54 protein-coding genes (2 of these 54 running past the window's edge) are annotated in these 54,062 nt (G+C 73.5%); 32 read left to right on the top strand and 22 right to left on the bottom strand.

Annotation, left to right across the window (positions count from 1 at the left end; genetic code table 11):
• The 3 genes from ACF1DX_RS32240 to ACF1DX_RS32230 all read left to right on the top strand — a co-directional run.
• Positions 1-803, top strand: the 3' portion of a protein-coding gene (locus ACF1DX_RS32240; RefSeq protein WP_391794687.1) for a saccharopine dehydrogenase family protein. Its footprint begins 418 nt before the window's first position; 803 of the gene's 1,221 nt are visible here — the last part of the coding sequence; its start codon lies off the left edge, out of view; the stop codon is at positions 801-803.
• 110 nt (positions 804-913) lie between these two features.
• Positions 914-1,171, top strand: coding sequence for a WhiB family transcriptional regulator (locus ACF1DX_RS32235; RefSeq protein ID WP_391794686.1), 258 nt, complete (start codon positions 914-916; stop codon positions 1,169-1,171).
• A 67-nt stretch (positions 1,172-1,238) separates the two neighbouring features.
• Positions 1,239-1,589: a DUF488 domain-containing protein gene (locus ACF1DX_RS32230; RefSeq protein WP_391794685.1), complete on the top strand. Its 351-nt coding sequence runs from the start codon at positions 1,239-1,241 to the stop codon at positions 1,587-1,589.
• Here ACF1DX_RS32230 and ACF1DX_RS32225 read toward each other — a convergent pair.
• Both ACF1DX_RS32225 and ACF1DX_RS32220 read right to left on the bottom strand, forming a co-directional pair.
• Positions 1,586-3,259: an FAD-binding dehydrogenase gene (locus tag ACF1DX_RS32225; RefSeq protein WP_391794684.1), complete on the bottom strand. Its 1,674-nt coding sequence runs from the start codon at positions 3,257-3,259 to the stop codon at positions 1,586-1,588. The genes ACF1DX_RS32230 and ACF1DX_RS32225 overlap by 4 nt on opposite strands.
• 27 nt (positions 3,260-3,286) lie before the next feature.
• On the bottom strand, positions 3,287-3,895 hold the full coding sequence (locus ACF1DX_RS32220) for a TetR/AcrR family transcriptional regulator (RefSeq protein WP_391794683.1): 609 nt from the start codon (positions 3,893-3,895) through the stop codon (positions 3,287-3,289).
• A gap of 204 nt (positions 3,896-4,099) precedes the next feature.
• Here ACF1DX_RS32220 and ACF1DX_RS32215 point away from each other — a divergent pair, with 204 nt between their 5' ends.
• Positions 4,100-4,852, top strand: coding sequence for an MBL fold metallo-hydrolase (locus tag ACF1DX_RS32215; protein WP_391794682.1), 753 nt, complete (start codon positions 4,100-4,102; stop codon positions 4,850-4,852).
• 41 nt (positions 4,853-4,893) lie between these two features.
• On the top strand, positions 4,894-6,126 hold the full coding sequence (locus ACF1DX_RS32210) for a DUF4032 domain-containing protein (protein ID WP_391794681.1): 1,233 nt from the start codon (positions 4,894-4,896) through the stop codon (positions 6,124-6,126).
• A 3-nt stretch (positions 6,127-6,129) separates the two neighbouring features.
• Here ACF1DX_RS32210 and ACF1DX_RS32205 read toward each other — a convergent pair whose 3' ends face one another.
• Positions 6,130-7,011, bottom strand: a complete 882-nt coding sequence (locus ACF1DX_RS32205) for a universal stress protein (RefSeq protein WP_391794680.1) — start codon at positions 7,009-7,011, stop codon at positions 6,130-6,132.
• A gap of 180 nt (positions 7,012-7,191) precedes the next feature.
• Between ACF1DX_RS32205 and ACF1DX_RS32200 the strand changes: the two genes are divergently transcribed.
• The 7 genes from ACF1DX_RS32200 (at position 7,192) to ACF1DX_RS32170 (ending at position 15,500) form a co-directional block, all read left to right on the top strand.
• A complete protein-coding gene (locus tag ACF1DX_RS32200) occupies positions 7,192-8,868 on the top strand; it encodes an FAD-dependent oxidoreductase (protein ID WP_391794679.1) in 1,677 nt (558 codons plus the stop codon).
• On the top strand, positions 8,865-10,334 hold the full coding sequence (locus ACF1DX_RS32195; protein ID WP_391794678.1) for an ATP-binding protein: 1,470 nt from the start codon (positions 8,865-8,867) through the stop codon (positions 10,332-10,334). Before ACF1DX_RS32200 ends, ACF1DX_RS32195 begins: the two co-directional genes overlap by 4 nt.
• A complete protein-coding gene (locus tag ACF1DX_RS32190) occupies positions 10,331-10,684 on the top strand; it encodes a UBP-type zinc finger domain-containing protein (RefSeq protein ID WP_391794677.1) in 354 nt (117 codons plus the stop codon). Before ACF1DX_RS32195 ends, ACF1DX_RS32190 begins: the two co-directional genes overlap by 4 nt.
• Before the next feature lie 87 nt (positions 10,685-10,771).
• Positions 10,772-12,073 carry a CAP domain-containing protein gene (locus tag ACF1DX_RS32185; protein ID WP_391794676.1) on the top strand — a complete coding sequence of 434 codons (1,302 nt, stop codon included), beginning with the start codon at positions 10,772-10,774 and terminating at the stop codon, positions 12,071-12,073.
• Positions 12,074-12,142: 69 nt separating this feature from the next.
• A complete protein-coding gene (locus ACF1DX_RS32180) occupies positions 12,143-12,820 on the top strand; it encodes an AIM24 family protein (protein ID WP_391794675.1) in 678 nt (225 codons plus the stop codon).
• Between the two features lie 79 nt (positions 12,821-12,899).
• The gene (locus ACF1DX_RS32175) at positions 12,900-13,859 is read left to right on the top strand and encodes a threonine/serine dehydratase (protein WP_391794673.1); all 960 of its coding nucleotides are present in this window, start codon (positions 12,900-12,902) and stop codon (positions 13,857-13,859) included.
• A gap of 78 nt (positions 13,860-13,937) precedes the next feature.
• The gene (locus ACF1DX_RS32170) at positions 13,938-15,500 is read left to right on the top strand and encodes a serine/threonine-protein kinase (protein ID WP_391794672.1); all 1,563 of its coding nucleotides are present in this window, start codon (positions 13,938-13,940) and stop codon (positions 15,498-15,500) included.
• Here ACF1DX_RS32170 and ACF1DX_RS32165 read toward each other — a convergent pair.
• A complete protein-coding gene (locus ACF1DX_RS32165; protein WP_391794671.1) occupies positions 15,471-16,943 on the bottom strand; it encodes a serine hydrolase domain-containing protein in 1,473 nt (490 codons plus the stop codon). The genes ACF1DX_RS32170 and ACF1DX_RS32165 overlap by 30 nt on opposite strands.
• A 72-nt stretch (positions 16,944-17,015) precedes the next feature.
• Between ACF1DX_RS32165 and ACF1DX_RS32160 the strand changes: the two genes are divergently transcribed.
• On the top strand, positions 17,016-17,987 hold the full coding sequence (locus ACF1DX_RS32160; protein ID WP_391794670.1) for an LLM class F420-dependent oxidoreductase: 972 nt from the start codon (positions 17,016-17,018) through the stop codon (positions 17,985-17,987).
• Between the two features lie 107 nt (positions 17,988-18,094).
• A complete protein-coding gene (locus ACF1DX_RS32155) occupies positions 18,095-18,520 on the top strand; it encodes an SsgA family sporulation/cell division regulator (protein WP_391794669.1) in 426 nt (141 codons plus the stop codon).
• On the opposite strand, the gene ACF1DX_RS32150 is transcribed toward ACF1DX_RS32155, so the two are convergent.
• Positions 18,507-19,013, bottom strand: coding sequence for a DUF6328 family protein (locus ACF1DX_RS32150; RefSeq protein WP_391794668.1), 507 nt, complete (start codon positions 19,011-19,013; stop codon positions 18,507-18,509). The two genes, ACF1DX_RS32155 and ACF1DX_RS32150, sit on opposite strands and share 14 nt — an antisense overlap.
• A 147-nt stretch (positions 19,014-19,160) precedes the next feature.
• On the opposite strand from ACF1DX_RS32150, the gene ACF1DX_RS32145 reads away from it, so the two are divergent.
• Entirely contained in the window at positions 19,161-19,502 is a 342-nt protein-coding gene (locus tag ACF1DX_RS32145) for a hypothetical protein (protein WP_391794667.1), read from the top strand.
• A gap of 12 nt (positions 19,503-19,514) precedes the next feature.
• Here the strand turns inward: ACF1DX_RS32145 and ACF1DX_RS32140 are convergent, their stop codons facing one another.
• The 3 genes from ACF1DX_RS32140 to ACF1DX_RS32130 all read right to left on the bottom strand — a co-directional run bounded on the left by ACF1DX_RS32140 (position 19,515) and on the right by ACF1DX_RS32130 (position 22,209).
• Positions 19,515-20,498, bottom strand: coding sequence for an aldo/keto reductase (locus tag ACF1DX_RS32140; protein ID WP_391794666.1), 984 nt, complete (start codon positions 20,496-20,498; stop codon positions 19,515-19,517).
• 64 nt (positions 20,499-20,562) lie between these two features.
• The gene (locus ACF1DX_RS32135; RefSeq protein ID WP_391794665.1) at positions 20,563-21,258 is read right to left on the bottom strand and encodes a ribonuclease H; all 696 of its coding nucleotides are present in this window, start codon (positions 21,256-21,258) and stop codon (positions 20,563-20,565) included.
• A gap of 480 nt (positions 21,259-21,738) precedes the next feature.
• On the bottom strand, positions 21,739-22,209 hold the full coding sequence (locus ACF1DX_RS32130; protein WP_391794664.1) for a VOC family protein: 471 nt from the start codon (positions 22,207-22,209) through the stop codon (positions 21,739-21,741).
• A gap of 221 nt (positions 22,210-22,430) precedes the next feature.
• Between ACF1DX_RS32130 and ACF1DX_RS32125 the strand changes: the two genes are divergently transcribed.
• On the top strand, positions 22,431-23,087 hold the full coding sequence (locus ACF1DX_RS32125) for an ATP-dependent Clp protease proteolytic subunit (protein ID WP_391794663.1): 657 nt from the start codon (positions 22,431-22,433) through the stop codon (positions 23,085-23,087).
• Positions 23,087-23,689 carry a ClpP family protease gene (locus ACF1DX_RS32120; protein WP_391794662.1) on the top strand — a complete coding sequence of 201 codons (603 nt, stop codon included), beginning with the start codon at positions 23,087-23,089 and terminating at the stop codon, positions 23,687-23,689. Before ACF1DX_RS32125 ends, ACF1DX_RS32120 begins: the two co-directional genes overlap by 1 nt.
• Positions 23,690-23,704: 15 nt before the next feature.
• Here the strand turns inward: ACF1DX_RS32120 and ACF1DX_RS32115 are convergent, their stop codons facing one another.
• Positions 23,705-24,097 carry a helix-turn-helix domain-containing protein gene (locus ACF1DX_RS32115; protein WP_391794720.1) on the bottom strand — a complete coding sequence of 131 codons (393 nt, stop codon included), beginning with the start codon at positions 24,095-24,097 and terminating at the stop codon, positions 23,705-23,707.
• A gap of 258 nt (positions 24,098-24,355) precedes the next feature.
• Between ACF1DX_RS32115 and ACF1DX_RS32110 the strand changes: the two genes are divergently transcribed.
• Entirely contained in the window at positions 24,356-25,243 is an 888-nt protein-coding gene (locus ACF1DX_RS32110) for a SigB/SigF/SigG family RNA polymerase sigma factor (protein WP_391794661.1), read from the top strand.
• Positions 25,244-25,267: 24 nt separating this feature from the next.
• Here ACF1DX_RS32110 and ACF1DX_RS32105 read toward each other — a convergent pair whose 3' ends face one another.
• Positions 25,268-25,723, bottom strand: coding sequence for an ATP-binding protein (locus ACF1DX_RS32105; RefSeq protein ID WP_391794660.1), 456 nt, complete (start codon positions 25,721-25,723; stop codon positions 25,268-25,270).
• Between the two features lie 147 nt (positions 25,724-25,870).
• Between ACF1DX_RS32105 and ACF1DX_RS32100 the strand changes: the two genes are divergently transcribed.
• From ACF1DX_RS32100 to ACF1DX_RS32090, 3 genes are read left to right on the top strand one after another with little or no spacing between them, the layout of a single operon-like run.
• The gene (locus ACF1DX_RS32100) at positions 25,871-26,455 is read left to right on the top strand and encodes a PRC-barrel domain-containing protein (protein WP_391794659.1); all 585 of its coding nucleotides are present in this window, start codon (positions 25,871-25,873) and stop codon (positions 26,453-26,455) included.
• The gene (locus ACF1DX_RS32095; protein WP_391794658.1) at positions 26,452-26,883 is read left to right on the top strand and encodes a PRC-barrel domain containing protein; all 432 of its coding nucleotides are present in this window, start codon (positions 26,452-26,454) and stop codon (positions 26,881-26,883) included. Before ACF1DX_RS32100 ends, ACF1DX_RS32095 begins: the two co-directional genes overlap by 4 nt.
• Before the next feature lie 46 nt (positions 26,884-26,929).
• Positions 26,930-28,198 carry a streptophobe family protein gene (locus ACF1DX_RS32090; protein WP_391794657.1) on the top strand — a complete coding sequence of 423 codons (1,269 nt, stop codon included), beginning with the start codon at positions 26,930-26,932 and terminating at the stop codon, positions 28,196-28,198.
• A 423-nt stretch (positions 28,199-28,621) separates the two neighbouring features.
• On the opposite strand, the gene ACF1DX_RS32085 is transcribed toward ACF1DX_RS32090, so the two are convergent.
• Complete coding sequence (locus tag ACF1DX_RS32085; protein WP_391794656.1) at positions 28,622-30,943, bottom strand: FHA domain-containing protein; 2,322 nt, start codon at positions 30,941-30,943, stop codon at positions 28,622-28,624.
• A gap of 66 nt (positions 30,944-31,009) precedes the next feature.
• On the bottom strand, positions 31,010-31,420 hold the full coding sequence (locus tag ACF1DX_RS32080; protein WP_391794655.1) for a hypothetical protein: 411 nt from the start codon (positions 31,418-31,420) through the stop codon (positions 31,010-31,012).
• 339 nt (positions 31,421-31,759) lie between these two features.
• Between ACF1DX_RS32080 and ACF1DX_RS32075 the strand changes: the two genes are divergently transcribed.
• A complete protein-coding gene (locus tag ACF1DX_RS32075; RefSeq protein WP_391794654.1) occupies positions 31,760-32,143 on the top strand; it encodes a nuclear transport factor 2 family protein in 384 nt (127 codons plus the stop codon).
• Between the two features lie 141 nt (positions 32,144-32,284).
• On the opposite strand, the gene mgrA is transcribed toward ACF1DX_RS32075, so the two are convergent.
• Positions 32,285-33,277: an L-glyceraldehyde 3-phosphate reductase gene (gene mgrA / locus ACF1DX_RS32070; protein WP_391794653.1), complete on the bottom strand. Its 993-nt coding sequence runs from the start codon at positions 33,275-33,277 to the stop codon at positions 32,285-32,287.
• Between the two features lie 128 nt (positions 33,278-33,405).
• Here mgrA and ACF1DX_RS32065 point away from each other — a divergent pair, with 128 nt between their 5' ends.
• Together ACF1DX_RS32065 and ACF1DX_RS32060 are read left to right on the top strand one after the other, a co-directional pair.
• A complete protein-coding gene (locus tag ACF1DX_RS32065) occupies positions 33,406-34,290 on the top strand; it encodes a LysR substrate-binding domain-containing protein (RefSeq protein ID WP_391794652.1) in 885 nt (294 codons plus the stop codon).
• Positions 34,291-34,317: 27 nt separating this feature from the next.
• The gene (locus ACF1DX_RS32060; protein WP_391794651.1) at positions 34,318-34,833 is read left to right on the top strand and encodes a DinB family protein; all 516 of its coding nucleotides are present in this window, start codon (positions 34,318-34,320) and stop codon (positions 34,831-34,833) included.
• On the opposite strand, the gene ACF1DX_RS32055 is transcribed toward ACF1DX_RS32060, so the two are convergent.
• From ACF1DX_RS32055 to ACF1DX_RS32040, 4 genes are all read right to left on the bottom strand, one after another.
• On the bottom strand, positions 34,815-35,885 hold the full coding sequence (locus ACF1DX_RS32055) for an adenosine deaminase (RefSeq protein ID WP_391794650.1): 1,071 nt from the start codon (positions 35,883-35,885) through the stop codon (positions 34,815-34,817). The genes ACF1DX_RS32060 and ACF1DX_RS32055 overlap by 19 nt on opposite strands.
• 45 nt (positions 35,886-35,930) lie before the next feature.
• The gene (locus ACF1DX_RS32050; protein WP_391794649.1) at positions 35,931-36,326 is read right to left on the bottom strand and encodes a VOC family protein; all 396 of its coding nucleotides are present in this window, start codon (positions 36,324-36,326) and stop codon (positions 35,931-35,933) included.
• Positions 36,327-36,431: 105 nt separating this feature from the next.
• Positions 36,432-37,796 (bottom strand): phospholipase, encoded by a 1,365-nt coding sequence (locus tag ACF1DX_RS32045; RefSeq protein WP_391794648.1) that lies wholly within the window; start codon positions 37,794-37,796, stop codon positions 36,432-36,434.
• A gap of 104 nt (positions 37,797-37,900) precedes the next feature.
• Entirely contained in the window at positions 37,901-38,791 is an 891-nt protein-coding gene (locus ACF1DX_RS32040; protein ID WP_391794647.1) for a glycoside hydrolase family 19 protein, read from the bottom strand.
• Between the two features lie 328 nt (positions 38,792-39,119).
• Here ACF1DX_RS32040 and ACF1DX_RS32035 point away from each other — a divergent pair, with 328 nt between their 5' ends.
• The gene (locus ACF1DX_RS32035; protein ID WP_391794646.1) at positions 39,120-39,560 is read left to right on the top strand and encodes an SPW repeat protein; all 441 of its coding nucleotides are present in this window, start codon (positions 39,120-39,122) and stop codon (positions 39,558-39,560) included.
• Positions 39,561-39,897: 337 nt separating this feature from the next.
• On the opposite strand, the gene ACF1DX_RS32030 is transcribed toward ACF1DX_RS32035, so the two are convergent.
• On the bottom strand, positions 39,898-40,677 hold the full coding sequence (locus ACF1DX_RS32030; RefSeq protein ID WP_391794645.1) for a GNAT family N-acetyltransferase: 780 nt from the start codon (positions 40,675-40,677) through the stop codon (positions 39,898-39,900).
• Between the two features lie 82 nt (positions 40,678-40,759).
• Between ACF1DX_RS32030 and ACF1DX_RS32025 the strand changes: the two genes are divergently transcribed.
• Positions 40,760-41,245 (top strand): nucleoside deaminase, encoded by a 486-nt coding sequence (locus ACF1DX_RS32025; protein WP_391794644.1) that lies wholly within the window; start codon positions 40,760-40,762, stop codon positions 41,243-41,245.
• Between the two features lie 31 nt (positions 41,246-41,276).
• On the opposite strand, the gene ACF1DX_RS32020 is transcribed toward ACF1DX_RS32025, so the two are convergent.
• Complete coding sequence (locus ACF1DX_RS32020) at positions 41,277-41,918, bottom strand: chaplin (RefSeq protein WP_391794643.1); 642 nt, start codon at positions 41,916-41,918, stop codon at positions 41,277-41,279.
• 273 nt (positions 41,919-42,191) lie between these two features.
• Here ACF1DX_RS32020 and ACF1DX_RS32015 point away from each other — a divergent pair, with 273 nt between their 5' ends.
• From ACF1DX_RS32015 to ACF1DX_RS32005, 3 genes are all read left to right on the top strand, one after another.
• Positions 42,192-43,793 (top strand): alpha/beta hydrolase, encoded by a 1,602-nt coding sequence (locus tag ACF1DX_RS32015; RefSeq protein ID WP_391794642.1) that lies wholly within the window; start codon positions 42,192-42,194, stop codon positions 43,791-43,793.
• 232 nt (positions 43,794-44,025) lie between these two features.
• Entirely contained in the window at positions 44,026-45,120 is a 1,095-nt protein-coding gene (locus ACF1DX_RS32010) for a chemotaxis protein (protein ID WP_391794641.1), read from the top strand.
• Positions 45,121-45,415: 295 nt separating this feature from the next.
• Positions 45,416-46,816: a PP2C family protein-serine/threonine phosphatase gene (locus ACF1DX_RS32005; RefSeq protein ID WP_391794640.1), complete on the top strand. Its 1,401-nt coding sequence runs from the start codon at positions 45,416-45,418 to the stop codon at positions 46,814-46,816.
• 24 nt (positions 46,817-46,840) lie between these two features.
• On the opposite strand, the gene ACF1DX_RS32000 is transcribed toward ACF1DX_RS32005, so the two are convergent.
• Positions 46,841-48,331 carry a hypothetical protein gene (locus tag ACF1DX_RS32000; protein WP_391794639.1) on the bottom strand — a complete coding sequence of 497 codons (1,491 nt, stop codon included), beginning with the start codon at positions 48,329-48,331 and terminating at the stop codon, positions 46,841-46,843.
• Between the two features lie 234 nt (positions 48,332-48,565).
• On the opposite strand from ACF1DX_RS32000, the gene ACF1DX_RS31995 reads away from it, so the two are divergent.
• A complete protein-coding gene (locus tag ACF1DX_RS31995; RefSeq protein ID WP_391794638.1) occupies positions 48,566-49,678 on the top strand; it encodes an aminoglycoside phosphotransferase family protein in 1,113 nt (370 codons plus the stop codon).
• Positions 49,679-49,933: 255 nt separating this feature from the next.
• Positions 49,934-51,844 carry an N-acetylmuramoyl-L-alanine amidase gene (locus ACF1DX_RS31990; RefSeq protein WP_391794637.1) on the top strand — a complete coding sequence of 637 codons (1,911 nt, stop codon included), beginning with the start codon at positions 49,934-49,936 and terminating at the stop codon, positions 51,842-51,844.
• Positions 51,845-51,899: 55 nt separating this feature from the next.
• Here the strand turns inward: ACF1DX_RS31990 and ACF1DX_RS31985 are convergent, their stop codons facing one another.
• Positions 51,900-52,397 carry a hypothetical protein gene (locus ACF1DX_RS31985; RefSeq protein ID WP_073937336.1) on the bottom strand — a complete coding sequence of 166 codons (498 nt, stop codon included), beginning with the start codon at positions 52,395-52,397 and terminating at the stop codon, positions 51,900-51,902.
• A 414-nt stretch (positions 52,398-52,811) separates the two neighbouring features.
• Positions 52,812-53,054, bottom strand: a complete 243-nt coding sequence (locus tag ACF1DX_RS31980) for a DUF397 domain-containing protein (RefSeq protein ID WP_030862688.1) — start codon at positions 53,052-53,054, stop codon at positions 52,812-52,814.
• A 229-nt stretch (positions 53,055-53,283) separates the two neighbouring features.
• Between ACF1DX_RS31980 and ACF1DX_RS31975 the strand changes: the two genes are divergently transcribed.
• A protein-coding gene (locus ACF1DX_RS31975; protein WP_391794636.1) for a sulfatase crosses the window boundary here: on the top strand, positions 53,284-54,062 show its 5' end (the start). The gene runs 1,006 nt beyond the window's last position; only the first 779 of its 1,785 coding nucleotides appear in the window; the start codon lies at positions 53,284-53,286; its stop codon lies beyond the right edge, outside the window.

Here is a 54,062-nt window from a genome sequence, read left to right as displayed (position 1 = left end):
TCGCCCTGGTCGGGATGGGCGTCGAACCGGGGCTTTCGGACGTCTTCGCCCGGTACGCCGCCGACGAACTCTTCGACGGGATCGAGGAGATCGGCGTCCGCGACGGCGCGAACCTCACGGTGGACGGCTACGACTTCGCGCCGTCCTTCAGCATCTGGACCACCATCGAGGAGTGCCTCAACCCGCCCGTGGTCTACGAGGAGGGCCGCGGCTGGTTCACCACCGAGCCGTTCAGCGAGCCGGAGGTGTTCGACTTCCCCGAGGGCATCGGCCCGGTGGAATGCGTGAACGTCGAGCACGAGGAGGTGCTGCTCGTCCCGCGCTGGGTGGACGCGCGACGGGTGACGTTCAAGTACGGCCTGGGCCGCGAGTTCATCGACACGCTCAGGACGCTGCGCCTGCTGGGCCTGGACCGCACCGAACCGGTGACCGTGCCCGGCCCGGACGGTCCGGTGCGGGTCTCCCCCAGGGACGTGGTGGTCGCCTGTCTGCCCGACCCGGCGACGCTCGGAGGGCGGATGCACGGCAAGACCTGCGCCGGCACCTGGGTGCGGGGCGTGAAGGACGGGGCGCCGCGCGAGGTGTACCTGTACCACGTGGTCGACAACCAGTGGTCCATGGCCGAGTACGGCTGCCAGGCCGTGGTGTGGCAGACCGCCGTCAATCCCGTCGTCGCCCTCGAACTGCTCGCCGGCGGCACCTGGTCGGGCACCGGTGTGCTCGGTCCGGAGGCGTTCCCGGCAAGGCCGTTCCTGGACCTGCTGACCGCGTACGGATCGCCCTGGGGGCTGCGCGAACAGTGACCGCTCGCACGGCGTCACGTTGTTTCACCGCCCGTCGACAGGTCACCCGAAAGGAGCAAGACACCCAAAAGGGTGGCTGTCCGCTTCCTACCGATCGCAGGTGACTCTCGATGGACAACTGGCGCAGCCGTGCGGCCTGCAGGACCGAGGACCCCGACCTCTTCTTCCCGATCGGCACCACCGGCCCCGCCCTGATGCAGACGGAACAGGCCAAGGCCGTGTGCCGGCGCTGCCCCGTGCGGGAGCCGTGCCTGGAATGGGCGCTGGACACGGGGCAGTCCATCGGGGTGTGGGGCGGTACGAGCGAGACGGAACGCCGCGCCCTGAAGCGCCGCATCTCCGCACGGCGGGCCGCCGGGGGTTCCTGAGGCGCCCGCCGTGCCCGTCCCCGCGAGCCGCAGTACGCTCGCGGGGACACCGCGGGAAGGGGCCGCCATGAGTGTGCGCGTGCGCCGTGTCCACGAACCGCCCGAGCCGGACGACGGGGTCCGGATCCTGGTCGACCGGCTGTGGCCGCGCGGTCTGGCGAAGGACGCGGCGCGGGTGGACGAGTGGCCCAAGGGCCTGACCCCGTCCACGGAGCTGCGCCGCTGGTACCACGCGGCCGACCGGCCGTACGAGGAGTTCCGTCGGCGCTACGAGGCGGAACTCGCCGCTCCGGAGGCCGCCGGACTCCTGGACCACGTCCGTGAGCTCGCCGGGAAGGGCCCGGTGACCCTGCTGACCGCGTCCAGGAGCCCGGAAACGGGTCACGCGGAGGTACTGGCCCGGCTGCTGCAGGACTAGGCGGTCTGCGCCGCCGCCGCGCGCCCCGCCGCCCGGCCCGAGAAGAGGCAGCCGCCGAGGAAGGTGCCCTCCAGGGCGTTGTAGCCGTGGACACCGCCGCCGCCGAAGCCCGCCACCTCGCCGGCCGCGTACAGGCCCTCGACCGGCCGGCCGTCGGCGCCCAGCGCGCGGGAGTCGAGGTCGGTCTGGATGCCGCCGAGGGTCTTGCGGGTGAGGATGCTCAGCTTGACGCCGATCAGCGGGCCGGCCGCGGGGTCGAGGATGCGGTGCGGGGCGGCGACGCGGCCGAGGCGGTCGCCGATGTAGCGGCGGGCGTTGCGGATGCCCTGCACCTGGGCGTCCTTGCTGTAGGCGTTGGCCATCTGCAGGTCGCGGGCCTCGATCTGGCGGCGCAGGAGGGCCGCGTCGAGCAGCGGTTCACCGGTGAGGGCGTTCATCCTCTCGACGAGCTGTTCGACGGTGGGGGCGGTCACGAAGTCGGCGCCCTTGCGCAGGAACGCGTCCACCGGGCCGGGGGCGCCCTTGCCCAGTACGCGGGTGCGCAGGAAGCCGGCCCGGTCCTTGGCGGTGATGTCGGGGTTCTGCTCGGAGCCCGACAGGGCGAACTCCTTCTCGATGATCCTCTGGGTGAGGACGAACCAGGAGTGGTCGTGCCGGGCGATGTCCTCGGTGGTGCGCAGGTGCCTCAGCGTGCCGAGGGTGTCGTAGCCGGGCAGACAGGGGTCGGGCAGCCGGCGGCCGAGGGCGTCGAACCACATCGAGGACGGTCCGGGCAGGATGCGGATGCCGTGTCCGGGCCAGATGGGGTCCCAGTTGCGCAGGCCCTCGGTGTAGTGCCACATGCGGTCCCGGTTGACCAGGCGCACGCCCGCGCGGGCGCTGATGTCGAGCATCCGGCCGTCGACGTAGGCCGGGACCCCGGTGACCATCTCCCGGGGCGGGGTGCCCAGCCGCTCGGGCCAGTACCGGCGGACGAGGTCGTGGTCGGCGCCGATGCCGCCGCTGGTGACGATCACGGCCTGGGCGGTGAGTTCGAACTCGCCGGCCGTCTCGCGGCTGGAGGCGACACCGCGCGGGGCGTTGTCCTCCGCGAGCAGGGTGCCGCGCACCCCGCGCACGGTGCCGCCCTCGACGACGAGTTCGTCGACCCGGTGGCGGTGGTGGAAGGTGAGCAGTCCGTCGCGCGAGGCCTCGCGGGCGTACCGCACGAAGGGCGCGACGACGCCGGTCCCGGTGCCCCAGGCGATGTGGAAGCGGGGCACGGTGTTGCCGTGGCCGTCCGCGCGGAGGTCGCCGCGCTCGGCCCAGCCGACGGTGGGCAGGAAGGTGATGCCGTGGCCGTCCAGCCAGGACCGCTTCTCCCCCGCCGCCCACTCGACGTAGGCCCTCGCCCAGCGCACCGCCCAGGAGTCCTCGTCGTCGAGCCGGTCGAAGCCCGCGCTGCCCCGCCAGTCGTTCCAGGCGAGGTCGAAGGAGTCCTTGACGCCCAGGCGCCGCTGCTCGGGCGATCCGACGAGGAACAGCCCGCCGAAGGACCAGAAGGCCTGCCCGCCGAGGTTGGCGGCGTTCTCCTGGTCGACCAGGGCGACCCTGCGGCCCCTGCCGGTCAGCTCGTGGGCCGCGACGAGGCCCGCGAGTCCCGCTCCGACGACGATGACGTCGGCATCCATGGCGACCGTCCCTTCCTGTGGCGACTGTTATCCGGTGAGCAGCGCGGTCAGCAGTTGTCTCAGCCAGGCCCGGGCGCCCTCGACGTCCCGGTCCAGCAGCAGTTGAGTGGTGACGCCGTCGTAGGCGGCGACCACGGCGTGCGCGGCGCCCTCGGCGTCACCGAGCACGGCGGGCGGTCCGGTGCGGCCGCGGGCCCGGGCGAGCCGGTCCGCGATCGCCCGCCGCAGCCGCGCCCGGTGCTCCAGCAGGGCGCGCGCCACCTCCGGGTCGCGGGCGGCGTGCACCAGGAAGTCGGTCTTCACCAGCAGCCAGTCGCGGTCGAGGAGCAGGACCTCGGTGACGCGGTCCACGGCGGCGGGCACGTCGAGGCCGGGTCCGTCCTGGGCGAGGGCCCCGGCCACCTGCTCGGCGATCAGTTCGGCGCGCTCCGTGTAGAGGGCGAAGAACAGTTCGTCCAGGCCGGTGAAGTTGGAGTAGAAGGCGCCCCTGGTGTAGCCGGCGGCCTCGCAGACCTCCTCGATCGAGACGCGCCCGAAGCCCTTGGCGGCGAAGACGGAGAACGCTGCTTCGAGCAGGTTCGCGCGCGTGCGCAGCCGGCGCCTGGTGACGCGCCTCCGCGTACCGCCCACCGTCATGGCCACCCCTTCGTCCGATACGGGAACGTATCCGATACACCGGTGTATCGAAAGACCCGGGAGCGGCGGGATCACACCGGAGTCCCGACGGCCGGCGCCATCATGGCCGCGCCCGCCCCCCGCGCCCGTACCGTGATCTGCTTTCCTTCTCCCGTCCGGCGGGAAGGACGGGAACAACCACAACGACTGGGACTCGGGACGAACATGCGAGCAACCGTGCGGCACGTCGCGGACGGCACCTTCCTGGTGCACGGCACGAACACCAACTGGGTGATCCTGACCGAGGGGGACGCTGTCACCCTGATCGACACCGGATACCCCGGCGACCGCGAGGGGCTGCTCGCCTCCCTCGGGGAGGTGGGGAGCTCACCGGAGGCGGTGACGGCCGTACTGATCACGCACGCCCACAGCGACCACCTGGGCTCCGCCGAGTACCTGAGCGCCGCGTACGGCACTCCCGTCTACACCCACAAGGCCGAAGTCCCCCACGCCCGGCGGGACTTCCTGCACCAGGTGACCGTCGGGCAGGTACTGCGCAACGGCTGGCGGCCGGGTGTGCTGCCGTGGGCGGCGCACGCCCTGCGCTCCGGCGGGACGGCGGACGTGGCGGTCACCGCGCCCGAGCCGTTCCCGGGGGCCGGTCCGGGCCCGCTCGACCTGCCCGGCCGGCCCGTGCCCGTGCACACGCCCGGCCACACCGCCGGGCACTGCGCGTTCCACTTCCCGCACACCGGGGTGGTGGTGTCGGGCGACGCCCTGGTGAGCGGCCACCCCACCTCACGGACCCGGGGACCGCAGATGCTGACGGACATGTTCCACCACGAGCGCGCCACCGCCGTGACCTCGCTGGACGTCCTGGCCGGGCTGGACGGCGACCTGCTGCTGCCCGGACACGGCCCGCTGCACGAGGGGCCCGTACGGGACGCCGCCCGGCTGGCCCGGGAGCGCGCGCAATAGGGTGAGACGACGATCGCCCACGAGACGAGGACACCCCCGCCATGGCACTGCAGATCAACGCCACCAACCCGGAGCACCCCGCGCTCCTGTTGGAACTGCCGTGGCACCTGCCGCTGGAGGAGTGGCCCGAGGAGTACCTGGTGCCGCTGCCGCGCGGCATCTCCCGGCACGTGGTGCGCTACGCGCGCGCCGGCGACGAGGTGATCGCGGTCAAGGAGCTCGCCCGGCGGCCGGCGCTGCGCGAGTACGAGCTGCTGCGCGACCTGGACCGGATCGGCATCCCGGCGGTGGACCCGCTGGCCGTGGTCACCGGCCGCACCGACACCGCCGGCGAGCCGCTGGAGAGCGTCCTGATCACCCGTCACCTCGGCGGCTCGATGCCGTACCGGTCGATGTTCGAGACGACGCTGCGCCCGGCGACCATGCACCGGCTGATGGACGCGCTCGCCGTGCTCCTGGTGCGGCTGCACCTCGCCGGGTTCGCGTGGGGCGACTGCTCGCTGTCCAACACGCTGTTCCGGCGCGACGCGGGCGCCTACGCCGCCTACCTCGTGGACGCCGAGACCGGGGACCTGCACCCGGAACTGAGCGTCGGGCAGCGGGAGTACGACCTCGATCTCGCGCGGGTCAACATCAGCGGCGAGCTGCTCGACCTGGAGGCCTCCGGGGCGCTGCACCCCTCCGTCGACCCGATCGAGTTCGGCACCGAGATCTGCGCCCGCTACCAGAGCCTGTGGCGGGAACTGACCCGTACCTCCGTCTACCCGGCGGGCAAGCACCACTACATCGAGCGCCGCATCCGCCGGCTGAACGACCTCGGTTTCGACGTGGCCGAGATGCAGATCGAGCACGCCTCCAACGGCGACACCGTCACCTTCGTGCCCAAGGTCGTCGACGCCGGGCACCACCAGCGGCAGTTGCTGCGCCTGACCGGTCTGGACGCCGAGGAGAACCAGGCCAGGCGGCTGCTGAACGACCTGGAGAGCTGGATGGCCACCCAGGACGACTACGCGCCGGGCGACCCCCTCGGCGCCCGCCCGGAGGTCCTCGCCCACCGCTGGGTGCGCGAGGTCTTCCGGCCCACCGTGCGGTCCGTGCCGCCGGAGCTGCGCGGCCCGGTGGACGCCGCGGAGATCTACCACGAACTCCTTGAGCACCGCTGGTACCTGTCCGAGCGGGCGCAGCACGACATCGGGCTCGACACGGCCGTCGAGGACTACATCAGGAACATCCTGCCGAAGGCGCGGGAGACGCTCCGGCCGACGGACGACTGATCCCTAATCCGCCCGGGCCGGCGGCACCACCGCCACCGGGCAGTCCGCGTGGTGCAGGACGCCGTGGGCCACCGAGCCGATCCTGGCGCCCACGGCCGTGCGGCGGGCGCGGCGGCCGACCACCATCAGCTGGGCGGTGCCCGCCACCGACAGCAGCACCTGCCCGGCGCTGCCCATCTCCACGTGCTCGATCACGTGCACGTCCGGGTAGCGCTCCCGCCACGGCGCGAGGGCCGCCGCCAGCGCCTTCCGCTCGTACGGCTCCAGGCCGCCGGCCTCGTCGAGGAGCCGGAGCGAGGCGGGGCTGTAGGCGTACACCGGCGGCAGGGTCCAGGCCCGTACGGCGCGCACCGTGGCCCCGCGCCGGGCGGCGGTCTCGAAGGCGAGGCCGAGCGCGGCGGCGCTGTCCTCCGGGTCGCCCTGCTGGCCGACGACGATCTCGTGCCCGGCGACCTCGTCCGACGCCTGGTCCCCGGCCCGCACGAAGACCACGGGACGCCCGGCGTCGACGATCACCTGCTGGCCGACCGAGCCGACCAGGAAGCCCATGATCCGCCCGTGCCCGCGCGAGCCGAGCACCAGCAGCTCCGCGTCCGCGGCGGCACCGGTCAGGGTCTCCACGGCATCGCCCTCCAGGACGTCCGTCGTCACGGCGAGACCGGGGTGGCGTTCGCCGACGGCGCGGACCGCCTCCTCCACCGACGTCCGGACCCACTGCTCCTGTGTCGCCCGGTCCCCCGTGTCCACCGCGTCGTGCGCCTCGAACCGCCAGGCGTGCACCACCCTCAGCGGCAGATCCCGGCGGACCGCCTCCCGTGCCGCCCAGGCCAGTGCGGCAAGGCTCTCCCCGGTTCCGTCGATCCCTGCCGTGATCGGGCGCGTCATGCGGTTCCTCCCGGTGTCGTGTCCGCTTCTCATGATCCAGTCTTCCCCACGCCCCGCGGCTCGCGCATACCCGAGCGCGGGAACGCCGTCGAACATACGATGGGCAGGGCCGGTGCGGTGGCCGCGGCCCGGCCGGGGCCCGTCGCGCCGGGGAGTCAGACCGCACGACGTGGGGGACGTATGGCACAGGCCGACGAAGCGGCGCGGACCGTGATCATGACCGTGGACGACGACCCGGGCGTCTCCCGCGCCGTGGCCCGGGACCTCAGACGGCGCTACGGGGCGTCGTACCGGATCGTGCGCGCGGAGTCCGGTGAGTCCGCGCTGGACGCGCTGCGCGAACTGAAGCTGCGCGGCGACCTCGTCGCCGTGATCCTCGCCGACTACCGGATGCCCCGGATGAACGGCATCGAGTTCCTGGAACAGGCCCTCGACATCCACCCCGGCGCGCGGCGGGTGCTGCTCACCGCGTACGCGGACACCGGCGCGGCGATCGACGCGATCAACGTCGTCGACCTCGACCACTACCTCCTCAAGCCGTGGGACCCGCCGGAGGAGAAGCTCTACCCGGTCCTGGACGACCTCCTGGAGGCCTGGCGGCGCAGCGACCACCGGCCGGTGCCCAGCACCAAGGTGGTCGGGCACCGCTGGTCGGCGCGCTCCTCGGACGTACGGGAGTTCCTGGCCCGCAACCAGGTGTCCTACCGCTGGTACTCCGCCGACGAGCCGGAGGGCAGGCGGCTGCTGGCCGCCGCGGGCGAGGACGGGACGCGGCTGCCGGTGGTGATCACCCCGGACGGGACGCCGCTGGTGGAGCCGGAGTCCGTGGACCTCGCCGCCCGGGTGGGCCTGGCGACGACCCCGGAGGCCGACTTCTACGACCTGGTGGTGATCGGCGGCGGCCCGGCGGGGCTCGGCGCGGCGGTCTACGGGGCCTCCGAGGGGCTGCGGACCGTGCTGGTGGAGCGGTCGGCGACCGGCGGGCAGGCGGGGCAGTCCTCGCGGATCGAGAACTACCTGGGCTTCCCCGACGGCGTGTCGGGGGCGCAGCTCACCGAGCGGGCGCGGCGGCAGGCCACGAAGTTCGGCGCCGAGATCCTCACCGCGCGGGAGGTGACGGGTCTCGAGGTCAACGGCGGCGCCCGGGTCGTACGCTTCTCCGACGGGTCGTCGGTCGCCGCGCACAGCGTGATCCTGGCGACCGGGGTGTCGTACCGGCGGCTGGCGGCGCCCGGCTGCGACGACCTGGGCGGCTGCGGGGTCTTCTACGGGTCGGCGCTGACGGAGGCCGCCGCCTGCCAGGGCCACGACGTGTACATCGTCGGCGGCGCCAACTCGGCCGGGCAGGCCGCGATGTACCTGTCCCGGTTCGCCAAGTCGGTGACGCTGCTGGTGCGCGGTCCGGATCTGGCGGCGTCGATGTCGTACTACCTGATCCAGCAGATCGACCGGGCGCCGAACATCTCGGTGCGGTGCGGCGCGGTCGTCGAGAGCGCGCACGGCGACGGCCGCCTGGAGCGGCTGACGCTGCGCGACACGGACAGCGGGCGGACCGAACTCGTCGACGCGCAGTGGCTGTTCGTGTTCATCGGCGCCGCCCCGCTGACCGACTGGCTGGACGGCACGGTGCTGCGGGACGACCGCGGGTTCATCCTCGCCGGGCCCGACCTCACCGCCGACGGGCGTCCGCCGGCCGGCTGGGAGCTGGACCGGCCGCCGTACCACCTGGAGACCAGCGTGCCCGGCGTGTTCGTGGCGGGCGACGCCCGCGCGGAGTCCGCCAAGCGGGTCGCGTCCGCCGTCGGAGAGGGAGCCATGGCCGTGATGCTCGTCCACCGGTACCTGGAGCAGTCGTGAGCGGGCGTCCGATGCCGTGCAGCCCGCGGGAGATCGGCTCCCTGTTCCTGTTCGAGAAGCTCACCGACGAGCAGCTCGGGCGGCTCTGCGCCGAGGGACGGGTGGAACGGTTCGAACCCGGCCCTGTCTACACCGAGGGCTCCCCCGCCACCTGCTTCTACGTGATGCTGGAGGGCACCGTCGTGCTGTCCCGCCGGGTCGGCGGGGACGACGTGGAGCTCAGCCGCACCTCCCAGCGCGGGGTGTACGCGGGGGCCATGCAGGCGTACCTCGGGGACCGGGTGCGGCAGGTCTACAACAACTCGATGCGCGTGACGGAGCCGACCCGGTTCTTCGTGGTGCCCGCGGACACGTTCGCGAGCGTCATGCGGGAGTGGTTCCCGATGGCGGTCCACCTCCTGGAGGGGCTGTTCTTCGGTTCGAAGAACACCCAGCGCGCCATCGGCCAGCGCGAACGGCTGCTGGCGCTGGGCTCGTTGTCGGCCGGGCTGACGCACGAACTGAACAACCCGGCCGCGGCGGCCGTACGGGCGACGGCGACGCTGCGCGAACGCGTCGGCAAGATGCGGCACAAGCTGCGCGTCATCTCCGCGGGCACCTACGACCGCGAGACGCTGGCCGGCCTCATCGAGATCCAGGAGCGGACGGCCGAGCGGGTCGCGAAGGCACCCGTGCTCAGCCCGCTGGAGGCGTCGGACCGGGAGGACGAGCTCGCCGACTGGCTGGACGACCACGGCATCCCCGACGGCTGGCGGATCGCCCCGACGTTCGTCCAGGCCGGACTGGACCTGGACTGGCTGGAGCAGGTCGCCGCCGCCGTCGACGAGGCGACGCTGCCGTCGGCGGTCGGCTGGCTCAGCTACACGGTCGAGACGGAACTCCTCATGGACGAGATCGCGGACTCCACGAACCGCATCTCGCACCTCGTCGACGCCGCCAAGCAGTACTCGCAGCTCGACCGCGCCCCCTTCCAGGTCGCCGACGTGCACGAACTCCTCGACAGCACCCTGCTGATGCTGTCGGGGAAGTTCGGACCGCGGATCAAGGTGGTCAAGGAGTACGATCGGACGCTGCCGCGGATCCCGGCCTACCCGGCGGAGCTCAACCAGGTGTGGACCAACCTGATCGACAACGCGGTCGCCGCCATGAACGGCGCGGGCGCGGACGACGGGCAGGGCACGCTGACCGTGCGCACCGCGCGGGAGAACGACCGGCTGCTGGTGGAGTTCGGCGACACCGGCACGGGCGTCCCGCCGGAGATCCGCGACCGGGTCTTCGACCCGTTCTTCACCACCAAACCGGTGGGTGAGGGCACCGGACTGGGCCTGGACATCTCCTGGCGGATCGTGGTCGACCGGCACCACGGGACCCTGCGGTTCGAGTCCGAGCCGGGCGACACCCGCTTCCAGGTGCTGCTGCCGCTCACCGCCCCGGCCCCCGACGACACCCCCGAGGAGTCCGCATGACCGGCGACCACGCCATCGACCCCGATGTTCCGCCGACCGGCCCGGGCTGCGCCGACTGCGACGCCGCGGGCGGCTGGTGGTTCCACCTGCGGCGCTGCGCGAGTTGCGGCCACATCGGCTGCTGCGACAGCTCGCCGGGACAGCACGCCACGGCGCACTTCGAGGCCACCGGGCACCCCGTGGTCCGCAGTTACGAACCGGGCGAGGACTGGTTCTGGGACTACGCCACGAACGAGCTGTACGAGTCCGGCCCCGACCTGGCCCCGCCCGTGAGCCACCCGGCCGACCAGCCGTCGCCGGGCCCGGCGGGACGGGTGCCGTCGGACTGGGCCCGGGCGCTGCGCCGCTGAGGGACCGCGGCCGGGAACCCGCGGCCGCCGCCCGTCGTTGTCCGGACACCCCCACCGGTCCGTGTACGACGACAGCAGGGCGGCGCGATGCAGGAGTTGGTCCCCGGCGGGAATCTGGCCCTCCCGGGCGGTGCCGTGACCGTCCGGGTGCCCGGCCCCTTCGACGTGTCCGCGCTGATCACGGACGACGGCGGAAAGGTGCGGGGCGACGGCGACTTCGTGTTCTACAACCAGCCGTCCGCGCCGGGCGCCCGGCTCGTCGGGGACACCCTGACCGTCGACCCGGCGGCGCTGCGTCCCGGCGCCGTGCGCGTCACGGTGGCCGTCAGCCCCGCCGACCCCGGCACCCCGCTGAGCGGGCTGCCCGCCCCCGTGCTCCGGGTCACCGGTGCCGGCGGCCGCCCGCTCGCCCGGTTCTCCCCGTCCCGGGTGCGGCAGGAGGCCGTGCTGCTCCTCGCGGAGATCTACCGGCGCGGCGGGGAGTGGAGACTGCGCGCCCTGGGGCAGGGGTACGCCGACGGACTGGCCGGCCTCGCACGGGACTTCGGGGTCGACGTGGCGGACGACGACGGGGCGGTCGCCGCACACACGGCGCCCGCCGCCCCGGCCCGCCCGGCCGCCCAGGACGGCTTCCTCGGCCTGGTGAACTCCGTCCGGGCCGCCGCCGGTTCACCGCCGGTCGCCCATGACGCGCGGCTGGCCGACGCGGCGCGGGAGCACGCCGGCATGATGGCGCGCGGCGGGCGCCTCGCCGTCGAGGGCGTGGACGGCGTCTCCGTCCACCAGCGGGTCGTCGCCGCCGGATACCCGTACCTCACCGTCGGCGAGCACCTGGTCTCCGGGCCGCTCACGGTCGACCGGTTCGTCGACCACTGCCTGCGCCACGACGCGGCCCGCCGCACCGTGTGCGACCCCTCCTTCACCCACGCCGCCGTGGGGTCCCGCGAGGGGTCCGGCGACCTCTACTGGACGGCGTTGTGGGCCAGTCCGCTCACCCCGGACGGGCTGAACCGTACGACCGGCGAGGTCATCGAGCTCACCAACCGGGAGCGCGTCCGTGCCGGACTGCCACCCCTGTCCCACGACCCCCTGCTGACCGCGGCCGCGCAGGCGCACAGCGCCGACATGGTGGCCCGCGACTTCTACTCCCACACCGCGCCCGGCGGCGGCGAACCCTGGGACCGGGCCGCCGCCGCGGGTTCGGCGCGGCGGACGATCGGCGAGAACATCGCGTGCGGCCAGCGCTCGGCCGCCGAGGTCGTCCGGGGCTGGATGAACAGCCCCGGTCACCGCGCCAACATCCTCAAGGCCGGCTTCACCCACATCGGCGTCGGATTCGCGGGCGGCGGCCGGGCGGGCACGTACTGGACCCAGCTCTTCGGCGGCTGACGGCGCCGGGCCCGGTGCCGTCCGTACATGATCCTGGCGGAGGGAGGGAGTCCGGGCGAGGATGCCTTCATGAAGGGTGACCTGTTTTCCAGTCAGCACATGGTGCGGCCTGCCACGGCCGCGGGCATGACCGTCGAGAACGCCAAATGCATCCGCTACACGGTCGACGGCGAGATGCACGCCCGGCAGGGCGCGATGGTCGCCTACCGCGGCGACCTCCAGTTCGAGCGCAAGGGCCAGGGCGTGGGCGGCATGCTCAAGCGGGCGGTGACCGGCGAGGGGCTGCCGCTGATGGCGGTGCGCGGCCGGGGCGAGGCCTGGTTCGCGCACGAGGCGCAGAACTGCTTCGTCGTCGAGGTGGACCCCGGCGACGAGTTCACCGTCAACGGCCGCAACGTCCTGTGCTTCGACTCCACGCTGTCGTACCGCATCGCGACCGTGAAGGGCGCCGGCGTCACCGGCGGCGGGCTGTTCAACAGCGTGTTCACCGGACACGGCCGGCTGGGGCTGGTGTGCGAGGGGAACCCGCTGGTGATCCCGGTGTCGTCGCAGTACCCGGTGTACGTGGACACGGACGCGGTCGTCGGCTGGACCGCGGGCCTGTCCACCTCGCTGCACCGTTCCCAGTCGCTGGGCTCGATGCTGCGCGGCGGGTCGGGCGAGGCCGTGCAGCTGATGCTGCGGGGCGAGGGGTACGTCGTCGTCCGGCCCAGTGAGGCGCCGCCGCAGAAGACCCAGCAGCACTGAACGATGTTGACCTTGGCCGTCGGGCGGGCCAGGGTGGAGGACGGCACGGATCACACCCCGCGCCGGAGAGGTGACAGTCGTGATCGGGATCGCCGACATCGAGACCGCGGCCGAGCGGATCGCCGGGCACGTGGTGCGGACCCCGACCGTGCCGAGCCCCGGCCTGTCGGCACTGCTCGGCGCCCCGGTCACCACGAAGCTGGAGCTGTTGCAGCGCACCGGTTCGTTCAAGGTGCGGGGCGCGGCGGCGAAGCTGCTGTCGCTGAGCGGGGCCGAGCGGGCCGCCGGGGTCGTGGCGGTGAGCGGCGGCAACCACGGGATCGCCCTCGCGGTGATGGCCGCCGCCCTCGATGTGAAGGCCACGGTGGTGATGCCGCGTTCGGCGCCCCTGCGGGCCGTGGAGATCGCGGAGTCCGCGGGCGCCTCGGTGCGGCTGACCGACGACATGGACGGCGCGTTCGCGCTCATGACCCGGCTCCAGCAGGAGGGGCTGACCCTGGTCCACCCCTTCGACGACCCGGTGGTGATCGCCGGTCAGGGCACGGTGGGGCTGGAGTTCGCCGCGGACGCCGGTGACCTCACGGACGTCCTGGTGAGCATCGGGGGCGGCGGGCTGATCGCCGGGGTCGCGGCGGCGCTGCGGGCGCTGCGGCCCGGGGTGCGGGTCTGGGGCGTGGAGACCGAGGGCGCGCAGGCGATGTCCGAGGCGCTGGCGGCGGGCGGTCCGGTGCCGGTGAGACTGACGTCGATCGTCTCCACGCTCAGCGCCCCGGCCGTGTCCCCGCTGACGTACGAGCATGTCTCGGAGCTGGTCACCGAGGTGCTGGTGGTACCGGACCGGGAGGCGGTGCGGGGCTCGCTGGAGCTCGCGGACCACGCCAAGGTGTGGGCGGAACCGGCCGCCGGCTGTCTGCTGCCGGCCGCGCGGCGGGTGCTGGAGCGGGTCGGCGAGGGAGCCCGGCTCGGTCTCGTGGTGTGCGGCGGCAACGCCACCACCGGCGACATGATCGCCTGGACGGAACACTTCGAGCTTCGCTGAGCCTCCCGTTGAACGGACCCCGCCCGCTCCCCGTACCCCTGGGGGAAGCGGGAGCCGGCGGTTCGACGAGGGATGGCCATGGGCAGGGCGCACGTCTCCACCGACCGGACGGTCGCCGGACGGTACCGGCTGGTCGAGATCGTCCATCGCGAGGCCAACCGCGTCCGCTGGTACGCCGACGATCTGCGGACCGGCCGCCCCTGTCTGCTCACCCGGGTCGGGCTCCCGCGGGACGCGGCCGGCACGCACCGCGCGCCCTCCCGGGTGCTGCGGGCGGCACAGAGCGCGGCGCGCCTGTGCCCCGGCCGGATCGCCGGCGTCGTCGACACCGTCGAGGAGTCCGGTTTCCTGTGGACCGTCACCGCGTGGATCGACGGGACACCGCTCGACGAGGTCCTCGCCGAAGAGGGCACGTTCCCCCCGGCGCGGGCCGCCCGCGTCGCGCTGGAGCTGCTCGACGTGCTGGAGGCCGCGCACGCCGGGGGCGTCACGCACGGTGAGCTCAGCCCCGGCCAGGTGTTCCTGCGCGAGGACGGGCCGGCCGTCGTCACCGGCTACGGCCTGGCCGGCGCGGCGTCGGCGCCCCGGCTCACGGCACCGTCGTACGCCTCCCCGGAGCAGGCCCGTGGCGAGCGGACCGGGCCCGCCGCGGACCTGTGGGCGCTGGGCGCGCTCCTCCACACGATGCTGGAGGGGCGTCCGCCGTTCCGGGACCGCGGGCGGCCCGAGGCCACGCTGAAGGGCGTGGACCGGCTGCCGCCGCGCGCACCGGTACGGGCGGGCCCGCTCACCCAGGTCGTCCAGGGGCTGCTGCGCAAGGACCCGCGGGAGCGGCTGACCCGCCAGGCGGTCCGCGGGGCGCTCACCCGGGTGCTGCGGGAGGACCCGGGGGCGGCGCCGGGCCCCCGGCCGCACGGCTCGCACACCGGCACCGTGCGGTACGCGGGCCGGGAGCGGGGCAGGCGGACGACGCTCCTCGGCACCGCGCTCGCCGTCGTCACGGTGACGGTCGCGGTGCTCGCCGCGGCCCGGGGGCTGCCGGGCGCCGGCACCGGCTCCGCCGCCGACGCGCCGCCGCCCCCGGTGTCCGCGCCGGCCGGCCCACCGGACGTGCCCGGAGACCCGTCCACGCCCGCTCCCTCCCCCTCCCCGCCGGACGGCGCCGGCGGCCTCCCGCCCGGCTACCGCGCCCACCACGCCCCGGAGGGCTTCTCCGTCGCGCTGCCGGAGGGCTGGGAGCGGCTGGACACCTCCCGCGGCGCCGACCGGGGCTACCGGGTCACCTTCGGCGCCGACGGGGACCCGCGCACGCTCGCCGTCACCTACAGCGAGCGGGTGGGGTCGGACGCGGTGGCCGTGTGGCGGGACGACGTGGAACCGCGCCTGGAGCGGTCCGCCGCCGGCTACGAGCGGATCGGCGGGATCCGGGCGACGACGTACCAGGGGCGCGAGGCCGCCGACCTGGAGTGGTACGCCGCGGCCGGCGGCGCCCGGGTGCGCACCTTCGGCCGCGGGTTCCTGCTGGGCGGCGGGCGCGGCTTCTCGCTGCGCTGGACGACCCCGGCCGCCGCCTGGGAGGAACCCGCGAGCCGGGAGGCCCTGCGGACCTTCCTACGGACGTTCCGGCCCGCCGCGGACTGAGCCGCGCGGGGCGCGCAGCTTGCGCAGGGGCCACTCGTGCAGCGGCCGGGTGAGCCAGCGGGCGGTGAAGGTCCGGCCGGTGAGGGAGCAGGTGACCCGGAGACGGTGCGGAGTCTCCAGGAACACCAGGTCCACGGTGAGGGTGCCGCCGTCGGTCCAGCCGCCGCTCGCGGCGGCCGGGACGGGCTCCTCGGCGGTCGTCCACCCCTGCCCGGCGAGGAACCGCGCGCCGAACCGTTCGCCGTCCTCGGTGAGGGTCAGCGTCCAGCCGCCGCCGGCGTCCGCCGTGACCTCGGCCGCGGTCAGCTTCGGCTGGTCGTCGCAGCCCCCGCCCTCCGGGGTGAACCCGGCGCCGGACCAGTCCCCGGCCCGCTCGGGCGGTACGGGGCCGCCGTCGGCCGGGGGCAGGGCGAGCCGTCCGAGGCGCTCGCGCAGGGCGGTGTCCGCGGCCTCGCGGCCGGTCAGCGGCGCCGGGCGGAAGGCGGGCAGGAGGTGCCGCCAGACCAGGTCGAGGTACTCCTGCGTCCGCTCGGTCGCCGTCGTCACGGCGACCACCGCGTCGTGCTCGGGCAGGACGAGGCAGAACTGCCCGTAGGCCCCGTCGCCCCGGAACCCGTGCCGGGACACCCAGAACTGGTAGCCGTAGCCGCGGATCGAGTCCTGCCGGTCCCCCACCAGCGTGGTTCCGGCGGTCGGTATGTGCGGGTGCGCGGCGCGGGCGACCCACCCCTCGGGCAGCAGCCGTTCGCCCCGCCACACCCCGTCGTCCAGGTACAGCTGGCCGAGCCGGGCCACGGCGTCGGTGGCGGCGTGCAGTCCGCTGAAGCCGATCTCGCGGCCGGTGCGGTCCCGCTGCCACAACGTCTCGCCGATCCCCAGCGGGTCGAACAGCCGGGGCCGCAGATACTCGGTGAGCGTCTGCCCGGTGACCCGCTGCACGATCGCGCCGAGGGTGTACGTGCAGGGCTGGTTGTAGGCGAAGACGGTGCCCGGGTCGCGCCGCGGCGGCTGGAGCAGGAAGCCGCGCACGGGTTCGGCGGGATCGGTGCCGTACGCCGCGTCGACGGTCTCGTCCTCGTGGCCGCTGGCCATGGACGCCACGTGCCGGACCAGCATCGCCCGGCTGCGCGGGTCGGTGATGTCGGCCTCGAACTCCGGGAAGTACGACAGCACCGGGGCGTCGAAGTCGAGCAGTCCCTCGGCCTCGGCGAGGGCGGCGGCGGTCGCCGTGAAGCTCTTGCTGAGCGAGTACAGCAGGTGCGGGCGCCGCGCGGTGTACGGCGCCCACCAGCCGGCGGCCACGAGCCGGCCGTGGCGCAGGACCATCAGGCTGTGCGGCTCGATGTCCGGGTCGGCTTCGAGGGCGTCGAGGAAGGCGTGGACGCCGGACGCGTCGACGCCCTGGGCGGCGGGCTCCGCGGCGGGGAGCGGGTGAGCGGTCATGGGAGGCATCCTGCCCGGGCCGCCGCGGGTGATCCATCGTTTTCCCCGTCCGGGGCCGGGGACCCGTGCGGCATGGTGCGAATCGGATACACGATGATGACCGAGCAGGCCGGGCCCCGTGAGCTGGTCGACCATGTGGTGCGGGCCGAGGGGGCCGGCTTCGACTTCTCGGTGACCTCGGACCACTACTTCCCCTGGCTGGCGTCGCAGGGTCACGCGCCGTACGCCTGGAGCGTGCTGGGCGCCGCCGCGCAGGCCACCTCGCGCATCCCGTTGATGACGTACGTGACGTGTCCGACGCTGCGCTACCACCCGGCGGTGGTGGCGCAGAAGGCGGCGACGGTGCAGTTGCTGTCCGAGGGCCGGTTCCGGCTGGGGCTCGGCTCCGGCGAGAACCTCAACGAGCACGTGGTGGGCGGTGGCTGGCCGTCCGTGGACGTGCGGCACGAGATGCTCGAGGAGGCGGTGGAGATCATCCGCGCGCTGTTCGAGGGCGGTCACGTGAACCACCGGGGCACCCACTTCGACGTCGAGTCGGCCAAGCTGTGGGACCTGCCGGACGAGCCGCCGCCGATCGGTGTCGCGGTGTCCGGGAAGCGGTCCTGCGCCCTCGCGGGCCGGCTCGCCGACCTGGTGATCGCCACCGAGCCGAGGGCGGAACTGCTCGACGACTTCGACCGGCACGGCGGGCGGGGCAAGCCGCGGGTGGGGCAGCTCCCGGTGTGCTACGACCCCGACCGGGACGCGGCCGTCGCACGCGCCCACGACCAGTTCCGCTGGTTCGGCAACGGCTGGAAGGTCAACTCGGAGCTGCCGCACCCGGACTCCTTCGCGTCGGCGACGCGGTTCGTCCGGCCCGACGACGTCGCCGGGTCGATCCCGTGCGGCAGCGACCCGGCGGACTTCGTCGAGGCCGTCCGCCCCTACGCCGAGGCGGGTTTCACCGAGATCGCCCTGGTGCAGATCGGCGGCGAGTCGCAGCCGGCGTACCTGGACTGGTCGGAGAAGACGCTGCTGCCGGCGCTGCGGGACGCCCTCGGCTGACGCCCCCGGCGGCCCTCGCGGCCGGTGATTCACCCGGAGAGCCGAGCATCTTGCGCAGATGCGGGGTACTAGAGGGCTCTACGTCGGTACTTCCCGGAGGCCCCCTCGTGAACTCGTTCGTGCACAAGACTGTGGTGGTGGAGCTCCAGGCCGGCGACACGGACCGCTTTCCCGTGCTCGCCCACCTGGGCTACGACCCGTCCGACCCGTTCGCCGTCACCATCGTCTTCAGCCACGACGGCCGGGTCCTCGCCCGCTGGCAGCTCGACCGGGAGATGGTCACCGAGGGGCTCACCCGCCCGGTCGGCATCGGGGACGTACGGCTGCGGCCGGAGTCCCGGGGTGTGGGGCGGGAGCTGCGGATGGAGTTCCTCGGCGAGGCCCACGCGGACGGCGGCCGGCACCACGCGGTGGTGTTCGCCTGGGCCGAGACCGTCGGCGCGTTCCTGCACGAGACCCGGCTGCTGGTGCCGCCGGGGCGCGAGGAGGTCCGCGTGGACGACTTCCTCGCGGACGTCCTCACCGGGAACTGAGCTCCTGGCCCCCGGTGTGGCGGTACCGGGCCCACATCGGCAGGCCGAACCAGCACAGCAGGTACCAGGCCACCACTCCGGCCACCAGGTACGGGACGAAGTCGTCGTGGGTGGCCACGCGCAGGATGAGCAGCAGGGAGCAGCTGGTGGTGGCCAGCAGCAGCAGGAGGCCGAGCAGGGTGAGCCGGGAGGCCCACCGCACGGCCTGCGCCTTGATGCGCCGTCCGGAGACGAGCCGGTGCAGGGAGACCGGGCCGATGAGGGCGCCGGTGGCGCAGGCGCCGAGCACCACCGTGATGAGGTAGATCGTCTGGTCCGTGTCGGACAGTCTGGCGTAGGTCGGGGTGAACACGACGGTCAGCAGGAACCCGAAGAGGATCTGCACCCCCATCTGGGCGACGCGGACCTCCTGGATGAGCTCCGTCCACATCCGGTCCGCTCTCTCGTCCTGCGTCTCGTTCCGTCCCCGGCGCCTGTTCTCGCCCTGATCCATGTCCGGCACGGTGCCTCCCCTTTCCGTGGGTCTCCCTCTCCCCATGCCCCGAAAGCCGCCGTTCTCCCGGGCCGGTCGCCGGTTTGGGGGTGCGGGGCACGGTTACACGGACGGCGATGACACCGAGGCCAGGAGGTCGTGGGACGCATGCCGGACACCCAGCTCACCGTGACGTTCAGCGGCGGGGACGCCGACGACGCCCGGACGGTCGTCCGGGTCCTGGAGGGCACGTTCGGGGACGCGGACCAGCGTCCCTCCGCGGGAGACGCGACGGTCCGCGTGGCGACGTTCACCGGCGAGGGGCCGGGAGCGGCGGCCGGGGCCGCGGACGCGGGGCCGCTGTCGGCGCCGGTGACCGTCACCGTGCAGGGCACTCCGGAGGCGGTGCGGCGGGCGAGCGACACCCTCACGCGGTCCTTCACCGCGCGCGACGAGGGCACCGCCTCCGGCGACCAGGAGCAGGAACGGCAGCTGCTCCTGGAGCCGTGACGTCCGTCGCCGCTACCAGCGGCCCTCCACCTGGTCCTTGATCCGCCGGTCGTAGAGGTCCCGGATCGCCGTGAGCGTCGCCTCGGGCAGCTCCGGGAGCCGGGCGGCGGCCGCGTTGGCGCGGGCCTGCTCGGGCGAACGGGCGCCGGGGATGACGGTGGTGACGCCGGGCTGCTGGATGATCCAGCGCAGGGCGAGCTGGGCCGGCGTGTACCCCTCGGGGGTGAGCGCGGCGAACTCGGCGGCGGCCTCGACGCCGGTGGCGTAGTCGACGCCGGAGAAGGTCTCGCCCTGGTCGAAGGCCTCGCCGTGCCGGTTGTAGGCGCGGTGGTCGTTCGCGGCGAAGACGGTGTCCTTGGTGTACTTGCCGGACAGCAGTCCGGAGGCGAGCGGGACGCGGGCGATGATGCCGACGCCCGCCTCGCGGGCGGCCGGAAGGACCTCGCGCAGCGGCTTCATGCGGAACGGGTTGAGGATGATCTGCACGCTCGCCACGTTCGGCCGGGCGATCGCGGTGAGCGCCTCCGCGCAGGTCTCCACACTGACGCCGTAGGCGGCGATCCGCTCCTCCGCCACCAGGGTGTCGAGGGCGTCGAAGACCTCGTCGGTGGAGTAGACGGGGGTGGGCGGGCAGTGCAGCTGTACCAGGTCGATCCGGTCGACGCCGAGGTTGCGCCGCGAGCGGTCGTTCCAGGCGCGGAAGTTGTCCAGGACGTAGTTCTCCGGGATCTGGTCGACCCGGCGTCCCATCTTGGTGGCGACCAGGACGTGCAGGTCGGGCCGTCCGCTGAGGAACGACGCGATGGTCTGCTCACTGCGTCCGTCGCCGTACACGTCGGCGGTGTCGAAGAAGGTGACGCCCGACTCGGCGGCGGTCTCCAGCACCGCGAGGGCTTCCTTGTCGTCGACGTCGCCCCAGTCCGCCCCGAGTTGCCATGTGCCGAGACCGATCACGGAGGCGTGCTGTCCCGACCTGTTGAATGTGCGCTCGTCCATGGACCTCAGTCTGTCATCCGTCCCGGCCGGGCGCCGGGGCGGCTCCGCTCCCGCGCGGGCCCGGTCAGACGCTCTGGGCCGTCCGGCACTCGGGGTGGCCCCAGCCCTTGTCGTTCTTGGCGATCGGCTCCCCGGCCGCGTAGGAGCGCCCGCACGGGCAGCGTCCGGGGAACTTGGCCTTGAGCGTGCGGGACGAGGAGCCGCCGCGCTGCCGGGGCGTCTTCGCCCCGCCGGACCCGCGCCTGGCCGTGCCGCCCGTCGGGCGGTCCGGGGCGGCCGGCGGTTCGGGCGAGCCCAGCTCGCTGCCGGCGTCCTGCTGGGCGGTGGCCGCCTGGCTGGCCGCGCGGTCGGCGAAGTCGTTGAGCCGGTCGCCGTCGACCTGGTGGGCGGGGACGTAGCGGAACTCGACCGAGCGGCCCTGGAGGAGTTCGTCGATGCGGACGACGAGTTCCTGGTTGGCGACCGGTTTGCCGGCCGCGGTGCGCCAGCCGTTGCGCTTCCAGCCGGGGAGCCAGGTGGTGACGGCCTTCATGGCGTACTGCGAGTCCATCCGGACCTCGAGCGGCACGGCGGGGTCGGTCGCCGCCAGCAGCCGCTCCAGCGCCGTGAGTTCGGCGATGTTGTTGGTGGCCCTGCCGAGCGCGCCCGCCTCCCAGCGGACCGGCTTCTCGGATTGGTCGGCGACCACCCAGGCCCAGCCGGCGGGCCCCGGGTTCCCCTTCGAAGCCCCGTCGCACGCGGCCACAACTCGTTCACGCATGCGCCCGATCATGCCATGTCCGGCCGGGCCGGCCGGGCCCGCCCGGGGCGGTGACGCCGGTCACCGCGAAGGCGGCGCCCCGCGTGCCGCCGGCCCGGCGCGGGGTGCCTCCGGGCGGTACGGCCGTGGCTCCGGTCCCTTCCGGACCGGGGCCGGGCCGTCTCCTCGTGCCGGGCGGAAGCCGCCGTATGCGCACGCCGTGGACCGTGCCCGTGGCGCCGGCCGCCGCGCCGCCCGGCGCGTGCACGGGCGCGCCGGGCGAACGCGCCGCACGAGGAACGGGCCGCCGCCTTCGGCGGGCCCGGCGCGTGCACGGGTCCGTCGTCCGGGTGCGCCGGGTGAAACCGCCGTCTTCGGCGGGCCCGGCGGGGCGCGGCACCCGCCGGGCGACGCCCGCCGGCGCGCCCGCCCGGACTGTCGCGCGGAGCCCGGCCGGGACGGCGGGGCCCTGTGGCGGTTCCGCCGGCGGTCCGGGCCGCCTCACTCGCCCGCGTACGCCTTCTCCAGGGCGGCGATGTCGAGCTTGCCCATCGTCATCATGGCCTTCAGGGCGCGGTCCGCCTTCCGCCGGTCCGGGTCGCTGATCATCTCGGTCAGCCGCACCGCGTTGACCTGCCAGGAGACGCCGAACCGGTCCTTGAGCCAGCCGCAGGGGCCGTGTTCGCCGCCGCCCTCGACGAGCTTCTCCCAGTAGTGGTCGATCTCCGCCTGGTCCGCGCAGTCGAGCTGGAAGGAGATCGCCTCGTTGAACGTGAACTCGGGCCCGCCGTTGAGCGCGACGAACTTCTGGCCGTTGGCCGTGAACTCGACGGTGAGCACGGAGTCCTCGTCGCCGGGGTTGCGGACGATGTCGCCGAGGCTCGAGTCCTTGAAGACCGAGACGTAGAAGTCCGCGGCCTCCTCGGCCTGGCCGTCGTACCAGAGGCAGGTGGTGAATCCGTCGGTGGTCATGAGTACCTCCCGGGCGTGGAACACGGTCGTGAGTGCTGACCCGGCCCCGCCCCGGAACTCATCGGTGCGGCCCCGGACCGGTCCGGACGGCGGTACGGACGATCACTCTGCCCACGGCGAATCTGCCACGGGCAGAGATGTCCCCGCCGGCCCGGCGGGCCGGCCGAGAGTGGAGGCACGCGGTCGTCCCGGCCGCGTTCCAGCGACCTTCAGGAGCGCCGATGTCTCCGTTCACCGCCGGCCCGTGGCCGGTCCCGCTGCCCCGGGCCGAGGAGGGCGACACCCCGCCGACCCGGTTCGACGACCATCTCGCCGCCCAGCTCCTCGCGCAGCGCATCGTGCTGCTCGGCACGCAGGTCGACGAGGTGTCCGCCAACCGCGTGTGCGCGCAGCTGCTGATCCTGTCCGCCGAGGACCCGCGCACCGACATCAGCCTGTACATCAACAGCCCCGGCGGCTCGGTCCACGCGGGCCTGGCCATCTACGACACGATGCGGCTGATCCCCAACGACGTCTCGACCCTGGCCATGGGTTTCGCGGCCAGCATGGGCCAGTTCCTGCTCTGCGTCGGCACGCCGGGCAAGCGCTACGCCCTGCCGAACGCGCGCGTCATGATGCACCAGCCGTCGGGCGGCATCGGGGGCACCACCGCCGACATCGAGATCCAGGCGGAGAGCCTGGAGTTCACCAAGCGGACCATCGAGCGGATCACCGCCGAGCACACCGGCCAGACCCCGGAGACCATCTCCCGGGACGGCGACCGGGACCGCTGGTTCACGGCCGGGCAGGCGAGGGAGTACGGGATGGTCGACCGGGTGGTGGAGTCGCTCGACGACGTCCGTCCGGCCGCCGCCCGGCCCAGGATGGGGCTGCGGTGATGGGGTCGTACACGATTCCGAACGTCGTCGAGCGCACCCCCCAGGGCGAGCGGTCCTACGACGTGTTCAGCCGGCTGCTGGCCGAGCGGATCATCTTCCTGGGGACGGAGATCGACGACGGGGTCGCCAACGTCGTCATCGCGCAGCTCCTCCATCTGGAGTCGTCGGCCCCGGAGAGCGAGATCGCGGTCTACATCAACTCCCCCGGCGGCTCGTTCACCTCGCTGATGGCGATCTACGACACGATGACGTTCGTCCAGGCGCCGATCTCGACGTTCTGCGTCGGGCAGGCGGCGTCCACGGCGGCCGTGCTGCTGGCCGGCGGGGACCCGGGGCGGCGGTTCGTGCTGGAGCACGCGCGGGTGCTGCTCGGGCAGCCGGCCTCGGGCGGGACGCGCGGCACGGCGTCCGACCTGGCGCTGCGGGCCAAGGAGATGGTGCGGATCCGCTCCCAGGTGGAGGAGGTGCTGTCCCGGCACACGCACCACGACGTGGCGACCCTGCGGGCCGACATGGACCGCGACAAGGTGTTCACCGCCGAGGAGGCCGTGGCGTACGGCCTGGCCGACGAGGTGCTGGCCCGGCGCCTCGTGAGGGTGTGAGGCGCCGGGCGCGGGTCAGGCGGCCAGGCAGAGTCCGTTGTGCGCGGAGCCGGACGTCGCCCGCGTCGTCGTGGTGGCGGCCCGCCGGCCGGTGACGCGGACCAGTTCCCCGTGGGCCCGGGTCAGCAGGTCGCCGAGGCCGAGGCCGAGTGCCTGGGCGGCGGCCGCGAGGACCTCCGAGGAGGCCTCCTTGCGGCCCCGCTCCACCTCCGAGAGATAGGGCATGGAGATCCGGGCCGCGTCGGCGACGTCCTTCAGCGTCCGTTCCTGGGCGAGCCGCTCGCTGCGGAGCACGTCCCCGACGAGGTCGCGCAGCAGCGGTTCCCTGGGCGCGGGGGCCGCCGGACCCGGCGGCGGGCCGGGGCGCAGGGGAATGACGCGGGCACGGTCCGGCGCTGGGCCGGTCATCTCTTGACTGGTCACCTCCTCAGCCTAGGAATTCCGGCCCCGAGGGGAAGGGAGCGGCGTTCCGCCCTGAGTGAAGGCGCTCGGGGGGCGGCCCGGGGCGCCGTACGGGCCGCGCCCCCGTACCATCGGACGTACGAGTGGCGACCGGTGCGCACCGCGGTTCCGATTCTCCCGGAACCCGGTGGGCATGGGTTCGCGCGGCCTGGGTACCCGCAGGTCTCAGGCACATGTCAGCCGTGACGTCCGTGGGGAGAGGTAATGAGGACCGCCGTGATCCGGTCGCAGGCGCGGGTAGCCGAGCAGCGCACCGAAGCCGTGACGGGTGACGGGGATCCGCGGGACGTGGTGGATCCGCGGGATGTCGCCCCCCGCGACGCCAGGGAGCTGTCCCGCCAGTTCTTCCGTCGCCTGGCGGAGCTGGAGGAGGGCACGCACGAGTACCAGTACGCGCGCAACACCCTCATCGAGATGAACATGTCCCTCGTCCGGTTCGCGGCCGGACGGTTCCGCGGTCGCGGCGACGACATGGACGACATCGTGCAGACCGGCATGATCGGTCTGATCAAGGCCATCGACCGGTTCGAGCTGTCCCGCGAGGTCGAGTTCACGTCCTTCGCGCTGCCGTACATCGTCGGTGAGATCAAGCGTTTCTTCCGTGACACCACGTGGGCCGTGCACGTGCCGCGCCGGCTCCAGGAGCTGCGGGTCGAGCTGGCGAAGGCCCGCGAGGAGCTCGCCAGCCGGCTGGACCGGGAGCCCACGGCCGGTGAGCTGGCCACGCTGATGAACATCACCGAGCAGCAGGTCGTCGAGGGGCAGATCGCCGCGAACGGGTACAACTCGTCGTCGCTGGACGCCGCCCTCACCGGTGACGGTCCCGAGCACGGCGAGGCCGTGCTGGCCGACTTCATCGGCGTCGAGGAGGAGGGGCTGCGCCTCGTCGAGGACTTCCACTCGCTCGCTCCGCTGATGGCCGAGCTCAGCGAACGCGACCGGGAGATCCTCCACATGCGGTTCGTGGAGGAGGCCACCCAGGCGGAGATCGGTGAGCGTCTCGGCTGCTCGCAGATGCACGTGTCCCGCCTGATCAAGCGGATCATCACCCGGCTGCGCGAGGGCATGCTGGGCGAGCTCGGCTGCGCCTGACCGGGCGGACGGCGGCGTCGCCGGTCAGGCGGCGCCGAGGTCCAGTACCGCGCGTACCCGTTTGCCGACCGGCACGCGTTCGACGGTGACGTCCCGCGCCAGCGCGCGGACGATCTCCAGACCGTGCCGGCCGACGCGCTCGGGGTTGCGCGGGAAGACCCGGGGCAGGCTGGCGCTGCTGTCGTAGACGGCCACCGTGAGCACGGTGTCGGTGCCCTCCAGCTCCAGGATGTACGGGCCGTTGCTGTGCCGGTCCGCGTTGGTGACCAGTTCGCTCACCACCAGCAGCACCGCGCCGTCGGTCCGCTCGCCGATCGTGGCGCACCATTCGGTCCGCAACTCCTGGAGGAAGTACGCGGCGAACCTCCGCGCCTCGGCGATGCACCCCGGCTCGCCGGTGAAGTGCGCCGTCCGCCGCAGCGGTTCCACGGGCACGTCGAAACCAGTCGGTATCACTGCCCCGTCCAGGTGGTAGGTCATGCTCGTTTCTCTCCGCGAAGCCGGTCCGGCCGGACGAATCTGCACCAGTCCTGGTACCCCGGCTCCCGCGGCGCAGTCCACCTGATCGGTGTTCGCCTCCGCGGGGCGGGGAACCCGGGTTCCGCCGGGTTCGGCGGAAGGGGCGCCATGAACGGACTGAGGGCGGTACGGAGCCTGACGACGCTGCCCGTGGTGACGCTGGGCGGCGATGCCGTGGCGCATGTCAAGGACACGGTCTTCGACCCGGCGGCGGGGCGGATCGCGAGTTTCACCCTCACCGGCCGGACCCTGATGTCGGGCCCGCTGTCGCGGGACCTGCCCTGGCCGGCGGTGCACTGCCTGGGCCGTCACGCGGTGATGGTCCGCGACGAGGGGGCGCTGTGCGACCTGCCCCTGTCGGTGGCGCGCCGTGACGCCCTGCGCGGGCGGCTGCTCGGGGCGCAGGTGCTGACCGACGACGGCGACCTGGTGGGCACGGTGCTCGACGTGCTGGTCGAGGGCGGCACCAGCGGCCGGCTCGTCGCGTTCCGGCTCGCCGCGCACCGGGAGCTGGTGCACGGCTCCCGGCACCGCCGGCACCAGGTGTACGTGCCGCGGGGCGAGGCCCTGAGCGTCTCCGGCCGGACGCTGGTGATCCCGGCGCACGCGACGGCGTACGTCACCGACGGCCTGCCGGCCTTCGCCGACCGGGCCGGCGCCCCTCACGGCCGCGGGAGGGGCGTGGTCCGATGATGCTGTTCTCGCGGGTGCGCGGGCTGCCCGTCCTGACGCCGGGCGACGCGGACCGGGTCGGGGTGGTCCGCGCGCTGACGGTCGACGCGGCGTCCGGGGAGGTCACCCATGTCCGGATACGGCGCGGGCGGCTGCGCAGGGAGGCCGTGGTGGCCTGGGCCGCCCTGGGCGCGGCCGGCCCGGACATGCTGATCGCGCGCCCGTCCGGCGACCCGGCCGAGGTCCCGCCCCACCGTGACCTGGTGGGGAGCAGGGTGCTCACCGAGTGCGGGGAGGAACGCGGCACCGTGCTCGACGCGGCGTTCGATCCGGCCACCGCCCGTATCGAGGCGGTCCTGACGACCCTCGGCGAGCTGCCGGCCGACCGTCTGCTGGGTCTCGGCGACCACGCCCTGGTGATCCGGACGGGCCACGGGCATCCCGGTTAGGGTCTCCCGGCGGGCGGCGCGGGCCGGGTCTGCTTAGCGTGCAGAGGTGAGCTCACGCACCCCTTCCGGCCGTCCGGTCGCCCGCCCCGGCTGGGCGCAGGCCCTCGTCACGGTGCTCGGGGCGATGGCCGCCATGGGCGCGGTGGCCGCGCCGGGACTGTGGGCGGCCGGTGCCACGGACCTGCCGGGCGGTTCCTTCCCCCAGGTGGTCGCGGCGACCGTGGTCACGGCCGTCGGCGGGGCGGTGGAGCTCTCCGGGGACGCCGGCGAGATGGCCGGCGCGCAGGGCGGTCTGACGGTCGTCCCGCTGTCCGTGACCCTCACCGGGGCGCTGGTCGTCGGCCGGTGCTTCCTGCGCCCGCTGCGGCACCGGGCGGTCGCCGGGGCGCCCGGGCTGGCCGGGTGGGCGGCGCGGATCGCCGTGCTGTGGCTGCTCGCGGTCCTCGGTCTCGCGCTCGCCGCGCGGCACACGTACGAGCTCTCCCTCGGGGACGGTCCGCTCGGTGACCTGGGTGAGCTGTTCGGGATCAGACCGGTGGTGGGGTTCTCCACCGACGTGCCGCCGACCGTCCTCATCGGCCTGCTCTGGCTGGCGGGGGTGCTGCTGGTGGCGCTGATGGTGTCCCGCGGCGCCCCGCTGCCGGCCGGGCTGCTGCGCCTGCAGACGTCGGTGCGTCCGGCGGCGTACGCGATGGTGCTGCTGTTGCTGGCCGCCGTCGTCATCGGCCTCGTCGTCGCGCTGGTCGTCGCCGCCACCCGGGGCCATCCGGCCGAGACGTTCGCCGTGATCCTGCTGGGGCTGCCCAACGTGGTCTGGCCGGCGCTGACGATCGGGTTCGGTGCCACCTGGGACGGCAGGGTGGAGGGGCCCTTCGGGCTGCCCATGCCGCACGTGCTCGACGAGGTGCTGCGCACACCGGACGTCTCCACCCTGAACCTGGGCACGCTCACCGAGCACGACGGCGGGAAGTGGTGGTGGCTGCTGGTGGTGACGGCGGTACTGCTGCCGGCTGCCGGGTTCTTGATGGCGGTCCGCTCCCCGGCCGGAGTGCGGGCCTGGCGGCACGCCGTGCGCATGGCGGTGGCGCTGGCGTCGACCGTGCTGATGATCTGCCTCATGGCCCGGGTCTCCGCACGGTTCGGCCTGTCCGTGCTCGGCATCGGCGACCTGAGCGAGGGCTTCTCCGGTCAGGTGCTGCTGAGACCACGGCTGTGGAGCACCCTGGGCCTGGCCCTGCTGTGGGGCCTGGTCGCGGGTTTCGCGGGGGCGCTGCCGGCACGAGGGATGCACCGGAGGGGCGGGACCGGCCGCTGACCGGGCGCGCACCCGTCGCCCGTGGCCGGGGGCGTGGAACCGTACGGCCTCCCCGTCGACGCTCCCGGCGCACGGGCCCCGGGTACGCGCGGCGGGCCTCCCGCCGCCGACGCGGGCCGCCGACGCGGGCCGCCGACGCGGGCCGCCGACGCGGGCCGGCGGTGCGGGCCGGCGGTGCGGGCCGGCGGTGCGGGCCGTGGGAGCGCCGGCGATGGGGGCCCCGGGACACGAAGACCGGGCGGCGGCCGTCGGTCCACGCCGGCCGGCCGTCGGAGCACGGCACGTGCCCCCGGTCGCCGCGCCGCTCCAGCAGCCGCACCGGCGGCAGTGGGTCGGGGCACACGGCGGGCCGGCCGGGGCCGGTGGTCTCACAGGCGGACAGGTCGTGCGCGGGACGGGGCCCGGAGCCGTCGTCGCGGGCGCCTACCCCCGCATCACGACCGGTTCGTGACGCCGCAGCAGACGGGACACCAGCAGGCCGAGGGCGAGCGACAGGGCGAGCAGCATGCCGACGGCGAGCAGCCACCCGTCCGCCGTGTGCGCGAAGAGCGGATCGCGGCTCAGGTCGCCGGGCGAGAGCGAGGGGAGTCCGATGGTGCCGGCCATCGCGGCGAACCCCCAGCGGGCGGGTATCAGCCAGGCCAGCTGCTCCAGCACGAGCACGCCGTCGAGCGGCAGCAGGGCGCCGCAGAAGACGACCTGGACGATGGCGAGCAGCACCAGCAGCGGCATCGTCACCTCCTCCTTGCGGACCACCGCGGAGATCAGCAGGCCGAGCATCATCGCGGTGAAGGCGAGCAGCGCGACGGCGACGGTGATCTCGGCAAGGGGCGGCATCAGCACGCCTTCACCGCCGGGTGCGTTCAGGTCCACGCCGAGCAGTGCGACGAGGGTCAGCACCACGGCCTGGAGCACGGTGACCGTGCCGAGCACGACCACCTTGGACATCAGGTACGCCGATCTGGACAGGCCCACGGCCCGCTCCCGCTGGTAGATCACCCGCTCCTTGACGAGTTCGCGCACCGCGTTGGCCGCGCCGGTGAGGACCGCGCCGACGCACAGGATGAGCAGGGCGTTCATGGCGGACCTGCGCGTCAGCTCACTGCCCGCGAGGGCCCGCGCCATGGCACCCATCACGAACGGCAGCGCGATCATGACGGCGAGGAAGGTGCGGTCCGCGGCGAGCGCGGCGGTGTAGCGGCGGACCAGGGTGCGGAGCTGGGCGCCCCAGCCGCGCGGCCGGGGCGGGGGCCCCATGGCGACCGGCTCCTCACGGGGCCGCTCGGGCTGGGCGGCGGCCTCGACGACGTACCGCCGGTGGAAGGGCGAGTCGCGGTACTGTCCCGCCCAGTCCCGGTCCCGCTGCTGCTCGAACGCCTCGAAGGCCTCCGGCCAGTGCTCGAAGCCGAAGAAGGCGAGGGCGTCACCGGGGGGACCGTAGTAGGCGGCCCTGCCGCCGGGGGCGAGGACGAGGAGGCGGTCGCAGACGTCCAGGCTGAGCACGCTGTGGGTGACGACGACGACGGTCCGGCCGTCGTCGGCGAGGCCGCGCAGCATGCGCATCACCGAGCGGTCCATGCCGGGGTCGAGGCCGGAGGTCGGCTCGTCGAGGAAGAGCAGCGACGGCTTGGTCAGCAGTTCCAGCGCGACGCTGACCCGTTTGCGCTGTCCGCCGGACAGGCTGTGCACATGCTGGCGGGCCCGCTCCCCGAGGCCGAGTTCACGGATCACCTCGTCGACCCGGGCCCGTCGTTCGGCCCGGGCGGTGTCCTGCGGGAAGCGCAGCTCGGCGGCGTAGGACAGGGCGGCGTGGACGGTCAGCTGGGTGTGCAGGATGTCGTCCTGCGGGACGAGGCCGATGCGCTGGCGCAGCTCGGCGTAGTCGTGGTAGAGGTCGCGGCCGTCGTAGAGGACGGTGCCGTGGTCGGCGGGGCGCTGGCCGGTGAGCGCGTTCATCAGGGTGGACTTGCCGGCGCCGCTCGGGCCGACGACCGCGAGCAGGCACTTCTCCCCCACCGGGAAGGAGACGTGGTCGAGGAGGCGCTTGGCGCCCCGGTCGACGGCGACGGTGAGGTCCTGGACGTCGAGGGAGACCTCGCCGGTGTCGACGTACTCCTGGAGTTCGTCGCCGATCAGGCAGAAGTCGGAGTGGCCGACGCCGACGATGTCGCCGGGGCGGATGTCGGCCCGGCCGACCGGCACGCCGTTGAGGTAGGTGCCGGTGTGGCTGCCGAGGTCGACGATCTCGTACGGGCCGTCGGCGTGGACGTGCAGTTCGGCGTGGTGCCGGGAGACGAGCAGGTCGTCGACGACCAGGTCGTTGCCGGGGTCCCGGCCGATGCGGACGGTGCGGGTGGGCAGCGGCCGTACGGAGGCCGGCTGCCGGAAGGTGTGGGTGAGGGCGGGATGGGAGACCGCCTGCGGCCGGTCACGCGCGGGGGCGGCGAGGACGGCGCGGGGGCCGTCGTCGGGACTGCCGAAGTGGATGACGTGGCCGGGGCCGACCTCCCGGGCGCGGATGCGCTGACCGTTGGCGTAGGTGCCGTGGGTGCTGTGCTCGTCCTCGACGGTCCAGTGGCCGCCCTCGGGGTGGAGCACCGCATGGTGCCAGGAGACCCGGGCGTCGTCGAGGACGATGTCGCTCGACGGGTCGCGTCCCACGTGGTAGTCGCGGACCGGACTCATCACGGTGGAGCCCGTCTCGGTCTCCAGGACGAGCTCCGGGGCGACCAGTCGCTCCGCCATGTCTGGATTCTATCCATTGGCCCGTTCGAGTGCCCGGCGTCACCGGCCGGGGTGCGGCCGCACGCCTCAGGCGACGGGAACGCCGATCACCCGGGCGGCGCGTTGCATGCGCAGGGCGTCCACGGACTCGGCCAGCAGTTCGTACTCGGTGGTGTCGTCGCCGGTGGCGAGGCGCACCATCCGCCCGGCGGCGAGCGTCTCGGCCACCTCCTCCTGCCGGGCGACGTCGCCGCACCAGGCGCGCAGGACGGCGGGGACGTCGGGCACGCCGTCGGCGACGGGGACGAGCGCCCCCTGCGGTAAGTGCCCGGCGTCGGGCCGCGGGTCGAGGCGCTCGGCGATCCAGAGGGCACGGTCGCGCAGCCACCACAGGGCGAGGGCGAGGGTGGGCGCCCGGTAGGTGCCGAGCGGTACGCCGATGCGCCGGCCGTCGCAGACCCCGTACGCGGTGACATGGCACAGGAATTCGTCGTGCACGTTCCCTCCCCCGCTGCGTTGCTCGCCCGCCGGGCCGGGCCGGCTGCCCGCCTCGTGGCTCGCATGCTGTGCGTGAGGGCGCCGTCGCGCGGTGTGAAGCGCTCTCGCTAGTCGAGTATGTTCACCGCTGAAACACTGTCACCATGTGTTTCCGGCCAGTCTCCTGGCATATTCACCGCCACCGTTGGCCGAAACAGTGCGGGTGCGGCCGACGGGCCGCATATGACCTCGGAGGTAATCGACCGCGGACCCGGGGCGCGGGCAAGGTGGGGCACCGGGTCGCCACGACCGGGACCCACCGTCCGACCAGCAGACACGACCTCCCTGGGGAGATTCACCATGACCACAGCCGCCCACCGCTACGACGCCGTCGTCGCCCGCTACTTCGAGGCCTGGAACGCCGACGGCGCCGAGGCACGCGCCAAGGCGGTGGCCGACGTGTGGACCGCGGACGGCCGTTACACCGACCCGCTGTCCGACGCCGCCGGCCACGAGGCGATCACCGCGGTGATCGCGGCGGCGCACGAGCAGTTCCCCGGCTTCGACTTCCGGCTCACGGGGAACGTCGACGGCCACCACGACACCGCGCGCTTCTCCTGGGAGCTGGTGAACCGGGCGGACGGCTCGGCCCCCGTCGCCGGCTCGGACGTGATCGCGCTCGACGCCGAGGACCGCGTCCGCGCCGTGTACGGCTTCCTGGACCGGGTGCCCGAAGGGGCGTGACCCCGCCGACGACGGGTGGCCGGTACCCCCCTCCGCCCGCCTCCGGGCCGGCGCCCGTGCCTCCCGCGGGCCACCGAAGGCCGAACGGGCGTACGCGTCACGCGCGTACGCCCGACAGGCGGTCCGGCACGGTCCGGTGAGCTACCGCTTCACGACCGCGTCGATGCGGGCCAGCTCCTCCTCGCCGAAGTCGAGGTTCCGGGTGGCCGCGACGCTGTCCTCGAGCTGTCGCGGGCTGCTCGCGCCGACCAGGGCGGAGGTGAGGCGGCCGCCGCGCAGCACCCAGGACAGCGCCATCTGCGCCAGGGTCTGGCCGCGCGAGGCGGCGATCTCATTGAGCGTGCGCAGCCGGTCCACCAGTTCCCCGGTGACGGCGTCGGTGTTCAGGAAGGGGCTGTCGCTCGCGGCCCGGGAGTCCTCGGGGATGCCGTCGAGGTAGCGGGCGGTCAGCAGGCCCTGCTCCAGCGGGGAGTAGGCGATGGAGCCGACCTGGAGCTCGTCCAGCGTGTCCATCAGCCCCTCGTCCTCCGGACGGCGGTCGAGCATCGAGTAACGGGGCTGGTTGATCAGCAGCGGCGTGCCCAGCTCACCGAGGATGCGGGCGGCTTCACGGGTCTGCTCGGCCGAGTAGTTGGACACACCGACGTACAGCGCCTTGCCCTGCTGGACCGCCGAGTGCAGCGCGCCCATCGTCTCCTCGAGCGGAGTCCCGGGGTCGAAGCGGTGCGAGTAGAAGATGTCGACGTAGTCCAGGCCCATCCGGTTCAGGCTCTGGTCCAGCGAGGACAGCAGATACTTGCGCGAGCCCCATTCGCCGTACGGGCCGGGCCACATCAGGTAGCCGGCCTTGGTGGAGATCACCAGTTCGTCGCGGTGGGCCGCGAAGTCCGACCTCAGCGCCTCGCCGAGGGCGGACTCGGCCGCGCCGGGCGGGGGCCCGTAGTTGTTGGCGAGGTCGAAGTGGGTGATGCCCAGGTCGAAGGCGCGGCGCAGGATGGCGCGCTGGGTCTCGGCCGGACGGTCGGGGCCGAAGTTGTGCCACAGGCCGAGCGAGAGCGCGGGGAGCTTCAGGCCGCTGCGTCCGGTGCGCCGGTAGGGCATGTCCGCGTAGCGGTCGGGGTGTGCGGTGTACAACGCGACTCCAGAGGGGTTGGCACGCATGACGGGCGGTTCCGTCGAACCGCCCGTCCACTCTGCCGTGACCTGCGGGCAGTGGTCCAACAGGAGAATCCGATGGGATTCAGCGGATACGCTTCTCAATCATGGAACTGCGTCACCTCCAGCATTTCGTCGCCGTGGCCGAGGACCAGCACTTCACCCGCGCGGCGGAGCGGCTGATGGTCTCCCAGTCGGGCCTGTCCGCGTCCATCCGCGCGCTGGAGCGCGAGCTGCAGACACCGCTGTTCGTACGGACGACCCGCAGGGTGACGCTCACCGAGGCGGGGCGGGCGCTGCTGGCGGAGGCCGAGCGGATCCTGGCGCAGGTGCGGGCGGCGCACGAGGCGGTGGCCGCGGTGCAGGGCGTACTGCGCGGCACCCTCGCGCTGGGCACCGAGCAGTGCATCGCCGGGGTGAACGTGGCGGAGCTGCTCGCCACGTTCCGGCGGCTCCACCCGGACGTGGAGATCCGGCTGCGCCAGTGGGGCTCGGCCGCGCTGGCGGAGGAGGTCGCGGCGGGGCGGCTGGACCTGGCCTTCGCCTACCGGACGGAGGCGGACCCGGAGCAGCTGCGGTCGGTTCCGCTGACGAGTGAGCCGATGACCGTGCTGTGCCACCCGGACCACCGGCTCGCACGGACGGGGGCGCCGCTGACCCCGCACGACCTGGCCGACGAGGTCTTCGTCGACTTCCATCCGGACTGGGGTCCGCGCCGCGCCACCGACACCGCCTTCGCCGCCGCGGGCGTACGGCGCACGGTGGCGCTGGAGGTGAACGACGTGCACAGCCTGCTCGACCTGGTCGACGAGAACCTGGGCGTCGCCGTCGTGCCGCGGCACTTCCGGCACAAGCGGGAGGCCCTCACCGCGCTCCCGCTGAAGGACACCGGGGAGGCGGTGTACGAGACGGTCGCCCTGGTGCCGTCACCGCGGGCGACGAGCCCGGCGGCGCGGGCGCTGATGGCCCTGCTGGACGACGGGGGCGCGTGAGGGGCGCGGATGCGCGAGGGTGGAGGCATGCATGCCAAGGACATCCTCATCGACGGCTTCGGCCGCGTCCGGGAAGAGGTCCATGCCGCCGTCGGGGGCCTCGGCCCCGACGCGCTCAACGCCCGGCCCGGCCCCGGCGCGAACTCCGTCGCCTGGCTGGTCTGGCACCTCACCCGGGTCCAGGACGACCATGTCGCCGACGCCTTCGGACTCGACCAGGTGTGGCTCTCCCAGGACTGGGCGAAACGCCTGGACCTCGGCCTGCCCCGCCGCGACACGGGGTACGGCCACACCTCGGCGGAGGTCGCCGAGGTACGGGTCGACGACGGCGGTCTGCTGACCGGCTACCACGACGCGGTGCACGAGCAGACCCTCGGCGCGCTGCGCGCGCTGGCCGCCAAGGACCTGGAGCGGGTGATCGACGAGGGCTGGGACCCCCCGGTGACCCTGGGCGTACGGCTGGTCAGCGTCCTGTCCGACGATCTGCAGCACGTCGGACAGGCCGCGTATGTACGGGGGCTGGTTCAGAGCACCGCGTCGTAGCCGGGCAGGACGACGTCCCGGATGAGCGCGTTCCGCTCGTCGAACGGGAGGAACGCGCTCTTCACGGCGTTCACCGTGACCGTGCGCAGGTCCTCGGCCGTCCAGCCGGCCTGCTCGACCAGCAGGGACATCTCCCGCGTCATGGTGGTGCCCGAGACCAGACGGTTGTCGGTGTTGAGGGTGACGCGGAAGCCGAGGTCCTTCAGCGCGGTGACCGGGTGCTCGGCGATCGAGGTCGCGGCGCCGGTCTGGAGGTTGGAGGTGGGGCACATCTCCAGCGCGATCCGGCGGTCGCGGACCCAGCCGGCGAGACGGCCGAGCTTGCCGTCCACGATGTCGTCCGTGATCCGCACGCCGTGCCCGATGCGCTGGGCGCCGCACACCTGGAGCGCCTGGTGGATGCTGGGCAGGCCGTGGGCCTCACCGGCGTGGATGGTGAAGGGGACGTTCTCGCGGCGCAGGTGCGCGAAGGCGTCGAGGTGGTCGGCGGGCGGGAACCCGTCCTCGGCACCGGCGATGTCGAAGCCGACGACACCCGCGTCCCGAAAGGCGACGGCCAGGTCGGCGGCCTCGCGGACCCGGTCGAACATCCGCATGCCGCAGAGCAGGGTGCCGACCCGGACGGGCGTCCCGGCGGCGGCCGCCTTGGCCATACCGGCGGCGAGGCCCTCCTGGACGGTCTCCACGACCTCGCTCATCGTCAGCCCGCCCCGGGTGTTCAGCTCGGGGGCGTAGCGCACCTCGCCGTAGACGACACCGTCGGCGGCCAGGTCGAGCACGTACTCCTCGGCGGTGCGCAGCAGGCCCTCGCGGGTCTGCATCACGGCGAGGGTGTGCTCGAAGGTGGCGATGTAGCGGACCAGGTCGCCGGAGTTCGCGGCCTCGACGTACCAGGCGGCGAGCTCGCCGGGGTCGGTGGTGGGCAGGGTGTGGCCGACGGCCTCCGCCAGCTCCACGACGGTCGCGGGGCGCAGACCGCCGTCGAGGTGGTCGTGCAGCACCACCTTGGGGAGGCGGCGGAGAGTCTCGGCGTCTATGCGCGTAGATGACATGTGTGGTCGTTCCTCGGCGGGTCGTTCGGCGGAAAGCGGAGCGGATCAGGGGGCGGCGGGCTGGAGCAGGTCCCAGCGGTTGCCGTACAGGTCCTGGAAGACGGCGACCGAGCCGTACGGCTCGTGGCGCGGCTCCTGCAGGAAGGTCACGCCGGCGGCGGTCATGCGGGCGTGGTCGCGGGCGAAGTCGTCGGTGTGCAGGAAGAAACCCACCCGCCCGCCGGTCTGGTCACCGACCCTGGCCCGCTGGGCCTCCCCGTCGGCACGGGCGAGCAGCAGTCCGGCGCCGGTGTGCCCGGCGTCCGGTTCGACGACGACCCAGCGGCCGCCGTTCGGCCGGGGCGCGTCCTCGGCGAGCCGGAAACCGAGCGCCCCGGTGTAGAAGCGGATCGCCTCGTCGTAGTCGTCGACGACGAGGGTGACCAGGGGAATGCGTCTCATCGTGACCTCTCGAAGGGGGATTGACCGGAGAGGTTATACGTAAAACTGCCGAACGCGCCAGTCCCGCTCCGGGACCGGCGGCCCGGAGCGGGAGCGGCGGGGCGGCTACGGGTACGCGTAGGTGTTGAGGGCGGTGACGGCGGCCGCCGGGTCGCCGAGGTCGTAGCGGTCCACGGCGAGGTAGTTGGGCTTCTTGCGGGCGGCCGGCTGACAGAACCTGCGGGCGCGGTCGGCGAGCTTGGAGTTGTCCGTGCCGGCCGTGGAGGTGATCGTGGTGTCCCGGAAGTGGTTCATGACGAACAGGGGGCGGAAGCCGGGTTCGGTGCGGGTCAGCGGGAGGGTGGTGCCCGCGTCGTACCACCGGCTGTAGCAGGACCAGTCGGAGGCGCCGACGCCCGGGCCCATGGACCAGTGGTTCTCGACGGTCCACTCGCGCTGGTACATCACGCCGAAGGTGTCGCGGGTCAGCCCGGCGGCCCGGTCGGCGTCGCGGCTGTGGTCGGTGAGGATCAGCAGCCGGTGCCCCGCGGCGGTCAGCTCCCCCATGGTCGGCCAGCCGTTCTCCCGGACACCGGTGCGGTCGGGCCGGTAGAGCACGTCCGGCAGCCCCTGGACGCGGGCGAGTTCGGCGCGCAGGACGTCCGGGGCGACGTAGTCCTCCAGGAAGACGGTGACGACCTGGTCGGGGTGGGCGCGCAGGAAGTCGACGATCCGCTGGAGGTCCACCCACAGGGCGACGGGCCTGCTGACCAGGGTGCAGCTGTTGTGGCAGAGGATCGCGCCGTCCGGGGTCTGGTGGATGTCCAGCATGAATCCGCGGACACCGTCGGCGAGTTGGCGCTCGATGCCCCGGTTCTGGTTGGGGAAGAGGTCGATGAAGGGCGGGGCGAAGCCGCCGTCGACGCCGTTGGCATAGGCGTTGTGGGCGGTGAGGAAGGTGACCTCGTCCAGGGTGCGCCGGTCCCACGGCGGCAGGGGACGGGTCACCGGGTCGACCGGGGTCAGGTACCAGGTGGCGAGGTCGCCGGTGCCGGTGCCGACGGCGAGCGGGGCGGGATGGACCGCGCCGGAGGGCTTCGGGGCGACGGTGAGGCGGCGGTCGGTGCCGGGGACGGTGAGCGTGAACCGGTCCGCGCCCACGGAGGCGATCTCCCAGTGCGCCTCCGGGCTCGCGCAGGCGACGGTCCGGGCCCGGTCGCCGGTGTGGCCGAGGCAGGTGCCGGGGCTGTCGGTGTTCTCCAGGGTGCCGTCGGCTCTCAGGTTCCACCGCTGACGGTCCTCGTCGCCGCGCGGTCCGTGCTGTTCGACCGCCCCGGAGGCGTCGGCGGCGTTCAGTCCGGTCGTCGCGCTCTGGACGTAGTAGGTGCCGGGCGGCACAGTCGCCGCGGCGGCGGGTGCGGGTGCCACGACCGTCGCGGCCAGCGCGGCGGCCGTGACGGTCGTGGCGAGCAGGGCGTGGGGGGTGCGCATGCGGGCTGCCCTTCGTCCGGGGGCGGCCCGCGCACGTGCGGTGCGCGGGCCGTGATCCGAGCGTCTTAGGTCAGGTGCATGACACCACGCCGAGCGGTCGGACGTCAGCAGTACAGGTTGCCGCCGGGTGACGTTCCGAGGATCTGGGTGAACTGCTGGTACTTGGTCACCCGGCTCTGCACCTGCGCGGGGTTGCGGCCGTCGCACTCCAGGGAGCCGTTGATGCTGCGGATCGTCTGGCCGAAACCGGCCTGGTTGACCATGGCGTTGTGCGGGGTCATGGTGCCCGGCCCCGACTGGGTGTTCCAGTACCACAGGGCCGTCTTCCAGGCCACGGCCGCGTCGTTCTGCACCAGCCAGGGGTTGCCCAGGAGGTCGATGCCGAGCGCGTCGCCCGCCGCCTTGTAGTTGAAGTTCCAGCTCAGCTGGATCGGTCCGCGCCCGTAGTACGCGGCCTGCCCGGCCGGACAGCCGTACGGCTGCCCCCAGTCGCAGTAGTGCGGGTAGTTGGCGGTGTTCTGCTCCACCACGTGCACCAGACCTCCGGTCTCGTGGCTGACGTTGGCCAGGAAGGCGGCGGCCTCCTGCTTCTTCACCGTGTCGCTGCCGGTGTTGGCGAAACCGGGGTAGGCGCTCAGCGCGGCCTTGAGCCCGCTGTAGGTGTAGAAGGGGTTCCGGTTCGGGAACATCTGGTTGAACTGCGCCTCGGACACGACGAAGCTGCCGACGGGCGTTCCGGGGCCGTTGTCACAGGCGTACGGCTCCCAGTACCAGGTGCTGATGACCGGGTCGTACCCCGGATTGGCGTGCTCGGCGATGTACGCCCGGCCGTCGGTGTACCGCACGATGTCACCGGCGTTGTACGACCTCCCGGCCACCCAGTTCGGGTAACTGGAGCACGAGGCGGCGGAGGCGGAGGCGGCGGGGAGCAGCACCGGCGCGCTGCCCGCGAGGACGAGGGCGGCGGTCACGGCGGCGATGCGTCTTCTCGACAAGGGAACAACTCCTTCACGGAACGCGGCCGCTCCCGGACGAGGACATGCCGGAGCGGAGCCTCGCCCGCACATGCCGGCGGGGCCGGTCACGGCAGTGGGGGCGGCCGTGGTGGGGGGCGTGAAAGCACACTCAACCGCTTTGGTCTGTACCAGTCAAGGGTTTAGACCAGTAATCGTGACGCGAACATGACGGTCGGTCGGTACCGGGACGGGACGGCCCGCACGAGCCCTACACATAAAGGGGAAATAAGAGCAGAATGGACTTATGCGGCTTTTACCGCATACCGCACCAGGCGCGGTCAGGTCCGCTAGTCGAAGGAGACGACTCATGGCCAACGTCTCGCACCCGCGCGGTGACATCACGAGCCACCCCGATGCCCCGGAGATGCGGGCACGGTACGACCGTATGCTCGGGGGTCGTGATGTGGCCCTCGTGGACGGACCGGTGTTCCTGCTCGGTCTCTACTGTGCGGTGTCCCCGTGGATACTTCACTACACGACGAGCCAGCCCGCGCTCGTGGCCCACAACCTGATCGTGGGCATCGCGATCGGCCTGCTCGCCCTGGGGTTCACCGCGGCCCCGGCGCGCATGTACGGCCTCAGCGGGGCCATGTGCGCCCTGGGCCTGTGGATGATCATCTCGCCGTGGATCGTCGGCACCGACCCCGATGCCGGCGTCATCTGGAACAACATCATCATCGGCGCCCTCACCCTGATGCTGGGCACGGCCTGCGCCGCCACGGCCCTCAAGAGCGGCCGCCGGTCGTAGGAGGACCGCGAAAGGAGCCGAGCGCCGGCCCGCGTCGACCGCGGACCGGCGTTCTCCCGCCCGGGCGGGACCGCCCCGGCGGCCGGGGACGAAGCCGGCGGAGCGGCCGAGGAGCACCCGGGCGCGGCCCTCCCGGTAGGCGGCGAGACACCGCTCGTCGGGCATCGCGCGCATCCGGCCCGTGCGGCGGTCGTCCGCCAGGGGTCCTCGGTCATCACCGCAGGCACGGGGAGAGGCACGGCTGCCCGTAGCCGCGAGGGCGGGCGACGCCACTTGCCCGCGGCCGCGCACGGCAGAACGCGATCGCCCGAAGCCGCGCCGGTGAGTGCCGGGGCCGCTAACGGCCCGGGTGGACGTACGGTGTGGTCGTCGTCAGTGGGGTGAAGCCGAGGCGTTCCAGGACGGGGCGGCTCAGACCGGAGGCGTCGACCTGGAGACAGCGGTAGCCGAGGTCCGCCGCGATCCGGGCCCGGTGGGCGACCAGCGCCCGGTAGACGCCCCGCCCGCGCCAGTGCCGTACCGTGCCACCGCCCCACAGCCCGGCGAACGACGTACCCGGCACCAGCTCCATGCGCGCCGCGCTCACCGGCTCGTCCCCCGCCAGTGCCACGACGGCGACGACGCTGTCGGGGGCGGCGGTGAGCCGGTCGAGCAGGTACCGGTGGAACCGGGAGGCATCGGTGCCGAACGCCTTCGCGTGCACGTCGGCCATCAGGCCGACACCCGCCCGGTCGGTGACCCGCACGATGCGGACACCCTCGGGCGGCTCGGTGCCGAGGGCGAGACCGGCGGCCTCGGCCACCATGAGCGTCTCGGCCGGCCCGGGGGTGAATCCGGCCGCCACGAGCCGCTGTCCGAGGTCCACCGGCAGGTCGTGCCCGTACAGCTTCCACTCGAACTCGCGGCCGATCCCGGTGAAGTACGCGATCTGCTCCGCGATCGCCGCGTCCGCGTCCGCGTCCCCCAGCGCGGACCGGACGACGCCGTTCCAGCCGTGCGCGGGGCCCACGTGGCGCACCACGGCGCCGACGCGCTCGACCTCCGAACCGGGGCCGTCGGGCCGCGCCCCTTCGCGCATCTCACGGTCGAACAGGGCGAGTACGGCGGCTTCATCCATACGGCAGACCCCACCACGGGGCGGCGCCCGGGGCAACGGGATTACCGTGGCTGTCGTCCGAGCACGGCGAGGAGGCCGGACCATGGTCGTGCGGGACGAGGAACTGCCCTACCTGCGGCGCTGTGGGGAACTGGCGGCCGAGGCGCTGGAGTCCGGGGACGAGCCGTTCGGTTCGGTGCTCGTGCCGGGGGACGGCACCGTGCTCGCCGAGGACCACAACCGCGTGGCCTGCGGCGACCGCACCCGGCACCCCGAGTTCGAGCCGGCGCGCTGGCCGGCGGCGCGCATGAGCCCCGCCGGACGGGCCGCGGCCACGGTCTGCACCTCCGGTGAGCACTGCCCGATGTGCGCCGCCGCCCACGCCTGGGTGGGCCTCGGCCGCATCGTGTACGTCGCCTCCTCCGAGCAGCCGGCGTCCTGGCTCACCGAGCCGGGGGTTCCCGCCCCGCCGGTGCGGACACTGCCCGTCGCCGAGATCGCCCCGGGCGTGACCGTGGCCGGGCCCGTCCCCGGACTGGCGGACGGGGTCAAGGAGTTGCACCGGCGGTTCCACCGCGGACACGGCTGACCCGCGAGGGCCGGTCGTTCCTCCGGACGGTTCAGCCGTACGTCCGCAGGCGGGCGCGGCGGTACAGGGCGACTCCGCCCAGGAAGAGCGCGGCGCCGGTGCCGAGGACCGGGAGCGTCCGGCCGGCGCCCGTGTCGGCGAGGGCGGCGGTGTGCGGCGGGGCCGCGTGCGGCGCCGGGTCGGGGAGGGGGCGCGGCGGCGCGGCAGGCCCGGGTTCGGGTTCGGCCGGGCGGCCGGGCCGTTCGCCGGAGGTGTTCGTGGAGGTGTTTCCGGCCGACGCGTTGCCCGCACCCACCACGTTCACGCTGTTCCCGCCGGCGTTGACCGGAAGATCCACCGGCACCCGCACCCCGTTGCCGGACAGCACGCCCGGCGAGTCCTGCGTCCCGGTCACGGCGGAGGCCCCCGTCGCCGTGCCGCCCCGCCCGCCCGTGTCCTCGTTGACGCAGGTGCTGCCCGCGGCGGGGTTGAGCAGACCCACCACGTTCACCGTGTTCCCGCACACGTTCACCGGGACGTGCACCGGGAGCTGGATGGTGTTCCCGGAGCCCACGCCGGGCGAACCGGCCGCGACGCCCTCCGCCCCGGCATCGGCGTACGCCGGTACCGCACCGGCCATCGCGCCCGACGCCGCGGCGACGGCGATCACGCCGTTTCGGGTGATCCGTCTCATCGGTTCCCTGCCTTCCGGAGATGGTGGCGGACGTTCGCCCGCACCGGACAGAACGCGACTGTGGCATCCGGGTTATGGCTCATCCGTATGCCGCAGCCGGTTCACCCCATCGGGCGTCCCGCCGCTCGAACTCCGGGCAAAGGCCGTCGAACTCCTGGCGGCCGGACACCGGAGCGGGGTACCCGGCGGGCCGCCGCGGGACCGACGGGCGGGAGCCCAGGGGCCCGCTTATGGTGGGCGAGGGCGCCGGTCGGGGCGTCCCTGGAGGCATCGATGCTGGCCAAGCTGTCCAAGCGACCCTCGGTCCGGCGCTGTGCGGTGCGGCCCTCGGTCCGGCGCTGCGCGGCCGCCGGGGCGGTCGGCCTGGCCCTGCTGGGTACGGGGCTGACGGCCACCGGCCGGGCGGATCCCGACCTCGACCGGTTCTACGACCAGAAGATCACGTGGGCGGCCTGCGAGGGCATGGACCTGCCGAAGGACCTGCAGTGCGGGACGGTCACCGTGCCGCTCGACTACGCGAAGCCCGACGAGGGCACCCTCGAACTGGCCCTCGCCCGCTACCGCGCCTCCGGCGACCCGCGGGGCTCGGTGCTGCTGAACTTCGGCGGCCCGGGCGGTTCGGGGGTGATGGGGCTGGCCGGTGGCCGCGAGGACTTCCTGGGCCTGACCGAGGACTACGACGTGGTCTCCTTCGACCCCCGGGGCGTCGGCCGTTCCGCACCGGTCAGCTGCGGTGCCGACGCCACCGGTCAGGCGCTGGAGGCCACCGGCGGCGAGGAGACGGCGGATCCACGCGACACGCTGCGCAAGCTGCGCGAGGTGGCCGCCGAGTGCGCCGAGCACTCGGGCCCGGTCCTCGACCACATCGGCACCGTGGACGTCGCACGCGACCTGGACGTGATGCGTCAGGCGCTCGGCGACGGGAAGCTCAACTACCTGGGGTTCTCGTACGGGACCCGGCTCGGCGCGGTGTACGCCGCCGAGTTCCCCGACAGGGTCGGCCGCATGGCGCTGGACGGCGTGGACACGCTGACCGAGCCGCTGGCCGAGCAGGGGCTGGCCGGTGCCAGGGGGCAGCAGACCGCGCTGGACAACTTCCTCACCTGGTGCACCGAGGAGCTCGCCTGTCCGTTCGGGCAGGACGCGCGCACGGCCCGCACCCAGGTCGTGGAGCTGGTCGACTCGCTCGACGAGAACCCGGTGCCGACCGACTTCGGTGACGAGTTCACCGGTCAGGACCTGGTCGGCGCCATCGGACAGGGCCTCTACACCAAGGAGACGTGGCCGCTGCTGCAGCGGGCGCTCGCCCAGCTCGTGGAGGACGGGGACACCCGCGGGGTGGAGGCCCTCGCGACCGGGGGGCTGGCGCCGCCCGTGCCCCCGCGGGCCGACCACCCCCTCGTCGACGAGGAGGACGTGCCCCTGGACAACCTGCCGGCGGCGCTGATGGCGGTGAACTGCGCGGACGACCCCGACCGTCCGGACGCCGAACGGCTGACCCGGGACCTGGCCCGGCTGCGTGACGCCTACGAGGAGGCCTCGCCGGTCTTCGGGCGGTACCGGCTCGCCCAGGTGGTGCTGTGCTACGGCCGCCCCAAGGGGACCGACTACATCCGTGAGCGGGTCAAGGACCTCGACACGCCGAAGATGCTGCTGGTCGGCACCCGGGGCGACCCGGCCACGCCGTACCGCTGGACGGTGGAGACGGCCGAGCGGCTCGGTCCCTCCGCCGTGGTGCTGGACAACCGGGCCGAGGGGCACACCGGCTACGGGTCGTCCGAGTGCGTCCACCGCAAGATCGACGACTTCCTGCTCTACGGCTCCCTGCCGCGCAGCGGCAGTTCCTGCGGATCCGAGGACGACGGCCGCCTCTGAGCGGCTGCCCGGCCCCTGAGACGCACAGGCCGCTTTGCTCCGAATGCCCCGTCGGTGAATTCGCCCTATGGTGCTGTCGTGACTCCGCTCCCCCCGTCCGAGGGGGGCTTCCAACCCGAGGGTTGCGGTCCAGCCCGAACCGATCCCTTATCGGGACGAAAGGAAATCACCACAGCCCAGGGAAGCAATTCCCCCACCGGCCGAAGCCGGTGGGCCCCGCGCTAGGAGACTGATGGAGCACGATCTGAGTCCCGCGACCCTTGCCGAGCTTCGTCGCCCGCGCCCCTACCCCGCGGTGTCCGTGCTGACGCCGACGCACCGGCGCGAGCCCCTCAACACCCAGGACGCCGTCCGGCTGCGCAACGCGGTGGCCGAGGCCAAGAAGAAGCTGGAGGCCGATCCCGCGGTCACCCGGGACCGGCGCGCCGATGTGGCCCTGCAGCTCGACCGGGCCCTGAGCGAGGTCGATCTGTCGCACTCGGAGGACGGCCTGGCCATCTTCGCCGCCCCGGGCGAGCACCAGGTGTGGTCGCTCGCCCGCGCCGTGCCCGAGCGCATCGTCCTCTCGGACACCTTCCTGACCCGCAACCTCGTCTCCGCCCACACGGCGCAGCGGCCGTTCTGGGTGCTGTCCGTCTCCGCCGACCGGTGCACCCTGTGGAGCGGCGGCGTGGACCGGGTCGTCGAGGAACGCGCCGGCGGCTTCCCGCTGATCCGGGAGCAGCGGAACTTCGACCCCGAGCGGCAGGAGTGGATCGGCGACCAGCCGAGCGCCTTCCGGAGCGAGGACACCCGCCGGTTCCTGCGCGACGCGGACACCGCGCTGGGGAAGCTGCTGCGCCACCACCCGCGGCCGCTGTACGTCACCGGCGAACCCGCCGCCCTGTCCCTGCTGGGCGAGGCCGGCAGCGTGGCCGGGGACGCCGTGCACGTTCCGCACGGCGGGCTGGCGCACGGCACGCCCGAGGCGGTGTGGCAGGCCGTACGGCCGGTGCTGGAGGCCGAGGCCCGCAGGAGCACCGAGGACGTGGCCCGGTCGCTGGAGTCGGCCCGGGGGCGCAAGGAGTTCGCGGCCGGCGTCGACGAGCTGTGGCAGAGCGCCCGGGAGGGCCGGATCCGGCTGCTGGCCGTGGAGGAGAACTACCGGATCACGGTGCGCGACGCCGGCGAGCATCTGATCGTCGCCGAGGACGGTGACCTGGACGCCCGCGCGGACATCGTGGACGAGATCGTGGAGCAGTGCCTGGAGACCGGCGCCGAGGTCCGCTTCGTCCCGGACGGCACGCTCGGGGACGCGGACGGGATGGCGGCGGTGCTGCGCTACTGAGGACGGGGCGACCCACCGGTCACCCGCACGCGAACACATGTCCGTCGAACGTGCGAATGAGTGGTGACGGTTGACCGACGGGTCGTCATATCACTTGCGTATCATGGGAGTTGAGACGCCCACAGCACCTCTGACGTATTCCTGCGGGTAACCCGGCGAAGACGGTGGCATATGCCTTGGGCACCGCCTTATCGTGTGTTGCCGAATCCCTTACGGGCCGTCGCGGGCTGTGCCACAGTCGTAACGGTCCCTCCCTCCGCCCGAAGGCCGTACCGTTCCCGCATCGGAGTGCGTCATGCCGTCCCACCTCTCCGCGGACCGTCCAGCCGCCCCGCCGCCAGGACGCGGTCCGGTCGACGCGCTCATCTCGCAGACCCGGCGGCTCAAGGGCGAGGTGGACGCGGTGCGCCGTGACACCCCGACCGACACGGCGGACCCGCGGGAGCGCTGGCGGCGCGCGCTGTACGACCTGGCGCTGCACCAGCTCGACGACCTGGACGGGCACCTGGCGCAACTGCGGGACGACCCGCTCCCCGTGCCGGGTCCGGCCCCGGCACCGGACGACGCCCTGCTCAGCCGGGTCGGCAGCGCGGAGTGGGACCTGCTCACGGACGAGGTGCGCTGGTCCGGTGAGCTGTACCGGATCCTGGGCCGCGACCCGGCCACCGGGCCGCTCACCCTCGACGAACTGCCCTCGCTGGTGTTCGAGGAAGACCGACCCGCACTGACCGCGATGGTCACGGACTGTCTGGTCGACGCCCGGCCCATCGACGGGGAGTTCCGCGTCGTACGCCCGGACGACGGCGTACGGACCGTGCACATGATGGGCGAACCGGTACTCGGTGCCGACGGCAGCACCGCCTCGATGTGGGCGGTGCTGCGCGACGTCAGCGAACTGCGCCGCTGCCGAAGGGCGGTGAGCGAGACCCGTGACTCGCTGCGCCACCAGCGGCACGCCGCCGCGCGGACCGAGCACCGGCTCGCGGTCGAGCTGCAGGAGGCCGTGCTGCCGACGTGGCACGGTCCCCTGCGGCTCCCGCAGGCCGGCCCGGGGACCCTCGACCTCGCCGCGGCCCACCTGCCGCCGTCGGCGCACGCGCGGATCGGCGGCGACTGGTACGACGCCCTGGAGCTGCCCGACGGCACGACGGTGCTCGGTGCCGGCGAGCTGACCGGGCACGGCATCGGCGCCGCATCGGGCATGGCGATGCTGCTCGGCGCCGTGCGCGGCATGGCGATGACCGGCACCGCGCCGGGACCGCTGCTGGCCTGCCTGAACCGGTTACTGGACACCACCGCGCAGCCGGCCCTGGGCAGCGCCGTCTGTCTGCGCTACCGGCCCGAGACCCGCTCACTGCTGTGGGCGCAGGCCGGGCACCCCGCCCCGCTGCTGTTCCGCGGCGGGACGGGGCGGGCGCTGGACGCCCCGGACGGCGTGCTGCTCGGCGCCACCCCGGGCGCCTCCTACGGACAGGCCGAGGTGACCCTCGAAGCCGGCGACGTCCTGCTGCTGCACACCGACGGACCGGTGCCCGGGCACACCGGAGCCACCGCCGTGCACCGTCTGCTCGCACTGGCCCCGCGCTTCGCCGCCGCCCGCACCGCACAGGACTGCGTCCGGGCGGTCGTGGAGGAGTGCGGCGAGCGGGAGCGCGACGACACCGCCTGTGTGCTCGTCGCCCGGGTCGCCCCGTAGCCGATCCGCGCCGGGCCGCCCCCGTCACACCTGGGCGCTGCCGCCCTTGCCCCTGGGCCTGGGCAGCACCTGTTCGATCTCCTCCCTGAGTTCCTGGATCCTCGGGTACGAGGCGTACTCGGCGGTGAGCCGGTACATCTGGCGCAGCCGGTCCCAGGTGCGGCGCGAGGAGTTCTGCCCCATCGACACCAGGGCGAGGCGCGCGAACCGGTCCGCCTGTTCGGGGTCGTCGGCGATGAAGCACGCGGAGGCCATGGACAGGAAGTCGAAGATCTTCGACCGCTGCTGCGCGTCGACCCGCAGCGCCAGTGCCTTGTCCGCGTAGTGCTGGGCGTGCGCGGCGGCGTCCGGCTCGAACTCCGCGAGCGTCCGGTACGCCAGGGCCTGCATGCCGTACAGGTCCGCCTCGTTGAACAGTTGCATCCAGTTCGGCGGGGGCACGTCCCCCTTGTCGGAGACGAACAGGTCCTCCGCCTGTCCCAGGGTGCGGCGCATCGCCTGGCCCTTGCCCATGGACGCCTGCGCCCACGCCTCGATGGTGTGGAACATGGCGCGGGTGCGCGGCAGGACCTCCTGGCCCGAGCCGGACTGGGCGAGCTTCATCAGGTCCATCGCCTCGTCGGGCCGGCCCAGGTGCACCATCTGCCGGGCCGCCCGGGACAGGGCCTCGCCGGCGCGCGGCCGGTCACCGCCCTCCCGGGCCGCGTGGGCGGCGATCACGAAGTACTTCTGGGCCGTGGGTTCCATGCCGACGTCGTGCGACATCCAGCCCGCGAGGACGGCGAGGTTGGCGGCGACGCCCCACAGGCGCCGCTGGAGATGGGGTGGGTGGTGGTAGGCGAGCATCCCGCCCACCTCGTTGAGCTGGCCGACCACCGCCTTGCGCTGGAGACCGCCGCCGCGGGCGGCGTCCCAGGCGCGGAACACCTCCACGGAGCGCTCCAGTTCCTCGATCTCCTGCGAGCCGATCGGGGCGGCCTCGTACCGGTCGAACCCGGCGGGGTCGGCGCGCAGGGGGTCGTCGAGTCGGGGAGCGTCGGCGGTCAGGGCCGGATCGGTGTGCAGCCAGTCGTGCATGGCGCTGCTGAGTGCGGAGCCCGCGGTGAGCGCGGCACCCGCGCCCACCAAGCCGCGTCGGTTGAGCATGAGGTCCATTCCCGTGAATTCGGTGAGGACCTCGGCTGTCCGCTCGGGCGCCCACGGCACTCCGTCGGGATGTTCCGCACTCCCGGGGCGTGGCCGTTTCCCCGTACGCCCGTGCCGGACCAGACCGAGATCCTCGATGGTCACGACACGGCCGAGACGCTCGGTGAACAGGGCCGCCAGCACCCGCGGTACGGGATCGCGCGGGATCTCTCCCATGTCGATCCACCGCCGCACCCGGGAGGTGTCGGTCGCCAGCTGGGGGTGGCCCATGGCCGCCGCCTGCCGGTTGACCAGCCTCGCGAGTTCGCCCTTGGACCAGCCGGCCAGGCCGAACAGGTCCGAGAGCCGGGTGTTGGGTTGTCCGCTCACGTCAAGCCCCCAGGTTCTCGGCTGAGTTGACAGTAGCCCGGTGCGGGTTGCCGGGCGACTATTCGCCAGGGTTCGCCAGGGTGCGCCAGATGGTGTGCCAGGGGCCATCGGGTGTCGAGTAGGAACGCGCCACCACGACCCCGTCGCACAGGGGCATTCCCCCAGGGTGCGCCCGGGCGGCCGGGCCGGGTGGTGCACTGACGTCGCAGGCACACGAAGGGATCTGTATCACCCATGTACGCAGCATCGTCCTCCGTGTCCGCCCCGCCCCGGCCGCTGCGCCCCCGTCCGTCGGACAGCGGCCCCTACCTCGCCCCCGCGCGCCCGGCGAACCCCGTCCTCGGCGCCGGCAACGTACGGCGCACCGCGGGACCGGGCACCCAGCCGCTCAGCGGGAGGCTCGACCTGTCCGGCCCGCAGGGCGCCCAGTTGCGCACGGCGATCGCGTCGGTGCACCGCATCTGCCCGGAGTTCGCGCCGGTCCAGGTGCTGCGCCGCACCGGCCGGTCCGTGCTGCTGGTCGGCACCACCGGCCGGAGCACCGCGGTCGCCAAGTGCTTAGTGGACCACTCCCCCGCGTGGAGTGAGCGGATCCGCCACGAAATAGCGGCATACCGCTCGTTCGTCCGGCACCGTCCGCCTGTGCGGGCGCCCCGGCTGATCGCGGCGGATCCGGACAACGGCACGCTGGTGATCGAGCGGCTGCCCGGCAGGGTCGCGGCGCTCCAGCGGCACCCGGCCGAGGCACCCCCGCGGGCGGACATCAGGGCGGCACTCGGCGCGGTCTGCCGGCTGAACTCCTGGCGGCCGCCGGCCGGGACGTTCGACGCGCCGCTGGACTACGCGGCCCGTATCTCCCGGTACCACGAACTGGGGCTGCTCACCGACCGGGACCTGGGCGACCTGCAGAAGCTGCTGCACGGCATCGCGCTGGCCACCGGACGGCAGGGCATGGGCCAGTTCTGCCACGGCGACGCCCTGCTCTCCAACATCCTGATCTCACCGGCCGGTCCGGTGCTGGTGGACTGGGAGCACGCGGGCTGGTACCTGCCGGGGTACGACCTGGCGACGCTGTGGTCGGTCCTCGGGGACGCTCCGGCCGCCCGGCGTCAGATCAGCCAGATCGCCCAGTCGGCGGGGCCGGCCTCACGGGACGCCTTCCTGGTGAACCTGATGCTCGTACTGACCCGGGAGATCCGCACGTACGAGACGGCCGTCCAGCGCTCGATGCAGGACACGTCGCCCACGGCCCCGTCCGGCGAGGAACACCGCCTCCTCCTCCGCCGCCTCCACGACGACTGCCAGATGGCCCGCCGAGCGGTACGAGCGGCAGTGGGCACCCGCTGATCCGTGCCCGCCCCGGCCGCGGGCAGTCGTGCCGCAGCCGCGGAGGTGGTGGCGGGCCGGTCCCCGCCCCGCCACCACTGGCGTACACCACTGACGCCCCGCAGGCCCGGCACCCGCCGCCACGAAAACCCCGCGCACCCCGATTGACAAGGGATTTCACGACCTCCTGGGCATGATTGACGGATTATCAGTCGACCGGTACGACTGTCGCACCGCTCGGCTCACGTCGCACGCCCCACCGCCCCAGGAGGCCGCATGAGACAACCCGTCCGCATCCTCGCCGCAGCCGCCCTCACCCTCCCCCTGCTCGGCGCCGCCCCCTCCACCACCCCACCGGGCACCGCCCGCCTCCAGCAGGCATTCGCCACCGCGGCCGCCGAGTACGACGTACCGCAGAGCGTGCTGCTGGGCGTCTCCTACCTCCAGTCCCGCTGGGACGCCCACGCCGGCGCCCCGAGCGTGACCGGCGGCTACGGCCCCATGCACCTCACGGACGCCCGCACCGCGCTCGCCGCCTCCGACCACCACGCCTCGGGCGCGGAGGACCCGCGCGGCGACGAGGCCCGCCCGGCGAAGCGTCCCGAGACGCGAGCGGTACGCACCGAAGAGCTGCCCGCCCGGCTCACCACCCTGCCGAGAGCCGCCCGCCTGACCGGCCTCAGCCCCGAACGCCTGCGCGAGGACCCGGCCGCGAACGTGGCGGGCGGCGCCGCCCTGCTGGCCGAGGCCCAGCGCCGGCTGGGCGAGCCCGGGAGCGACGACCCCGCCGACTGGTACGCGGCGGTCGCCCTCTTCTCCGGCGCCGACGACACCGCGTCGGCGGTGGCGTACGCGAACGACGTGTACGAGGTGATCCGCGCCGGCGAGGAACGCGTCACCGACGCCGGACAGCGGGTCGCCCTGACCGCCCGCCCGGACCTCGCACCCGACACCGCGGCGCTGGAGCGCGCCGGACTGCGCACCGCCTCCGCCGCCGGCACGGAGTGCCCGAGGACGGTGTCCTGCGAGTGGATCCCGGCACCGTACGAGGAGTTCGGCGACGGCGACTACGGCAACCACGACCTGGGGAACCGGCCCGCCTCGCAGCGCATCCGGTACATCGTCGTGCATGACACGGAGGGCGCCTGGGAGGGCGTCCTCGACATGGTGCAGGACCCCACCTATGTGTCCTGGCAATACAGTCTGCGCTCCACGGACGGTCACATCGCCCAGCATGTGAAGGCGAAGGACGTGGCCTGGCACGCGGGCAACTGGTACGTCAACGCGGGGTCGATCGGACTGGAGCACGAGGGTTTCCTGACGGATCCCGACACCTGGTACACCGAAGCGATGTACCGGTCCTCGGCCCGGCTGGTGAAGTACCTCGCCGAGAAGTACGACATCCCGCTGGACCGGCAGCACATCCTCGGCCACGACACGGTGCCGGGGACGACCCCCGCCACCATCCCCGGCATGCACACCGACCCCGGACCGTACTGGGACTGGCGGCACTACTTCGAACTGCTGGGCAAGCCCCTGAAGGCCACGGCCGGCCGGCACGCGGGCATCGTCACGATCCGGCCCGGCTACTCCGCCAACCGGCCGGTCTTCACGGGCTGCGCGACCGCGGGCGAGCCGTGCGCCGGCCACGGGTCGAGCGCGGTGCGGCTGTACTCCGACCACGACGAGGACTCCCCGCTGATCAGGGACATCGGCCTCGGCTCCGCCCCGACCACCGGGGTGAACGACCTGTCCTCGCGGGTCTCCACCGGCCAGCAGTACGCGGTCGCCGACCGCTGGGGCGACTGGACCGCCATCTGGTACCTCGGCCGGAAGGCCTGGTTCGAGAACCCGGCGAAGCAGCCGACCGCGGTGCCCGCGAAGGGCAAGGTCGTCACCCCGAGGAAGGGCCTCGACTCGGTGCCGGTGTACGGGAGGGCGTACCCGGAGAAGGAGGCCTATCCCGAGGGCGTGCCGGCCCAGGCGGTGTCGCCGCTGCCGTACACGGTGCTCAAGGGCCAGAAGTACGTCACCGGGGGCAAGGTGCCGAGCGAGTACTACTACGCGGTGACCTTCGACGAGGCGTCCCACCAGGTGGTGCGGGGCAAGGACCTGTACTACGAGATCCAGTTCGGCCACCGGGTCGGGTTCGTCCGGGCGGCGGACGTGACGGTGACGTCGTCGTAGCGGCGCGGAGGACGGAGCGGGAGGGCCGGGTTCCCGCGGAACCCGGCCCCTTGTGTCAGCCCTGCTGGAACAGTTCCGCGGGAAGCGGCTTGAGGAGGGCGTACAGGTCGTCGGTGATGGGGCGGTCCCAGGCGGCGATGGTCACCAGGACGTTGTCGCTGCGGTCGAACTGCACGCAGGAGATCCGGCTCTCGGAGAGCTTGACCCGGCGCACGATCAGCAGGTTGTCGCCCTGCATCACCGGCACGTCCTCGGTGCCGACGACGGTGATCTCCTCGTCGTTCTCCAGCGCCAGCAGCAGTTGCCCGACCTCGAAGGGGACCTCGCCCTCCGGGACGTCCCGGGCCGGGGAGCCCTCGGGCAGATTACCGATGATCATCGCGGGGCCGCGGCCGCCGAACAGGTCGTAACGCAGGAAGACGCCCTGGCAGCTTCCGTCGGGGGCGGGCAGCAGGCCGGCGCCCAGATTGCCGGGCCAGTCGCCCGGGTCCATGGCCAGGACGTCGAATTCGGGCCCGGCGGGCGTGGCGCTGCGGCGGCGGAGGAACGACATGCCGCCATGGTACGTGCCCGGACCCGCGTATGGACGGTCGGGCGACGCCCTCCTCCGCTGCCCGGACCGCCGGTGCCGCCCGTGCCGGCGGGCCCGGTCGAGGACCGGGTCCGCGTCGGGGCCGGGCGCCCCGGCCGCCAGGACCTCGGGCCGTGCTCTGTGCCCGGGGGGCATACGGGCGCACGTGCACGATCCGCGGCGGGGCCTCGCGCCGGCGTGCGGCGCCGAGGGCCCGCTCCAGGGCGCGCGGGCTGTCGTCCGAACCGCCGGCCGGCCGGGTGCTCCCGGTTCCTCGCCCCCGGGACACGGCCTTCGGTCCCGTCCCCGGTCGGCCCGACTCGGGCAAGGACCGGGAACGGCACTTCACACCGCGTGTCCGGAAAACGCGCGGAACACCCTCCGCGGCGGCGCCGCTCACGTCAGGTCGAACTCCCCCTCCCGCGCTCCCGACACGAACGCGCCCCACTCGGCGGGGGTGAAGATCAGGGAGGGGCTCTCCGGGCTGCCGCTGTTGCGCATGGCGATGAAGCCCTCCACGAAGGCGATCTGGACATCGCCCAGGCCACGGCTGCTGGACTGCCACTGCGCGTTGCTGAGGTCCAGCTCCGGCTTGTCCCAGCCTGTGAGCGGGCGCTGCTGGGTGGTGCTCTCGGCCACGTCCGTGCTCCTCCCGATTACCGTCGTCCGCGGGCCAGCCTAGCGACCGGCTCCTGCCCCCGACAGGCCGCGAGGAGCACCTTTCCGCGAGGACGCCGGGGCGGGCGGGGCAAGCCGGTCCGGCGCGCTTTGAACCCACGGCGACGTGCCGACGTACTGGTGGGGGCAGGCCCGTTCACCGGGTCCTGTCCGCCATGCCATCGCAGGACCGCACGGAAGGACCCTCCGGGTGTCGCTCTTCATTCGCCCCCGCCGGCTGCCGGACACCACCGAGGGCGAGGCGGACCGGGGAGGCGACCCGGCCGCGCCCGGGAAGGCGGCCGGGAGCACACCGCCGGTGGTCACGCCGCCGGGCTGGTTCGGCTGGCGGCACCGGTGGCCGCGCACGGCGCGCGGCGTCACCGTGGGGACGACCGTTCTCGCCGGGGCGCTGGTGCTCTTCGCGTTCCTCATGCCGAACCAGGTGGAACGCCTCGACGTCCGGGCGTTCGTCCGGCTGCCCGCCGAGGGCATCCTGCTCGTCGCGCTGCTGCTCGCGCTGCCGTCGAGGTGGCGGCGGACCGCGGCGGTGGTCTCGGGCGTCCTGCTCGGTCTGCTGACCGTCCTGAAGTTCGTGGACATGGGCTTCCACCAGGTGCTGGCCCGGCCCTTCGACCTGGTGCTCGACTGGATCCTGCTGGACGACGCGACGGACTTCGTCCGGGAGTCGTTCGGCCGGGGCGGGCAGGTACTCGCCGTGGCCGGGGTGATCGTGCTGTTCGTGGCCCTGCCGGCGCTGATGACGCTGGCGACGGTGCGGCTGACCGGTCTGACGGCCCGCCACCGTCCCGTCGCCGTCCGCACGACGCTGGTCCTGGGCGTCGTGTGGATCACCTGCGTCACACTGGGCGTGCGGGTCGCCGGTGTGCCGGTCGCCACCAAGGGCACCGCGGAGATGCTGGGCAACCGGGTGGAGCAGGTGCGGGCGGGGCTGCGCGACGCGCGGGTCTTCGAGAAGGAGGCCGCGGT

Origin of the sequence: Streptomyces sp. NPDC014676 (genome assembly GCF_043084105.1) — a bacterium.
GTDB lineage: Bacteria > Actinomycetota > Actinomycetes > Streptomycetales > Streptomycetaceae > Streptomyces.
The sequence above is the reverse complement of the archived record's forward strand: the minus strand, read 5'-3'. Positions and strand labels throughout refer to the sequence as shown.

What these genes read in the sequence shown, in the direction of transcription:
- ACF1DX_RS32235 (WP_391794686.1), top strand. Translation starts at nt 914, where the DNA reads ATGGACAACTGGCGCAGCCGTGCGGCCTGCAGGACCGAGGACCCCGAC.
- ACF1DX_RS32230 (WP_391794685.1), top strand. Translation starts at nt 1,239, where the DNA reads ATGAGTGTGCGCGTGCGCCGTGTCCACGAACCGCCCGAGCCGGACGAC.
- ACF1DX_RS32225 (WP_391794684.1), bottom strand. Translation starts at nt 3,259, where the DNA reads ATGGATGCCGACGTCATCGTCGTCGGAGCGGGACTCGCGGGCCTCGTC.
- ACF1DX_RS32220 (WP_391794683.1), bottom strand. Translation starts at nt 3,895, where the DNA reads ATGACGGTGGGCGGTACGCGGAGGCGCGTCACCAGGCGCCGGCTGCGC.
- ACF1DX_RS32215 (WP_391794682.1), top strand. Translation starts at nt 4,100, where the DNA reads ATGCGAGCAACCGTGCGGCACGTCGCGGACGGCACCTTCCTGGTGCAC.
- ACF1DX_RS32210 (WP_391794681.1), top strand. Translation starts at nt 4,894, where the DNA reads ATGGCACTGCAGATCAACGCCACCAACCCGGAGCACCCCGCGCTCCTG.
- ACF1DX_RS32205 (WP_391794680.1), bottom strand. Translation starts at nt 7,011, where the DNA reads ATGACGCGCCCGATCACGGCAGGGATCGACGGAACCGGGGAGAGCCTT.
- ACF1DX_RS32200 (WP_391794679.1), top strand. Translation starts at nt 7,192, where the DNA reads ATGGCACAGGCCGACGAAGCGGCGCGGACCGTGATCATGACCGTGGAC.
- ACF1DX_RS32190 (WP_391794677.1), top strand. Translation starts at nt 10,331, where the DNA reads ATGACCGGCGACCACGCCATCGACCCCGATGTTCCGCCGACCGGCCCG.
- ACF1DX_RS32185 (WP_391794676.1), top strand. Translation starts at nt 10,772, where the DNA reads ATGCAGGAGTTGGTCCCCGGCGGGAATCTGGCCCTCCCGGGCGGTGCC.
- ACF1DX_RS32180 (WP_391794675.1), top strand. Translation starts at nt 12,143, where the DNA reads ATGAAGGGTGACCTGTTTTCCAGTCAGCACATGGTGCGGCCTGCCACG.
- ACF1DX_RS32170 (WP_391794672.1), top strand. Translation starts at nt 13,938, where the DNA reads ATGGGCAGGGCGCACGTCTCCACCGACCGGACGGTCGCCGGACGGTAC.
- ACF1DX_RS32165 (WP_391794671.1), bottom strand. Translation starts at nt 16,943, where the DNA reads ATGACCGCTCACCCGCTCCCCGCCGCGGAGCCCGCCGCCCAGGGCGTC.
- ACF1DX_RS32160 (WP_391794670.1), top strand. Translation starts at nt 17,016, where the DNA reads ATGGTGCGAATCGGATACACGATGATGACCGAGCAGGCCGGGCCCCGT.
- ACF1DX_RS32150 (WP_391794668.1), bottom strand. Translation starts at nt 19,013, where the DNA reads ATGGATCAGGGCGAGAACAGGCGCCGGGGACGGAACGAGACGCAGGAC.
- ACF1DX_RS32145 (WP_391794667.1), top strand. Translation starts at nt 19,161, where the DNA reads ATGCCGGACACCCAGCTCACCGTGACGTTCAGCGGCGGGGACGCCGAC.
- ACF1DX_RS32140 (WP_391794666.1), bottom strand. Translation starts at nt 20,498, where the DNA reads ATGGACGAGCGCACATTCAACAGGTCGGGACAGCACGCCTCCGTGATC.
- ACF1DX_RS32135 (WP_391794665.1), bottom strand. Translation starts at nt 21,258, where the DNA reads ATGCGTGAACGAGTTGTGGCCGCGTGCGACGGGGCTTCGAAGGGGAAC.
- ACF1DX_RS32130 (WP_391794664.1), bottom strand. Translation starts at nt 22,209, where the DNA reads ATGACCACCGACGGATTCACCACCTGCCTCTGGTACGACGGCCAGGCC.
- ACF1DX_RS32125 (WP_391794663.1), top strand. Translation starts at nt 22,431, where the DNA reads ATGTCTCCGTTCACCGCCGGCCCGTGGCCGGTCCCGCTGCCCCGGGCC.
- ACF1DX_RS32120 (WP_391794662.1), top strand. Translation starts at nt 23,087, where the DNA reads ATGGGGTCGTACACGATTCCGAACGTCGTCGAGCGCACCCCCCAGGGC.
- ACF1DX_RS32115 (WP_391794720.1), bottom strand. Translation starts at nt 24,097, where the DNA reads ATGACCGGCCCAGCGCCGGACCGTGCCCGCGTCATTCCCCTGCGCCCC.
- ACF1DX_RS32110 (WP_391794661.1), top strand. Translation starts at nt 24,356, where the DNA reads ATGAGGACCGCCGTGATCCGGTCGCAGGCGCGGGTAGCCGAGCAGCGC.
- ACF1DX_RS32105 (WP_391794660.1), bottom strand. Translation starts at nt 25,723, where the DNA reads ATGACCTACCACCTGGACGGGGCAGTGATACCGACTGGTTTCGACGTG.
- ACF1DX_RS32100 (WP_391794659.1), top strand. Translation starts at nt 25,871, where the DNA reads ATGAACGGACTGAGGGCGGTACGGAGCCTGACGACGCTGCCCGTGGTG.
- ACF1DX_RS32095 (WP_391794658.1), top strand. Translation starts at nt 26,452, where the DNA reads ATGATGCTGTTCTCGCGGGTGCGCGGGCTGCCCGTCCTGACGCCGGGC.
- ACF1DX_RS32085 (WP_391794656.1), bottom strand. Translation starts at nt 30,943, where the DNA reads ATGGCGGAGCGACTGGTCGCCCCGGAGCTCGTCCTGGAGACCGAGACG.
- ACF1DX_RS32075 (WP_391794654.1), top strand. Translation starts at nt 31,760, where the DNA reads ATGACCACAGCCGCCCACCGCTACGACGCCGTCGTCGCCCGCTACTTC.
- ACF1DX_RS32065 (WP_391794652.1), top strand. Translation starts at nt 33,406, where the DNA reads ATGGAACTGCGTCACCTCCAGCATTTCGTCGCCGTGGCCGAGGACCAG.
- ACF1DX_RS32060 (WP_391794651.1), top strand. Translation starts at nt 34,318, where the DNA reads ATGCATGCCAAGGACATCCTCATCGACGGCTTCGGCCGCGTCCGGGAA.
- ACF1DX_RS32055 (WP_391794650.1), bottom strand. Translation starts at nt 35,885, where the DNA reads ATGTCATCTACGCGCATAGACGCCGAGACTCTCCGCCGCCTCCCCAAG.
- ACF1DX_RS32050 (WP_391794649.1), bottom strand. Translation starts at nt 36,326, where the DNA reads ATGAGACGCATTCCCCTGGTCACCCTCGTCGTCGACGACTACGACGAG.
- ACF1DX_RS32045 (WP_391794648.1), bottom strand. Translation starts at nt 37,796, where the DNA reads ATGCGCACCCCCCACGCCCTGCTCGCCACGACCGTCACGGCCGCCGCG.
- ACF1DX_RS32035 (WP_391794646.1), top strand. Translation starts at nt 39,120, where the DNA reads ATGGCCAACGTCTCGCACCCGCGCGGTGACATCACGAGCCACCCCGAT.
- ACF1DX_RS32030 (WP_391794645.1), bottom strand. Translation starts at nt 40,677, where the DNA reads ATGGATGAAGCCGCCGTACTCGCCCTGTTCGACCGTGAGATGCGCGAA.
- ACF1DX_RS32025 (WP_391794644.1), top strand. Translation starts at nt 40,760, where the DNA reads ATGGTCGTGCGGGACGAGGAACTGCCCTACCTGCGGCGCTGTGGGGAA.
- ACF1DX_RS32020 (WP_391794643.1), bottom strand. Translation starts at nt 41,918, where the DNA reads ATGAGACGGATCACCCGAAACGGCGTGATCGCCGTCGCCGCGGCGTCG.
- ACF1DX_RS32015 (WP_391794642.1), top strand. Translation starts at nt 42,192, where the DNA reads ATGCTGGCCAAGCTGTCCAAGCGACCCTCGGTCCGGCGCTGTGCGGTG.
- ACF1DX_RS32010 (WP_391794641.1), top strand. Translation starts at nt 44,026, where the DNA reads ATGGAGCACGATCTGAGTCCCGCGACCCTTGCCGAGCTTCGTCGCCCG.
- ACF1DX_RS32005 (WP_391794640.1), top strand. Translation starts at nt 45,416, where the DNA reads ATGCCGTCCCACCTCTCCGCGGACCGTCCAGCCGCCCCGCCGCCAGGA.
- ACF1DX_RS31995 (WP_391794638.1), top strand. Translation starts at nt 48,566, where the DNA reads ATGTACGCAGCATCGTCCTCCGTGTCCGCCCCGCCCCGGCCGCTGCGC.
- ACF1DX_RS31990 (WP_391794637.1), top strand. Translation starts at nt 49,934, where the DNA reads ATGAGACAACCCGTCCGCATCCTCGCCGCAGCCGCCCTCACCCTCCCC.
- ACF1DX_RS31985 (WP_073937336.1), bottom strand. Translation starts at nt 52,397, where the DNA reads ATGTCGTTCCTCCGCCGCCGCAGCGCCACGCCCGCCGGGCCCGAATTC.